The 56,659-nt window shown below is 72.9% G+C and carries 52 protein-coding genes and 1 pseudogene (1 of these 53 cut by a window edge); 31 read left to right on the top strand and 22 right to left on the bottom strand.

The window, feature by feature from the left end; translation table 11 throughout:
• Positions 1-428, top strand: the 3' portion of a protein-coding gene (locus ACFVGO_RS14790; RefSeq protein ID WP_359906095.1) for a TetR/AcrR family transcriptional regulator. It extends 193 nt beyond the left edge of the window; 428 of the gene's 621 nt are visible here — the last part of the coding sequence; its start codon lies beyond the left edge, outside the window; it ends in the stop codon at positions 426-428.
• Positions 429-1,184: 756 nt separating this feature from the next.
• On the opposite strand, the pseudogene ACFVGO_RS14785 reads toward ACFVGO_RS14790, so the two are convergent.
• The 3 genes and pseudogenes from ACFVGO_RS14785 to ACFVGO_RS14775 form a co-directional block, all read right to left on the bottom strand.
• Positions 1,185-2,318: pseudogene (locus ACFVGO_RS14785) on the bottom strand (diguanylate cyclase domain-containing protein); the annotation flags it as partial.
• 459 nt (positions 2,319-2,777) lie between these two features.
• Positions 2,778-3,902, bottom strand: a complete 1,125-nt coding sequence (locus tag ACFVGO_RS14780) for an adenylate/guanylate cyclase domain-containing protein (RefSeq protein WP_359906093.1) — start codon at positions 3,900-3,902, stop codon at positions 2,778-2,780.
• 173 nt (positions 3,903-4,075) lie between these two features.
• Positions 4,076-4,969 carry a biotin--[acetyl-CoA-carboxylase] ligase gene (locus tag ACFVGO_RS14775; RefSeq protein WP_359906090.1) on the bottom strand — a complete coding sequence of 298 codons (894 nt, stop codon included), beginning with the start codon at positions 4,967-4,969 and terminating at the stop codon, positions 4,076-4,078.
• 232 nt (positions 4,970-5,201) lie between these two features.
• Here ACFVGO_RS14775 and ACFVGO_RS14770 point away from each other — a divergent pair, with 232 nt between their 5' ends.
• From ACFVGO_RS14770 to ACFVGO_RS14745, 6 genes are all read left to right on the top strand, one after another.
• Complete coding sequence (locus tag ACFVGO_RS14770) at positions 5,202-6,791, top strand: acyl-CoA carboxylase subunit beta (RefSeq protein ID WP_359906088.1); 1,590 nt, start codon at positions 5,202-5,204, stop codon at positions 6,789-6,791.
• A 29-nt stretch (positions 6,792-6,820) separates the two neighbouring features.
• Positions 6,821-7,042 carry an acyl-CoA carboxylase epsilon subunit gene (locus ACFVGO_RS14765; protein ID WP_380350528.1) on the top strand — a complete coding sequence of 74 codons (222 nt, stop codon included), beginning with the start codon at positions 6,821-6,823 and terminating at the stop codon, positions 7,040-7,042.
• 91 nt (positions 7,043-7,133) lie between these two features.
• Entirely contained in the window at positions 7,134-7,274 is a 141-nt protein-coding gene (gene mmpB, locus ACFVGO_RS14760) for a morphogenic membrane protein MmpB (protein WP_359906082.1), read from the top strand.
• A 47-nt stretch (positions 7,275-7,321) separates the two neighbouring features.
• Positions 7,322-7,924, top strand: a complete 603-nt coding sequence (locus ACFVGO_RS14755) for a nucleoside triphosphate pyrophosphatase (protein WP_359906079.1) — start codon at positions 7,322-7,324, stop codon at positions 7,922-7,924.
• A gap of 64 nt (positions 7,925-7,988) precedes the next feature.
• Positions 7,989-8,723, top strand: coding sequence for a hypothetical protein (locus ACFVGO_RS14750; RefSeq protein ID WP_359906076.1), 735 nt, complete (start codon positions 7,989-7,991; stop codon positions 8,721-8,723).
• 235 nt (positions 8,724-8,958) lie between these two features.
• Positions 8,959-10,734, top strand: a complete 1,776-nt coding sequence (locus ACFVGO_RS14745) for a biotin carboxylase N-terminal domain-containing protein (RefSeq protein WP_359906073.1) — start codon at positions 8,959-8,961, stop codon at positions 10,732-10,734.
• Positions 10,735-10,835: 101 nt separating this feature from the next.
• On the opposite strand, the gene ACFVGO_RS14740 is transcribed toward ACFVGO_RS14745, so the two are convergent.
• Together ACFVGO_RS14740 and ACFVGO_RS14735 are read right to left on the bottom strand one after the other, a co-directional pair.
• Entirely contained in the window at positions 10,836-11,792 is a 957-nt protein-coding gene (locus tag ACFVGO_RS14740) for a DeoR/GlpR family DNA-binding transcription regulator (protein ID WP_380542983.1), read from the bottom strand.
• A gap of 237 nt (positions 11,793-12,029) precedes the next feature.
• Positions 12,030-13,484, bottom strand: a complete 1,455-nt coding sequence (locus ACFVGO_RS14735) for an NAD(P)H-quinone dehydrogenase (protein WP_359906067.1) — start codon at positions 13,482-13,484, stop codon at positions 12,030-12,032.
• A 99-nt stretch (positions 13,485-13,583) separates the two neighbouring features.
• Here ACFVGO_RS14735 and ACFVGO_RS14730 point away from each other — a divergent pair, with 99 nt between their 5' ends.
• The 3 genes from ACFVGO_RS14730 (at position 13,584) to ACFVGO_RS14720 (ending at position 16,966) form a co-directional block, all read left to right on the top strand.
• Positions 13,584-14,021: a gamma-glutamylcyclotransferase gene (locus tag ACFVGO_RS14730; RefSeq protein WP_224284955.1), complete on the top strand. Its 438-nt coding sequence runs from the start codon at positions 13,584-13,586 to the stop codon at positions 14,019-14,021.
• 205 nt (positions 14,022-14,226) lie between these two features.
• A complete protein-coding gene (locus ACFVGO_RS14725; protein WP_359906064.1) occupies positions 14,227-15,048 on the top strand; it encodes a purine-nucleoside phosphorylase in 822 nt (273 codons plus the stop codon).
• A gap of 193 nt (positions 15,049-15,241) precedes the next feature.
• Positions 15,242-16,966: a phospho-sugar mutase gene (locus tag ACFVGO_RS14720; protein WP_380632065.1), complete on the top strand. Its 1,725-nt coding sequence runs from the start codon at positions 15,242-15,244 to the stop codon at positions 16,964-16,966.
• 66 nt (positions 16,967-17,032) lie between these two features.
• Here the strand turns inward: ACFVGO_RS14720 and ACFVGO_RS14715 are convergent, their stop codons facing one another.
• The gene (locus tag ACFVGO_RS14715) at positions 17,033-17,713 is read right to left on the bottom strand and encodes a PH domain-containing protein (RefSeq protein ID WP_359906059.1); all 681 of its coding nucleotides are present in this window, start codon (positions 17,711-17,713) and stop codon (positions 17,033-17,035) included.
• A 106-nt stretch (positions 17,714-17,819) separates the two neighbouring features.
• On the opposite strand from ACFVGO_RS14715, the gene deoC reads away from it, so the two are divergent.
• From deoC to ACFVGO_RS14690, 5 genes are all read left to right on the top strand, one after another.
• Positions 17,820-18,806 (top strand): deoxyribose-phosphate aldolase, encoded by a 987-nt coding sequence (gene deoC, locus ACFVGO_RS14710; RefSeq protein ID WP_359906056.1) that lies wholly within the window; start codon positions 17,820-17,822, stop codon positions 18,804-18,806.
• A gap of 5 nt (positions 18,807-18,811) precedes the next feature.
• Positions 18,812-20,299, top strand: a complete 1,488-nt coding sequence (locus ACFVGO_RS14705) for an aldehyde dehydrogenase family protein (RefSeq protein WP_359906054.1) — start codon at positions 18,812-18,814, stop codon at positions 20,297-20,299.
• 1 nt (position 20,300) lies between these two features.
• The gene (locus ACFVGO_RS14700; protein WP_380632062.1) at positions 20,301-21,206 is read left to right on the top strand and encodes an aldehyde dehydrogenase family protein; all 906 of its coding nucleotides are present in this window, start codon (positions 20,301-20,303) and stop codon (positions 21,204-21,206) included.
• 221 nt (positions 21,207-21,427) lie between these two features.
• On the top strand, positions 21,428-21,835 hold the full coding sequence (locus tag ACFVGO_RS14695) for a hypothetical protein (RefSeq protein WP_359906049.1): 408 nt from the start codon (positions 21,428-21,430) through the stop codon (positions 21,833-21,835).
• 47 nt (positions 21,836-21,882) lie between these two features.
• Positions 21,883-22,521: an ATP-binding protein gene (locus ACFVGO_RS14690; protein WP_359906046.1), complete on the top strand. Its 639-nt coding sequence runs from the start codon at positions 21,883-21,885 to the stop codon at positions 22,519-22,521.
• 206 nt (positions 22,522-22,727) lie between these two features.
• Here the strand turns inward: ACFVGO_RS14690 and ACFVGO_RS14685 are convergent, their stop codons facing one another.
• Positions 22,728-23,600, bottom strand: coding sequence for a SigE family RNA polymerase sigma factor (locus ACFVGO_RS14685; RefSeq protein ID WP_380350557.1), 873 nt, complete (start codon positions 23,598-23,600; stop codon positions 22,728-22,730).
• Positions 23,601-23,980: 380 nt separating this feature from the next.
• Between ACFVGO_RS14685 and ACFVGO_RS14680 the strand changes: the two genes are divergently transcribed.
• The 4 genes from ACFVGO_RS14680 to ACFVGO_RS14665 all read left to right on the top strand — a co-directional run bounded on the left by ACFVGO_RS14680 (position 23,981) and on the right by ACFVGO_RS14665 (position 27,332).
• Complete coding sequence (locus ACFVGO_RS14680) at positions 23,981-24,658, top strand: response regulator transcription factor (protein WP_030257458.1); 678 nt, start codon at positions 23,981-23,983, stop codon at positions 24,656-24,658.
• 60 nt (positions 24,659-24,718) lie between these two features.
• Positions 24,719-26,263 carry a HAMP domain-containing sensor histidine kinase gene (locus tag ACFVGO_RS14675; protein WP_359906043.1) on the top strand — a complete coding sequence of 515 codons (1,545 nt, stop codon included), beginning with the start codon at positions 24,719-24,721 and terminating at the stop codon, positions 26,261-26,263.
• Positions 26,260-26,592, top strand: coding sequence for a hypothetical protein (locus ACFVGO_RS14670; RefSeq protein ID WP_359906041.1), 333 nt, complete (start codon positions 26,260-26,262; stop codon positions 26,590-26,592). Before ACFVGO_RS14675 ends, ACFVGO_RS14670 begins: the two co-directional genes overlap by 4 nt.
• Before the next feature lie 131 nt (positions 26,593-26,723).
• Complete coding sequence (locus ACFVGO_RS14665; protein ID WP_359906038.1) at positions 26,724-27,332, top strand: VanZ family protein; 609 nt, start codon at positions 26,724-26,726, stop codon at positions 27,330-27,332.
• Here the strand turns inward: ACFVGO_RS14665 and ACFVGO_RS14660 are convergent.
• Positions 27,302-27,982 (bottom strand): PhzF family phenazine biosynthesis protein, encoded by a 681-nt coding sequence (locus ACFVGO_RS14660; protein WP_380350520.1) that lies wholly within the window; start codon positions 27,980-27,982, stop codon positions 27,302-27,304. The genes ACFVGO_RS14665 and ACFVGO_RS14660 overlap by 31 nt on opposite strands.
• A gap of 148 nt (positions 27,983-28,130) precedes the next feature.
• Between ACFVGO_RS14660 and ACFVGO_RS14655 the strand changes: the two genes are divergently transcribed.
• Positions 28,131-28,730 carry a hypothetical protein gene (locus ACFVGO_RS14655; RefSeq protein WP_359906032.1) on the top strand — a complete coding sequence of 200 codons (600 nt, stop codon included), beginning with the start codon at positions 28,131-28,133 and terminating at the stop codon, positions 28,728-28,730.
• Between the two features lie 78 nt (positions 28,731-28,808).
• Here the strand turns inward: ACFVGO_RS14655 and ACFVGO_RS14650 are convergent, their stop codons facing one another.
• Complete coding sequence (locus ACFVGO_RS14650; RefSeq protein WP_380632058.1) at positions 28,809-30,218, bottom strand: hypothetical protein; 1,410 nt, start codon at positions 30,216-30,218, stop codon at positions 28,809-28,811.
• Between the two features lie 348 nt (positions 30,219-30,566).
• Between ACFVGO_RS14650 and ACFVGO_RS14645 the strand changes: the two genes are divergently transcribed.
• On the top strand, positions 30,567-30,752 hold the full coding sequence (locus ACFVGO_RS14645) for a PspC domain-containing protein (RefSeq protein WP_359906026.1): 186 nt from the start codon (positions 30,567-30,569) through the stop codon (positions 30,750-30,752).
• Between the two features lie 206 nt (positions 30,753-30,958).
• Here ACFVGO_RS14645 and ACFVGO_RS14640 read toward each other — a convergent pair whose 3' ends face one another.
• From ACFVGO_RS14640 to ACFVGO_RS14630, 3 genes are all read right to left on the bottom strand, one after another.
• A complete protein-coding gene (locus ACFVGO_RS14640) occupies positions 30,959-31,330 on the bottom strand; it encodes an ATP-binding protein (protein ID WP_359911518.1) in 372 nt (123 codons plus the stop codon).
• 229 nt (positions 31,331-31,559) lie between these two features.
• On the bottom strand, positions 31,560-32,717 hold the full coding sequence (locus tag ACFVGO_RS14635; protein WP_359911521.1) for an adenosine deaminase: 1,158 nt from the start codon (positions 32,715-32,717) through the stop codon (positions 31,560-31,562).
• Between the two features lie 130 nt (positions 32,718-32,847).
• Positions 32,848-33,816 (bottom strand): LysR family transcriptional regulator, encoded by a 969-nt coding sequence (locus ACFVGO_RS14630; RefSeq protein ID WP_359911524.1) that lies wholly within the window; start codon positions 33,814-33,816, stop codon positions 32,848-32,850.
• Between the two features lie 92 nt (positions 33,817-33,908).
• On the opposite strand from ACFVGO_RS14630, the gene ACFVGO_RS14625 reads away from it, so the two are divergent.
• Complete coding sequence (locus tag ACFVGO_RS14625; RefSeq protein ID WP_380632055.1) at positions 33,909-35,192, top strand: MFS transporter; 1,284 nt, start codon at positions 33,909-33,911, stop codon at positions 35,190-35,192.
• A 26-nt stretch (positions 35,193-35,218) separates the two neighbouring features.
• Complete coding sequence (locus ACFVGO_RS14620) at positions 35,219-35,773, top strand: Uma2 family endonuclease (RefSeq protein WP_359911529.1); 555 nt, start codon at positions 35,219-35,221, stop codon at positions 35,771-35,773.
• 30 nt (positions 35,774-35,803) lie between these two features.
• On the opposite strand, the gene ACFVGO_RS14615 is transcribed toward ACFVGO_RS14620, so the two are convergent.
• The 8 genes from ACFVGO_RS14615 to ACFVGO_RS14580 all read right to left on the bottom strand — a co-directional run bounded on the left by ACFVGO_RS14615 (position 35,804) and on the right by ACFVGO_RS14580 (position 46,269).
• Complete coding sequence (locus ACFVGO_RS14615; protein ID WP_359911531.1) at positions 35,804-37,081, bottom strand: thymidine phosphorylase; 1,278 nt, start codon at positions 37,079-37,081, stop codon at positions 35,804-35,806.
• Positions 37,082-37,195: 114 nt separating this feature from the next.
• Entirely contained in the window at positions 37,196-37,606 is a 411-nt protein-coding gene (locus ACFVGO_RS14610; protein ID WP_359911534.1) for a cytidine deaminase, read from the bottom strand.
• Entirely contained in the window at positions 37,603-38,868 is a 1,266-nt protein-coding gene (locus ACFVGO_RS14605) for an ABC transporter permease (protein WP_380542945.1), read from the bottom strand. Before ACFVGO_RS14605 ends, ACFVGO_RS14610 begins: the two co-directional genes overlap by 4 nt.
• On the bottom strand, positions 38,865-40,025 hold the full coding sequence (locus ACFVGO_RS14600; protein ID WP_359911540.1) for an ABC transporter permease: 1,161 nt from the start codon (positions 40,023-40,025) through the stop codon (positions 38,865-38,867). The genes ACFVGO_RS14605 and ACFVGO_RS14600 overlap by 4 nt, the downstream gene beginning before the upstream one ends.
• Before the next feature lie 3 nt (positions 40,026-40,028).
• Positions 40,029-41,609, bottom strand: a complete 1,581-nt coding sequence (locus tag ACFVGO_RS14595) for an ABC transporter ATP-binding protein (protein ID WP_380350510.1) — start codon at positions 41,607-41,609, stop codon at positions 40,029-40,031.
• Between the two features lie 292 nt (positions 41,610-41,901).
• Positions 41,902-42,960 carry a BMP family ABC transporter substrate-binding protein gene (locus ACFVGO_RS14590; protein ID WP_359911543.1) on the bottom strand — a complete coding sequence of 353 codons (1,059 nt, stop codon included), beginning with the start codon at positions 42,958-42,960 and terminating at the stop codon, positions 41,902-41,904.
• 252 nt (positions 42,961-43,212) lie between these two features.
• On the bottom strand, positions 43,213-44,466 hold the full coding sequence (locus ACFVGO_RS14585) for an amidohydrolase (RefSeq protein WP_359911546.1): 1,254 nt from the start codon (positions 44,464-44,466) through the stop codon (positions 43,213-43,215).
• A 213-nt stretch (positions 44,467-44,679) separates the two neighbouring features.
• Complete coding sequence (locus ACFVGO_RS14580) at positions 44,680-46,269, bottom strand: methylmalonyl-CoA mutase (RefSeq protein ID WP_380350508.1); 1,590 nt, start codon at positions 46,267-46,269, stop codon at positions 44,680-44,682.
• A gap of 121 nt (positions 46,270-46,390) precedes the next feature.
• Between ACFVGO_RS14580 and ACFVGO_RS14575 the strand changes: the two genes are divergently transcribed.
• The 7 genes from ACFVGO_RS14575 (at position 46,391) to ACFVGO_RS14545 (ending at position 53,506) form a co-directional block, all read left to right on the top strand.
• Entirely contained in the window at positions 46,391-47,146 is a 756-nt protein-coding gene (locus tag ACFVGO_RS14575; protein WP_380632050.1) for an SDR family NAD(P)-dependent oxidoreductase, read from the top strand.
• A 73-nt stretch (positions 47,147-47,219) separates the two neighbouring features.
• A complete protein-coding gene (locus ACFVGO_RS14570; RefSeq protein ID WP_359911554.1) occupies positions 47,220-48,869 on the top strand; it encodes an alpha/beta hydrolase in 1,650 nt (549 codons plus the stop codon).
• A 335-nt stretch (positions 48,870-49,204) separates the two neighbouring features.
• Entirely contained in the window at positions 49,205-49,690 is a 486-nt protein-coding gene (locus tag ACFVGO_RS14565) for a 2-oxo-4-hydroxy-4-carboxy-5-ureidoimidazoline decarboxylase (protein ID WP_359911557.1), read from the top strand.
• A 368-nt stretch (positions 49,691-50,058) separates the two neighbouring features.
• Positions 50,059-50,439, top strand: coding sequence for a succinate dehydrogenase, cytochrome b556 subunit (gene sdhC / locus ACFVGO_RS14560; protein WP_033332398.1), 381 nt, complete (start codon positions 50,059-50,061; stop codon positions 50,437-50,439).
• A gap of 8 nt (positions 50,440-50,447) precedes the next feature.
• Positions 50,448-50,939: a succinate dehydrogenase, hydrophobic membrane anchor protein gene (sdhD, locus tag ACFVGO_RS14555; RefSeq protein ID WP_359911559.1), complete on the top strand. Its 492-nt coding sequence runs from the start codon at positions 50,448-50,450 to the stop codon at positions 50,937-50,939.
• A 51-nt stretch (positions 50,940-50,990) separates the two neighbouring features.
• On the top strand, positions 50,991-52,733 hold the full coding sequence (gene sdhA, locus ACFVGO_RS14550; RefSeq protein ID WP_359911562.1) for a succinate dehydrogenase flavoprotein subunit: 1,743 nt from the start codon (positions 50,991-50,993) through the stop codon (positions 52,731-52,733).
• Positions 52,733-53,506: a succinate dehydrogenase iron-sulfur subunit gene (locus tag ACFVGO_RS14545; RefSeq protein WP_359911565.1), complete on the top strand. Its 774-nt coding sequence runs from the start codon at positions 52,733-52,735 to the stop codon at positions 53,504-53,506. Before sdhA ends, ACFVGO_RS14545 begins: the two co-directional genes overlap by 1 nt.
• 64 nt (positions 53,507-53,570) lie before the next feature.
• On the opposite strand, the gene ACFVGO_RS14540 is transcribed toward ACFVGO_RS14545, so the two are convergent.
• On the bottom strand, positions 53,571-55,187 hold the full coding sequence (locus ACFVGO_RS14540; RefSeq protein ID WP_380632046.1) for a hypothetical protein: 1,617 nt from the start codon (positions 55,185-55,187) through the stop codon (positions 53,571-53,573).
• A 92-nt stretch (positions 55,188-55,279) separates the two neighbouring features.
• Positions 55,280-55,540 carry an SCO4848 family membrane protein gene (locus tag ACFVGO_RS14535; RefSeq protein WP_359911571.1) on the bottom strand — a complete coding sequence of 87 codons (261 nt, stop codon included), beginning with the start codon at positions 55,538-55,540 and terminating at the stop codon, positions 55,280-55,282.
• 136 nt (positions 55,541-55,676) lie between these two features.
• Between ACFVGO_RS14535 and ACFVGO_RS14530 the strand changes: the two genes are divergently transcribed.
• On the top strand, positions 55,677-56,659 hold a 983-nt coding region (locus ACFVGO_RS14530), incomplete at its 3' end, for a D-alanyl-D-alanine carboxypeptidase family protein (protein WP_380632044.1).

Here is a 56,659-nt window from a genome sequence, read left to right as displayed (position 1 = left end):
ACGCCTTCCTCGCCGCCGGCGAACACGAGGGCAGCCTCGCCCTCCCCGACACCGGCGACCTCGGCGCCGACCTCCGCGCCGTCCTGCGCCCCACCAGCGACGAGCTCGCCGACCCGGGCGCCGACCGCACCTACCGCGCGCTCCTCGCCGAGATCCTCAACGACCCCGCGCTGCACGCCGAGTACCGCACCCGCCTGCTGGACCCGCTGCTGGACGTCACCCGCGACCGCCTCCGCCGTGCCCGCGAGGCCGGCCAGATCGCCCCCGACGCCGACCTCGACCTGGCCGTCGAACTCTTCTACGGTCCGCTCAACTACCGCTGGCAGTTCCGGCTCGGCCCGCTCACCCACGAGCACGCCGACCTCCTGGTCGACGCCGCCCTCCGGGCGCTCAACCCGCCCGCCGCCGACGGCGGCCGCGGCGCCTGAACCAGCACACGGCCACCACCGCGACCGGCACGCGGCACAGCGACACGAGGGCGCGCCGGATGAACGGCCCGCCTGACCCACCGCGGGAGCCGTACCGGCGGCGAGACGCCCGGGGCGGGACGCCGCCACCCGGTCCGCCGACGGGCCCCGGCCGGGGCCGACGCCTCAGACCGCCGGCGGCGAGGCCGGCCCCGCCAGGGCGACCGAGACCAGGGCCCGCATGGCGCAGGCGGCCTGGCCCAGCGGCAGGGTGGCGTCGTCGGCGAAGAGCTCCACCAGCCAGCCGCCGGCCGGGTTCTGGCCACCCGCCGCGACCATGCCCCGGTAGCCGGAGACGACGAGCATCGCCTCCTCCGCCGGGTCGTTGCCGGCCGCGCCCGACCGCAGGGCGAAGGCGCCGCCGCGCACGGCACGGCGGGTCATCGGGTAGTGCCGGAGGTCGAAGACCGCGTCGGGGGCCTCGATCCGGGCCCGCTGGGTCTCGGCGCGGGCGTTGGCGGGGCCGCTGGTCATCCGGTAGACGGCGTGCTGGGCGGTGCGCATGAACTGGGAGCCCGGCGGAACGTACGAGACCCACCAGCCGACGGCGTCCAGCAACCGGGCGGCGGCCTCGGCGACCACGACCAGCTTGCCGAGGGTGTCCGCCGGGTGGACGGCCCGGGCCGCGGCGGCCCGGTCGAGGGAGGCGAGCACGGCGGTGAGCAGCTGCCCCGGGTCGGCGCTGTGGGCGGCGCCGCGGAACCGCCGCCGGTCGCCCGCCCCGGCCCGGCCGTTCGGCCCGCGCCGCCCGTCCGCCCGGTGGTGCGGGTCGGCGGCGTCGGCGAGCAGCACCGTGGGGTCGGGCGAGAATCCGGGGCCGTGGCTGCGCCCGGCGACCACCGGGTGGGCGGCCCGGGCCGCCTTGGCCCGGTACTGGGCGGCGTCGGCGAGCCGGAACAGCCGGTCGGGGGTGGTGACGGGCCCGATCGAGTCCCCGGTGGAGGCGACGCCGCAGGCCACGCCCTCGCCCTCGGAGAGCGCGAGCGCCCGGGCGCACAGCTCCTCGGCGACGGCGACCACCTCGTCGGCCTTCTGGCCCTCCACCAGCAGGCAGAACTCGTCGCCGCCGAGCCGGGCGGCGAGGCTGCCGGGGAGCTTGGCGGCGGCCAGCGAGAGCTGGTGGGCGAACCGCTCCAGCAGCCGGTCGCCCATCTCGTGGCCGAGCTGGTCGTTGACCCGTTTCAGTCCGTTGACGTCGCAGACCACCAGGGAGACCACGGTGTTGTCCCGGTTGTGCGCCTCCAGCGCGCTCTCCAGCCGGGCGTCGACGGCCCGCCGGTTGGCCAGGCCGGTGAGCGGGTCGGAGAAGGCGAGCTTGCGCAGGTCGGCGAGGCGCTCGGTCTGCGCCAGCCCGGCCGAGACCTGGGCGGCGAGCAGCGTCGCGTAGTCGGCGTCGCCCTCGGTGAACCCGGGCATCCCGGCCGACCGGGCGAGGTAGAGCTCGCCCCAGGCCTGGCCGTGCAGCACGATCGGCGCGACCACGCAGCAGGCCCGCCCGCGCCGGCGCAGCGCCGCGGCGCGCTCCTGGCAGTACGCACCGGCGGTCGGGTGGGCGTGCCCGGCGTGCGGCTCGCTGTTCTCGGCGCTCTGCAGCCAGGCGCGCGGCAGCCGCCCGGTGGTCCAGCGTTCCTCCAGGTACGTGACGATCTCGGGGAAGTCGGCGACCGGGTACGACTCGTCCTCGGGCAGTTCCTCCTCGCCCGGGGCGAGTTCTCCGTGGTTGACCAGGACCCGCAGCCGGCCGGACTCCCGGTCCCAGACCGAGACGGCGGCCATGGTGGCGCCGAGCGCCTCGGTGGCCCGGGTGGCGGCGGCCCGGACGGCCTCCAGCGGGGTGAGCGCGGCGGCCATGTCCTGGGCGAGCTCGACCACGGACTGCAGCCTCAGGTCGGGCAGCGGGTCGGGGTTCCGCAGGCGGCCGCAGTCGCAGTCGCGGTCCGTCATGATCGCCTCGCTGCTCACCGGCTCGCCTCGCTCCCTGTGCTCGGTCCTGCCAGACCCCCGCCGACCGGCCGCACCCGACCGGCCGCTTGCACCAAGACTATGGCGGGTTCGTTCGGTTATGCCCCGTTTGCCCGGACGGACCCGCAGCCGACCGTACGGGTTTCAACCGTTCGGCACCCGGGAAGCCGTACCCGCCGCGGGAGAGCCGCACCCATCGCGGGAGAGCCCCACCCACCACGGAAGAGCGAGCGCCCACGGACCTCCGCACCGCGAACGGCTTCTCCGCTCCCACGCCTTCCCCGCAGGCGGAGCGCTATTCGCCTTCCCCGCGGCGGGCCGCTGTTCGCCCTCTCCGCGGGCGGAGCGCTACTCGGCCTTCAGCCGCCGGGTGAGCAGCCACGGCTCGACCAGTCCGAGCCCCCGCACCGGCCGCCGCCACATCGGCTGCAGGTGGAACCGGGCCCCGGCCTCCGGGCCCGGCATCGGCAGCCCGGAGGCGGGCATCCCGGCCGCGGCCGACAGCGCCTCGGCCAGGCCCGGCCCCTCCGAGTCGGCCGGGGCGACGCTGCCGTTCTGCTCCAGCGCGGCGGCGAACTCGCCGTCGATCAGCACCGCGTCCTTGGGGGCGATCGAGGTCAGCCGGCTGGCCAGGTTGACGGTGGTGCCGAAGACGTCGCCCATCCGCGAGGTGACCGTGCCGAAGGCCATGCCGACCCGCAGCGGCGGGATGGTGTCGTCCCCGGCCAGCGCCTCGATCAGGCTCAGCGCGATCTCGGCGGCGGTCGCCGGGTCCTCGGAGACGTAGAGGATCTCGTCGCCGAGCGTCTTGATCACCCGGCCGCCCTGGCCGGCGATCAGGTCCGAGCAGGTGTTCTCGAAGGTCTCGACCAGCTCGCCGAGCTCCTCCTCCTCCAGCCGCCGGGACAGCCGGGTGAAGCCGACCAGGTCGGCGAAGCCGACGGCGAGCCGTCCGCTGGTGATCTCGTTGTCCTCGGCGGCCTGCACCACCCGGCCGGTGACGGCCGCCAGCTGGCGCCGCCAGACGTACACCAGGAACTGCTCCAGCTCCGGCAGCAGCAGCTCGACCAGCGGGTACGCGACGTCGGCCCGGGTCAGCCCGGGCTCGGCGGACTGGGTGAGGTTCTCCAGGAAGGTGTCCATCTGCCAGCCGGCCAGCCGGGCCGTGGTCTGACCGGTGGAACGGGCCACCTGGATCGCCATCGACTCGCTGAGCAGCCCGGACTCCACCAGGCCGGCCAGGCGGCGCAGCGCGATCACGTCGCCGTCGGTGAGCGCGCGGGACTGGCCGATGTCGGGGAAGCCCATGGCGCGCCAGAACCGGGTGGCCAGCTCCATCGGGACGTCGGCGGCGCGCGCGGCCTGGTACGGGGTGTAGCGGCGCGGCGCGTCCAGGATCAGGCGTTCCAGTTCGAGCGCGACCGTGGGGTCGTTGCTGCCCGCCGTCGCGCCGCTGCTGCCGTCCTCTGCCACCGGTCCGTCCCCGTGCGATCGCCGCACTCGCCTCGTGTCCTACCTGTCCGGGCGCGCCGTCCGCCACCCGGGCGGACAGTGGCGCGCCTCACACCGCTGCCAGGTGGAATGTTCGCACGGAATCGTCGGATCCGGGGCATCAGCCCGGGTCAAGGGGTGGTGAAGACTGCCGTTCAGCGGGCCTCGGGGCGCACGTGGACGACGTCCCCGGCACCGACCGCCCGGCGTACGCCGTCCGGCGTGCGGACCACCAGCCGCCCGTCGCCGTCCACCGCCACCGCCTCGCCGACCAGCTCGCGGTCGCCCGGCAGGTGCACCTTCACCCGGCGGCCGAGCGTGGTGCAGCGGTCCGCGTAGGCGCGCAGCAGGTCGCTGGCGTGCGGGTCGCCCGCGGCGGCCGTCCACTCCCGGTACAGCTCGGCCAGCTCGCGCAGCAGGGCGCGCAGCAGGGTGCCCCGGTCGGTGGTGGAGGCGCCGGCCAGCGCGAGCGAGGCGGCGGCGGGGACGGGCAGTTCCTCCGTGCGCAGCGAGACGTTGAGGCCCATGCCGACCACCACCGCGCCGCCCGACAGCTCGGTGAGGATGCCGCCGAGCTTGCGCTCCGCGCCGTCGATCTCCGCCTGGAGGTCGTTGGGCCACTTCAGGCCGACCTCGACCCCGGCGACCCGGCCGAGCGTGCTGGCCGCGGCCACCCCCGCCAGGATCGGCAGCCAGCCGTACCGCTCGACCGGCACCCCCTCGGGGCGCAGCAGCACGGACAGGAACAGCCCGGAGCGGGGCGGGGCGGTCCACTGCCGGCCCAGCCGGCCGCGGGCGGCACTCTGCGCCTCGGCCACCAGCACCGCGCCCTGGGCGGCGCCCGCCGCGGCCCGGGCGGCGAGGTCGCTGTTGGTGGAGCCGGTCTCGGCGACGACGTCCAGCGAGGTCCACAGGCCGCCCGGGACGAGCAGGTCGTGGCGCAGCGCCTCCTCGTCCAGCGGCGGACGGTCCAGGTCGGTCCAGGGCGACGGTCCGGCGTGGCCGAAGCCGCGCAGTCCGCTGCGGCGGGGGGTCTCGGGTGCGGTCATGGGAAAACCCTAGATCGGGTCCGGGACGCAGGCCGCCCCATCGTCCCGCAGAACACCCGTCAACAGAACTGTGTCGATGGTCATGACGCCAGGACGTGCCGCATCGCCCTCCGCGCTGGCTACGCTACCCAGCGGTAGTTCGTAGCGCCGCCCTGCCCTCATGCGCGGGCCCACCACCCGGCCCCGCGCGCACTCGAACAGGTCGCGGCCATGGATCAGGGAGAGCCACCGGATGACCGAGGCGTCGTACGACCCCCACACCACCGCCGGCAAGCTCGCCGACCTGCGGCGAAGGCTGGACGAGGCGGTGCACTCCGGCTCCGCGAAGGCCGTGGAGAAGCAGCACGCCAAGGGCAAGCTGACCGCCCGCGAGCGGGTCGCGGAACTGTTGGACGAGGACTCCTTCGTGGAGTTCGACGAGTTCGCCCGGCACCGCTCGACCAACTTCGGCCAGGAGAAGAACCGGCCGTACGGCGACGGCGTGGTGACCGGCTACGGCACCGTGGACGGCCGCCAGGTCGCGGTGTTCGCCCAGGACTTCACCGTCTTCGGCGGCTCGCTCGGCGAGGTGTTCGGCGAGAAGATCGTCAAGGTGATGGACTTCGCGCTGAAGACCGGCTGCCCGGTCATCGGCATCAACGACTCCGGCGGCGCCCGGATCCAGGAGGGCGTGGTCTCGCTCGGCCTGTACGGCGAGATCTTCCGGCGCAACGTGCACGCCTCCGGCGTCGTCCCGCAGATCTCGCTGATCATGGGCCCCTGCGCGGGCGGCGCGGTGTACTCCCCCGCGATCACCGACTTCGTGGTGATGGCGGACCGGACCTCGCACATGTTCATCACCGGCCCGGACGTGATCAAGACCGTCACCGGCGAGGACGTCGCGATGGAGGAGCTGGGCGGCGCGCGCACCCACAACGCCAAGTCGGGCAACGCGCACTACCTGGCCGCCGACGAGAAGGAGGCGATCGAGTACGTCAAGAGCCTGCTCTCGTACCTGCCGTCCAACAACCTGAGCGACCCGCCGTCCTACCCCGAGCAGGCCGACCTCACGGTCACCGAGGAGGACCTCGAACTCGACACCATCGTGCCGGACTCGGCGAACCAGCCGTACGACATGCGCACGGTGATCGAGCACATCGTCGACGACGGCGAGTTCCTGGAGACCCAGCCGCTGTACGCGGGCAACATCATCACCGGCTTCGGCCGGGTCGAGGGCCAGTCCGTCGGCATCGTCGGCAGCCAGCCGATGGACCTGGCCGGCTGCCTGGACATCAACGCCAGCGAGAAGGCCGCCCGCTTCATCCGCACCTGCGACTCGTTCAACGTCCCGGTGCTGACCTTCGTCGACGTGCCCGGCTTCCTGCCCGGCACCGAGCAGGAGTGGGACGGCATCATCCGGCGCGGCGCCAAGCTGATCTACGCCTACGCCGAGGCCACCGTCCCGCTGATCACCGTGATCACCCGCAAGGCCTTCGGCGGCGCGTACGACGTCATGGGCTCCAAGCACCTGGGCGCCGACCTCAACCTGGCCTGGCCGACCGCGCAGATCGCCGTGATGGGCGCGCAGGGCGCGGTCAACATCCTGCACCGCCGGGAGATCGCCGAGGCCGAGGCGGCCGGCACCGTCGAGGAGAAGCGGGCCGAGCTGATCGCCTCGTACGAGGACACCCTGCTGAACCCGTACCTGGCGGCCGAGCGGGGCTACGTGGACGCGGTGATCGCGCCGAGCGAGACCCGCCGGCACATCGTCCGCGGTCTGCGGGCGCTGCGCGGCAAGCGCGAGGTGCTGCCGCCGAAGAAGCACGGCAACATCCCCCTGTAGGCCCCGTCCCTGTCGGGAGAGAAGCAGCCATGTCCCCGATCCACGTACTGCACGGGCAGCCGACCCCCGAGGAGCTGGCCACCGTCCTGGCGGTGGTCCAGGCCCGGGCCGCCGCCGCGCAGGCCGCCGCCGAGGCGGCGCGCCTGGCCGGTGCCGGCCCGGCGTCCCCCTGGAACGACCGCGCCCGCCTGCACCGCCCCGCCGTCCGCCACGCCGTGAACGCCTGGCGGACCTCGGGCTGGGCGCACTGACACCCGCCGCGCGGAGCGGGCGGCCGGCACCGCCCGGAACCTGAGTACGGATACTCAGGCGCCCGCGCCCCGCGCGGCGCACTCTGGACGGGTGCTCTGGTCAGATCCCCGTGACGAGCCCTCGCCCGAGGCCCGTCGGATGCAGGAGCGGATGCAGCGGGCCGGCAGGGTGATCGCCGTCCTGGTGCTGGTCGGCGCCGTGCTGATGATGCTCTCCCAGCCCTTCACCTGAACCGTTCACCCGAACGGCGGATAGGAGCACCCCCTACGCTGGTGGGCATGACCGACCAGCGCGCTCTCGTCCTCGCCTCCGCCTCCCCCGCCCGCCTCGGGCTGCTGCGCCAGGCGGGCCTCGACCCGCGCGTGGTGGTCAGCGGCGTCGACGAGGACGCGATCACCGCCGCCACCCCCGCCGAACTCGCGCTCGTGCTGGCCGAGGCCAAGGCGAAGGCCGTCGCCGCCGAACTCGCCGACGGCGAGCTGGTGATCGGCTGCGACTCCGTCCTGGAACTGGACGGCCGGGCCCTCGGCAAGCCCGCCGACGCCGCCGAGGCGCTGGCCCGCTGGCAGTCGATGCGCGGGCGCGCCGGCGTGCTGCGCACCGGCCACTGCGTGATCGACACCGCGACCGGCCGGCAGTCCTCGGCCACCGCCTCCACCACCGTCCGCTTCGGCACCCCGGACGACGCCGAGGTCGCCGCGTACGTGGCCTCGGGCGAACCGCTGCACGTGGCCGGGGCGTTCACCCTGGACGGCCGCTCGGCGCCGTTCATCGACGGCATCGACGGCGATCCGGGCAACGTCATCGGCCTCTCCCTGCCGCTGCTGCGCCGGCTGCTCGCCGACCTGGGCGTGCGCATCACCGATCTGTGGGCCGACTGACCTGCCGCACCGCGCCCCTGTCGCCCTAAGCTGACCGGCGTCCGAACGGGGAGGGGCGCGGAAGATGACCGACAGCGTGCTCAACGTGGTGCTCGGCCTGGTGGCCAGTGCGATCAGCGCTGTCCTCGGCTGGCTGGCCCAGGTGCTGCGGCGGCGCCGCAAGGTCGAACGGGTGCGGGCGTTCTTCGGGCTGCCGAGCGGCAGCGAGTGCCTGATCGTGGTGCCGCGCAGCATCGGGACGGGCTCGCACGCGCACACCGTGACCCGGCGCGACGCCTACGCGCTGATGTGGCTGGCCGGGCTGGTCGAGGAGTGCGGGGCGCGTCCCGAACTGGTCGCCCACGACGCCGCGCACCGCGGCCTGGGCGCCAAGACCGAGCTGTGCCTGGGCGGTCCGGTCAGCAACGAGCGGATGGCCGCGCACCTGGCCTGGGCCCTGCCCGGCGTGCTCGTCACGTCCGGGCCGGGTCCCGGCAGCAACGTGATCGTGGTGGGCGAGCGCGACTACACCGCCGACCGCGACCAGGCGCACGCCCTGCTCGCGCGGATCTCCACCCCGGACGGCGGCCGCCCGGTGTTCCTGGTCGCCGGCCAGACCGGCGTCGCCAACCAGGCCGGGGTGCGCCACCTGGTCGCGCACCACCGCGAACTCGCCCGGAGGTACGGGCAGGACGGCACCTTCGCGCTCGTCCTGCGGGTGGTCAATCCGGAGGCGTACGGGCCGGACATGGTCGAGGTGGCGGCGGACGTGACGGCCGAGGCGCTGCAGCGGCCAGGCGCCCGCTCAGGCGCCGCTTGAGCGGTCCGCGCGAGACTGTGGCCGATGCCACCTCCCGCCACGCCGCCGGCCGGTCACCCGCCGTGGCCCCGCCCGGTCCGGGCGGACCGGCGCCGACCTGCGGCGTCGTCCGCGGGGCCGCGGAAGGGGCCGGAAAAGCCATCACCGAGCGTGTGGGATAGTTCACAACCCGGGGCTACTCGCCGGTACTGCCCAGGAATCCATAAACTCAACGAGGTTCAAGAAGGGAGCCACAGTGCGCAAGGTGCTCATCGCCAACCGCGGGGAAATCGCCGTCCGCGTCGCCAGGGCCTGCTCGGACGCCGGTATCGCCAGCGTCGCCGTCTACGCCGAGCCGGACCGGGATGCGCTGCACGTCCGCGCGGCCGACGAGGCTTACGCGCTGGGCGGTGACACCCCCGCTACCAGCTACCTGGACATCGCCAAGGTCCTCAAGGCGGCCGCCGACTCCGGCGCCGACGCCGTCCACCCCGGCTACGGGTTCCTGTCGGAGAACGCCGACTTCGCCCAGGCCGTCCTCGACGCGGGTCTGATCTGGATCGGCCCGCCGCCGCAGGCCATCCGCGACCTCGGCGACAAGGTGACCGCCCGGCACGTCGCCCAGCGGGCCGGTGCCCCGCTGGTGGCCGGTACGCCGGACCCGGTCTCGGGCGCCGACGAGGTCGTCGTCTTCGCCCGGGAGCACGGCCTTCCGGTCGCCATCAAGGCGGCCTTCGGCGGTGGCGGCCGCGGCCTCAAGGTCGCCCGCACGCTGGAGGAGATCCCCGAGCTGTACGAGTCCGCGGTGCGCGAGGCCGTCGCCGCCTTCGGCCGCGGCGAGTGCTTCGTCGAGCGCTACCTGGACAACCCGCGGCACGTGGAGACCCAGTGCCTGGCCGACAAGCACGGCAACGTGGTGGTCGTCTCCACCCGTGACTGCTCGCTGCAGCGCCGCCACCAGAAGCTCGTCGAGGAGGCGCCCGCGCCGTTCCTGACCGCCGAGCAGAACGCCGAGCTGTACCGGGCGTCCAAGGCCATCCTGAAGGAGGCCGGCTACGAGGGCGCCGGGACCTGCGAGTTCCTGGTCGCCCTGGACGGCACGATCTCCTTCCTGGAGGTCAACACCCGTCTCCAGGTGGAGCACCCGGTCACCGAGGAGGTCACCGGCCTCGACCTGGTCCGCGAGATGTTCCGGATCGCCGACGGCGAGGAGCTCGGCTACGGCGACCCCGAGGTGCGCGGCCACTCCTTCGAGTTCCGCATCAACGGCGAGGACCCGGGCCGCAACTTCCTGCCCGCGCCCGGCACCGTGACGCTGTTCGCCCCGCCGTCCGGCCCGGGCGTGCGCCTGGACTCCGGCGTGGAGACCGGCTCGGTCATCGGCCCGGCCTGGGACTCGCTGCTGGCCAAGCTGGTCGTCAGCGGCCGCGACCGCAAGCAGGCCCTGGAGCGGGCCCGCCGCGCGCTGGCCGAGTTCAAGGTGGAGGGCATGGCCACCGCCATCCCGTTCCACCGGGCGGCCGTCGTCGACCCGGCGTTCGCGCCGGAGGTGCACGGCAGCGACGAGCCGTTCAAGGTCTTCACCCGGTGGATCGAGACCGAGTTCGACAACACCATCCCGCCGTTCGCCGGCGCGGCCGGTGACGGCGAGGAGGCCGAGACCCGGGAGACCGTGGTGGTCGAGGTCGGCGGCAAGCGGATCGAGGTCTCGCTGCCGTCCTCGCTGGGCGTCGCGACGGCCCCGGCGGCCGGTGCGGCGGGTGCCGCCAAGGCCAAGCGCCGGGTGGGCGCCAAGAAGGCCGGTTCGGCCGTCAGCGGCGACACCCTGGCCTCGCCGATGCAGGGCACCATCGTCAAGGTCGCCGTGGAGGAGGGCCAGGTCGTCGCCGAGGGCGAGCTGATCGTGGTCCTGGAGGCGATGAAGATGGAGCAGCCGCTGAACGCCCACAAGGCGGGCACCGTCTCCGGCCTCAAGGCCGAGGTGGGCGCGAGCGTCAGCAGCGGCGCCGCGCTCTGCGAGATCAAGGACTGACGCCGCCGCGGGAGGCACCGTCCCCCGGACCGGTCCGTACGCCCTTCGGGGGCGTGCGGACCGGTCGCGTTTCCGGGGTCCGCCGATCGCGTCCCGCGGGCTCAGCGCCCGCGCGGCAGCCCCAGCTCGGCCAGCCGGGTCGGCATGCCGCCCGGGCCGACCGGTCCGCCGTGCGCGCCGGGGCGGCGCTGGCCGGGCAGCGGGGCGCCGCCGGGGGGCGGGCCGCCGCGGCGGGCCATCGGGCCGGGCTGGGTCTGGTGCACCGGGCCGCTGCCGGTGCCGTGCACCGGGGCGTCGCCGCTCGGGCCCGCGCCCAGCGGGGCCAGGTCGACCTGCACCCCGCAGTCGGCGAGCGCGTCCAGTTCGCGGACGGTGGCGTCGTCCGCGGTGGCCTGCTCGTCGGTGACCAGCCGGGTGATGGTCTCGGTGGCGACGGTCTGGAACATGCCGGCCGCGCCGAGCTTGGTGTGGTCGGCGAGGACGATCACCTCGGCGGCCGCCAGCACCATGGCCCGGTCCACGCTCGCGGACAGCATGTTCGCCGTCGACAGCCCTCGCTCGGCCGTCAGCCCGCTGCCGGAGATGAAGGCCTTGGTGACCCTCAGCCCCTGCAGGGACTGCTCCGCGCCGCTGCCCACCAGCGCGTAGTTGGAGCCGCGCAGGGTGCCGCCGGTCATCACCACTTCGACCCGGTTGGCGTGCGCCAGCGCCTGGGCGACCAGCAGCGAGTTGGTGACCACCGTCAGCCCGGGCACCCGGGCCAGTCTGCGGGCCAGCTCCTGGGTGGTGGTGCCGGCGCCGACCACCACCGCGTCGCCCTCCTCCACCAGGCCGGCGGCGAGGTCCGCGATGGCGCTCTTCTCCGCCGCGGACAGGTGGGTCTTCTGCGGGTATCCGGGTTCGCGGCTGAAGCCGCCGGGGAGCACCGCGCCGCCGTGCCGGCGGTCGAGGAGCCCTTCTGCCTCCAGCGCCCGCACGTCACGGCGCACGGTCACTTCGGAGGTCTGGACGACGCGGGCCAATTCCCGGAGCGAGACGGCTCCGTTGGCGCGCACCATTTCGAGGATCAACTGGCGACGTTCTGCTGCAAACACAGAACCGACGGTAACCTGCGTGACCGTCTGCTTTCAGGCGTTTGCAGCTAGTAGCGGGAATTGCTCACGCACGAGCGGCGCGTGACCGTAGAATACGCGCCGCCCATGCCCCCGGAACCGCGCCCGCCGTCCGGGTGACGGCCATGCCCGCGCGAAGGGCGGCCGCCGATCGGCGACCGCCCTCAACTGTGCGCCGGACGCTCAGGATTCGCCGTCGGCCCGCTTGCGGATGTGCAGCTGCCGGGCGGCCTCGGCGGTCGAACCGGAGACGGACGGGTAGACGGTGAAGGCGCTGGCCACCTGTTCGACCGTCAGATTGGCGTCCACCGCGAGCGAGATCGAGTGGATCAGCTCACTGGCCCGCGGGGCGACGACCACGCCGCCGACCACGATGCCGGTGCCCGGGCGGCAGAACAGCTTCACGAAGCCGTCCCGGATGCCCTGCATCTTCGCCCGCGGGTTGCCGCGCAGCGGGAGCTTGACCACGACGGCGTCCATCTTGCCGCACTCCACGTCGGCCGCCGTGTAGCCGACGGTGGCGATCTCCGGGTCGGTGAAGACGTTGGAGGCCACGGTCTTGAGGTTCAGCGGCTGCACCGCGTCGCCGAGCGCGTGGTACATCGCGATCCGGCCCTGCATGGCCGCCACCGAGGCGAGCATGAAGACGCCGGTGCAGTCGCCGGCCGCGTACACGCCGGGGGCGCTGGTGCGGGAGACCCGGTCGACCTGGATCTGGCCCCAGTCGTTGAGCTTGACCCCGGCCTCCTCCAGGCCCATCTCGGAGGTGTTGGGGATCGAGCCGACCGCCATCAGGCAGTGGGTGCCCTCGATCACCTTGCCGTCGGCCAGCATGACCTCGACCCGGTCGCCGATCCGCTTGACGCTCTCGGCGCGCGAGCGGCCCATCACGTTCATGCCGCGGCGGCGGAAGACGTCCTCCAGCACCTCGGCGGCGTCCGGGTCCTCGCCCGGCAGCACCCGGTCGCGGCTGGAGACCAGGGTCACCTTGGAGCCGAGCGCCTGGTAGGCGCCGGCGAACTCGGCGCCGGTCACGCCGGAGCCGACCACGATCAGCTCGCGGGGCAGCTCCTCCAGGTCGTACACCTGGGTCCAGGTGAGGATCCGTTCGCCGTCCGGCTGGGCGTCCGGCAGCTCGCGCGGGTGGGCGCCGGTGGCGATCAGCACGGCGTCGGCGCGCAGCGACTGCACGGTGCCGTCGGGCGCGTCCACCAGCACCTCGCGGGAGCCGTCCGCGGCCTGCCCGCCGGTGCCGAGCCGGCCGCGGCCGCGCAGCACGGTGACGCCGGCCCGGGTGACGGACTGGGTGATGTCGTGGGACTGCGCGATGGCCAGGCGCTTCACACGGCGGTTGACCTTGCCCAGGTCGACGCCGATGACCCGGGCCGCCTGCTCGACCGGCGGAGTGTCGTCCGCGACCAGGATGCCCAGCTCCTCGTACGAGCTGTCGAAGGTGGTCATCACCTCCGCGGTCGCGATCAGGGTCTTCGACGGAACGCAGTCCGTGAGCACCGCCGATCCGCCCAGACCGTCGCGGTCGACGACGGTCACCTCCGCGCCGAGCTGAGCGGCCACCAGCGCCGCCTCGTAGCCGCCGGGTCCGCCACCGATGATCACGATCCGAGTCACGCTCCCCATTGTCCCGCACGCCGGGACGGCCGCCACGCCGGGGTCCGGGCTCCCGTACGTTCGTCCAGTAGCCCCGGCCCGCCCGCCGCCCGGGCTACGCTGGCCCCCATGCCCCTTTACGCCGCGTATGCCACCAACCTCGATGCCCGGCAGATGACCCGCCGAGCCCCGCACTCCCCGCTGCGCGGCACGGGGTGGCTAGCCGGTTGGCGGCTCACCTTCGGCGGCGAGCAGCTCGGCTGGGAAGGCTCGCTGGCCACCGTGGTCGAGGACGAGAAGGACCAGGTCTTCGTCTCGCTGTACGACGTCGCGCCGATGGACGAGGAGGGCCTGGACCGCTGGGAGGGGGTCCAGCTCGGCATCTACCGCAAGATCAAGCTGCGCGCGCAGACCCTGGACGGGGACATCCCGGTCTGGACGTACGTGCTCAACGACTACGAGGGCGGCCTGCCCGCGGCCCGCTACCTCGGCCTGATCGCCGACGCCGCGGAGAGCGCCGGCGCCCCGCACGACTACGTGATGGACCTGCGCCGCCGCCCCTGCTGAGGGGTTCCCGGGGCTCCGTGCGCCTGCGGGCCGCGCGCCGGGCGTGCGGGTACGGAGGGCGCGGAGCACCGTCTGTGTGGGAACCGACGAACCGGGCGGCCCGGAACCGCCGCCGAGCTGTGTTTTCGGGTCATCCGGGTAACGATCCGGCATGCCGCGGCGGAATTTCTACGCGCGTAGCCGATTCCCGTCTATCCTCGGACCCGTGAACGCTTCTCCTCAGTCGGTCGTCTCCGCCGACCCCTACGCCGCCGCCCAGGCCGCCGCCGAGCGCCTGCGCGAGCTGACCGGTGCCGAGCGGCACGACGTCGCCCTGGTGATGGGCTCCGGCTGGGTGCCGGCCGCCGACGCCCTGGGCGAGACCGTGGCCGAGTTCCCGGTCACCGAGCTCCCTGGCTTCCCCGCCCCCGCCGTCGCCGGCCACGCCGGCACGATCCGCTCGGTGAAGATCGGCGACAAGCGCGCCCTGATCTTCCTCGGCCGCAACCACTACTACGAGGGCCACGGCGTCGCCACCGTCGTCCACGGCGTGCGCACCGCCGCCGCGGCCGGCTGCGGCATCATCGTGCTGACCAACGGCTGCGGCGGTCTGCGCCAGGGCTGGACCCCGGGCCAGCCGGTCCTGATCAGCGACCACATCAACCTGACCGCGGACTCCCCGATCGTCGGCGCCAACTTCGTCGACCTCACCGACCTCTACTCCAAGCGCCTGCGCGCGCTCTGCCGCGAGGTCGACCCGTCCCTGGACGAGGCCGTCTACGTCCAGTTCCGCGGCCCGCACTACGAGACCCCGGCCGAGGTCAACATGGCCCGGGTGATCGGCGGCGAGCTGGTCGGCATGTCCACCACCCTGGAGGCCATCGCCGCCCGCGAGGCCGGCGCCGAGGTGCTCGGCATCTCCCTGGTCACCAACCTGGCCGCCGGCATGACCGGCGAGCCGCTCAACCACGCCGAGGTGCTGGAGGCCGGCAAGGCCTCCGCCGAGCGCATGGGCGAACTGCTGGCGAAGGTCCTTGAGCGGATCTGACGCCCACCAGGCGCAGAATCATGACCGACGGGGCCCACGGGCGGCGTGATCCGCTGATCACGCCCTCCCGTGGGCCCCGTCCGCATGCGCGACCCCTTTTCTTGCGGAACCCTCCGGTCACAGCGGAAACCCTCCTCCCGATCAACCGCGGAACCTCCGGCCGACACACCGACGCACTCCCGATGGAGCTGGCATGACGCAGGCACTCAACCCCGATCTCCTCGCCCGGGCCCGGACCTGGCTGGCCGAGGACCCCGACCCGCAGACCCGCGAGGAGCTCGCCGCGCTGCTGGCCCTGGCCGAGGGCCCGGAGGCCGAGACCGACGCCAAGCTCGCCTGGTCGGAGCTGGCCGAGCGGTTCTCCGACCGGCTCCAGTTCGGCACCGCCGGCCTGCGCGGCGAACTCGGCGCCGGCCCGATGCGGATGAACCGCGCCGTGGTGATCCGGGCCGCCGCCGGCCTGGTCGCCTACGTCAAGCAGCAGGGCCTGGGCGACCTGGTCGTCATCGGCTACGACGCCCGCCACAAGTCGTACGACTTCGCCCGCGACACCGCCGCCGTGGTGGTCGGCGCCGGCCTGCGCGCCGCGCTGCTGCCGCACCCGCTGCCGACCCCGGTGCTCGCCTTCGCCGTCCGCCACCTGGGCGCGGCCGCCGGCGTCACCGTCACCGCCAGCCACAACCCGCCGCAGGACAACGGCTACAAGGTCTACCTGGGCGACGGCTCGCAGATCGTCCCGCCGGCCGACGCCGGGATCGCCGCCGAGATCGACGCGATCGGCTCGCTGGACGAGGTCCCGCGCGCCGAGGAGGGCTGGGAGGTGCTCGGCGAGGAGGTCGTCGAGGCCTACCTGACCCGGGCCGTCTCGATCATCGACGAGCACGGCCCGCGCGACCTGGAGGTGGTCTACACCCCGATGCACGGCGTCGGCCGCGACACCCTGGTCGCCGCGTTCCGCCGGGCGGGCTTCCCCGCGCCCACCGTGGTCGCCGAGCAGGCCGAGCCCGACCCGGACTTCCCGACCGTGGCCTTCCCCAACCCGGAGGAGCCGGGGGCGATGGACCTCGCGTTCCGCACCGCCGCCACCGTCGGCCCGGACATCGTGATCGCCAACGACCCGGACGCCGACCGCTGCGCGGTGGCCGTCCCCGCCAACGGCAACGCGGCCGGCGGCGGCGCCGGCGCGGCCGGCTGGCGGATGCTGCGCGGCGACGAGGTCGGCGCGCTGCTCGGCTCGGCCCTGGTCGCGAAGAAGGCCGAGGGCACCTTCGCCACCACCATCGTCTCCGCCACCCTGCTCGGCCGGATCGCCGAGGCGGCGGGGCTGGGCTACGCCGAGACCCTGACCGGCTTCAAGTGGCTCTCCCGCGCCGAGGGCCTGCGCTACGGCTACGAGGAGGCGCTCGGCTACTGCGTCGACCCGCAGGGCGTCCGGGACAAGGACGGCATCACCGCCGCCCTGCTGGTCGCCGAGCTGGCCGCCACGCTCAAGAAGTCCGGCCGCACCCTGTCCGACCTGCTGGACGACCTGGCGCTGGAGCACGGCCTGCACGCCACCGACCAGCTCTCCGTCCGGGTCAAGGACCTCACGCTGATCGCCGACGCGATGCGCCGGCTGCGCGAGCAGCCGCCGACCGTCCTGGCCGGTCTGCGGGTCACCCGCGCCGACGACCTGTCGGCCGGCTCCGCGGACCTGCCGCCCACCGACGGGCTGCGCTACTACCTGGCCGGCGAGGGCGTCCGCTCCGCCCGCATCGTGGTCCGCCCCTCGGGCACCGAGCCCAAGCTCAAGTGCTACCTGGAGGTCGTCCTCCCGGTCGCCTCCGCGGCGGACCTCGGTTCCGCCCGCGAGCGCGCCGCCGCCCTCCTCGCCACCGTCAAGCACGACCTCGCCGAGGCCGCCGGCATCACCGCCTGACGTCCGCGCACACGTGAAGGGGCCCGCCGGTCGTGACCGGCGGGCCCCTTCGTGCGGTCGGCGGGGTCAGACCGCGATGACGGTGATCAGCGCGATCAGGCCGGCCAGGGTGGGGGCGATGACCCACCAGCACCAGCGGACCTCGACCGGGCCGGTGGCGGAGGGTCGGGCGGCGTTGCGCTCGGCCGTCTCCTGGAGGACGGCGGTGACCTGGTCGGACCAGGCGCGGGTGGGGTCGGGCGAGCCCTGGACGACCGGGTTGGTCCGCTTGGCCATGCCCAGCCCCAGGCCGGTCCTGGAGGCGTGCTCGGCGGCGCTGGGGCTCTGCGCCCGGGTGGCCCGCTTGCGCTGCCGCAGCGACACCGGCACGGCCCAGAGCTGGAACTTCTTCCCGCCGGCGAGCAGCTCGACCGAGTACCCGGCGCGCAGCGCGTCCACCGAGGCCCACGGCGCGACGACGGTCCGCCACGGGTTGCGCACCACCAGCCGGTCGCGGCCGGCCGTCACGGCCGGGCGCAGCGTGTACGCGATCACCGGGAAGGCGAACACCGGCACCGCCGCGAGCGAGACGTACGGGGTCTTCCCGGTCCCGCTCACCACCGCGTCGCCGATCAGCCAGGCCGCCACGACCAGCAGCAGCACTCCGGAGATCACACCGGGGACAGAGCGGTACACGCGGTCGGCGTACTCGGGCTCCCCGTCGGGGGCGGCGGGGCCCTGGTGGGGCTTGCCGTCGGAATCGGTCATGACGTCGATTCTGCCCCATGCCCCTCACCCCGAGGTCTCGGTCCGGCCACGAATGGCGAGCGCCCTAGCGGTTTGCTACGCGCGTAGATATGCTGCCCTGGTGACTATGTCCACTGTTGCAGCCAATGCCCCCGGCGTTGCGGGCAGCGGCCTTCAGGACGTTGCGGCGTCCGAGGCCTCGCTCCGCCGATTCCTGCACGGCCTGCCCGGCGTCGACCAGGTCGGCCTGGAGGCGCGTGCCGCCGCTCTCGGTACCCGCTCGATCAAGACCACGGCGAAGGCGTACGCCATCGACCTGGCGATCTCGATGATCGACCTGACCACGCTGGAGGGCGCGGACACGGTCGGCAAGGTGCGCGCGCTGTGCGCCAAGGGCAGGACCCCCGACCCGACCGACCCGACCACCCCCCGCGTCGCCGCCATCTGTGTCTATCCGGACATGGTCGCCACCGCGAAGGCCGCCCTCAAGGGCACCGACATCCAGGTCGCCTCGGTGGCCACCGCCTTCCCGGCCGGCCGCGCCGCCCTCCCGGTCAAGCTCGCCGACACCGCCGACGCGGTGGCCGCGGGCGCCGACGAGATCGACATGGTGATCGACCGCGGCGCCTTCCTCTCCGGCCGCTACCTCGACGTCTTCCACGAGATCACGGCCGTCAAGGAGGCGTGCGAGCGCCCCGACGGCAGCTCCGCCCACCTCAAGGTGATCTTCGAGACCGGCGAGCTCCAGACCTACGACAACGTCCGCCGGGTCTCCTGGCTGGCGATGCTGGCCGGCGCCGACTTCATCAAGACCTCCACCGGCAAGGTCGCCGTCAACGCGACCCCGCCGGTCACCCTGCTGATGCTGGAGGCGGTCCGCGACTTCCGCGCGGCCACCGGCGTCCAGGTCGGCGTCAAGCCCGCCGGCGGCATCCGCACCACCAAGGACGCCATGAAGTACCTGGTGATGGTCAACGAGACCCTCGGTGACGACTGGCTGACCCCGCACTGGTTCCGCTTCGGCGCCTCCAGCCTGCTCAACGACCTGCTGATGCAGCGCCAGAAGCTGGCCACCGGCCGCTACTCCGGCCCCGACTACGTGACGGTGGACTGATCACCATGGCCAAGAAGAAGAACACCGAGGAGCCCGTGGCCAAGCCCGCCGGCGGCCTCTTCGCCTACGCCCCGGCCCCGGAGTCCCCCGCCGCCGCGGGCGACATCGCCACCTCCTACGGCCACTTCATCGGCGGCGAGTTCGTCGACTCCTCCGGCAACGAGGCCCTGAAGACGGTCAACCCGGCCACCGAGCAGGTGCTCGCCGAGTTCGCCCAGGGCACCGAGGAGGACGTGGACCGCGCGGTCGCCGCCGCCCGCAAGGCATTCGCCGACTGGTCGGCGCTGCCCGGCAGCGAGCGCGCCAAGTACCTGTTCCGGATCGCCCGGATCATCCAGGAGCGCAGCCGCGAGCTGGCCGTGCTGGAGTCGATCGACAACGGCAAGCCGATCCGCGAGACCCGCGACGTCGACCTGCCGCTGGTCGCCGCACACTTCTTCTACTACGCGGGCTGGGCGGACAAGCTGGACTTCGCCGGCTTCGGCCCGAACCCGAAGCCGCTGGGCGTGGCCGGCCAGGTCATCCCGTGGAACTTCCCGCTGCTGATGCTGGCGTGGAAGATCGCGCCCGCGCTGGCGACCGGCAACACGGTCGTCCTGAAGCCGGCCGAGACCACCCCGCTGACCGCGCTGCGCTTCGCCGAGATCTGCCGCCAGGCCGGTCTGCCGAAGGGCGTCGTCAACATCGTCACCGGTGACGGCCGCACCGGCGCCGCGCTGACCTCCCACCCGGACGTCAACAAGGTCGCGTTCACCGGCTCCACCCCGGTCGGCCGCGCCATCGCCAAGCAGCTGGCCGGCACCCGCAAGAAGCTCTCGCTGGAGCTGGGCGGCAAGGCCGCGAACATCGTCTTCGACGACGCGCCGATCGACCAGGCGGTCGAGGGCATCGTCAACGGCATCTTCTTCAACCAGGGCCACGTCTGCTGCGCGGGCTCGCGCCTGCTGGTCCAGGAGTCGATCCAGGACGAGCTGCTGGACGCCCTGAAGCGCCGGATGGCCACCCTGCGGGTCGGCGACCCGCTGGACAAGAACACCGACATCGGCGCCATCAACTCGGCCGAGCAGCTGGCCCGGATCACCGCGCTGACCGAGGCCGGCGAGGCCGAGGGCGCCGAGCGCTGGTCGCCGGCGTGCGAACTCCCGGGCACCGGCTTCTGGTTCAAGCCGACCCTGTTCACCGGCGTGAGCCAGGCCCACCGGATCGCCCAGGAGGAGATCTTCGGCCCGGTCCTGTCGGTGCTGACCTTCCGCACCCCCGCCGAGGCGGTCGAGAAGGCCAACAACACCCCGTTCGGCCTCTCCGCCGGCATCTGGACGGAGAAGGGCTCGCGCATCCTCTGGATGGCCAACCGGCTCCGGGCCGGCGTGGTCTGGGCCAACACCTTCAACAAGTTCGACCCCACCTCGCCGTTCGGCGGCTACAAGGAGTCGGGCTACGGCCGCGAGGGTGGCCGCCACGGTCTGGAGCCCTACCTGAATGTCGAGGCCTGAGATGTCTGACACGACCTTCCAGCGTCTTGACGTCCTCAAGACCTACAAGCTGTACGTCGGCGGGAAGTTCCCGCGCTCCGAGAGCGGGCGGGTGTACGAGGTGACCGACGCAAAGGGCGAGTGGCTCGCCAACGTCCCGCTGGGCACCCGCAAGGACGCCCGCGACGCCGTCGTGGCCGCCCGCAAGGCGGTCAAGGGCTGGTCCGGCACCACCGCGTACAACCGCGGCCAGGTGCTGTACCGGGTGGCCGAGATGCTCCAGGGCCGGCGCGAGCAGTTCGCCGCCGAGGTGGCCGTCTCCGAGGGCATCGGCCCGAAGAAGGCCGCCGCGCTGGTGGACGCCGCGATCGACCGCTGGGTCTGGTACGCGGGCTGGACCGACAAGGTCGCCCAGATCGCGGGCGGCGCCAACCCGGTCGCCGGGCCGTTCTTCAACCTCTCCACCCCGGAGCCGACCGGCGTGGTCGGGATCGTCGCCCCGCAGGCCGGGTACGGGCACTCGCTGCTCGGCCTGGTCTCGGTGATCGCCCCGGCGATCGCCACCGGCAACACGGTCGTGGTCGCGGCCGCCGCGGACGCCCCGCTGCCCGCGCTGTCGCTGGGCGAGGTGCTGGCCACCTCGGACGTCCCGGGCGGCGTGGTCAACATCGTCTCGGGCCGGACGGCGGACATCGCCCCCACCCTGGCCTCGCACCAGGACGTCAACGCGCTGGACCTCACCGGAGCCATCGCCGTCGACGGTCCCGGCGCGCCGCAGGCGCTGGAAGCGGCCGCCGCGGATACCCTGAAGAGGGTAGTCCGTCCGGTGCTGGACCCGTTCGCCCAGGACTGGACCCATGCGCCCGGTACGGACCGGCTACTCTCGTTCCTGGAGACGAAGACGGTCTGGCACCCGATGGGGATCTGACCTCCCCGCTCCGAGTAACAACTCCACAAGCTGGCCGTCCCCAGTGCCCTCACCCCCCCAGGGCCCGGACGGTCATTGGACGGACCCGCGCCTCTCCCCCCCTGGCGCGGGTCCGTCGGCGTTCCCGCGACTTTCGTCGCCGCCCGGGCCGACTTTCGGGGCTCCCGGTCCGTACGCGTCCGGACCATGATCGTCGGGACGGAACGGGCCGAGGGGGCGCGATGGAAGAACTGGGCGAGCTGATGGCACTCGTCACGGACGGCGTGCTGCGCCGGTGGCGGGTGGCCCGGGCCCGCCGCCGGCTGGCCGCCGGGAAGGCGGTGCGGCTGCCCTGCTCGGCCCGCTCCGACCGGCCCGGCCGACGGCCCGGCTACGTCAACGGGACGCTGGGGATCACCCCCGGGGCCGCCACCGCGTGCTTCCGCGCGCGCGGCGCCGACCCGCTCGAACTGCCCGTCGGGGGCACCTTCCACGAACCCGAGCCCGACACCTGGCACGACCAGGACTGGGCCGCCACCGCGTACCGGCCGCCCGGCGGCGGGGAGCCGGTGTACCTCCAGGTGGACAGCCGCTGCCTGCCGATGGTCCGGTCCGCCCTGTCCGGCCCGAAGCCGCGGCAGAAGGTCTGAGCCGACCGGTTTCGGCAACCGGCCGGGATGCGTCAGACTGATGTCCCGTGAGTGACTCCCCCATGAACCCCGCACCGACCGGGCATGCCCGGGTGATCCTGCTCTCCGGGCCCTCCGGGTCGGGGAAGTCCTCGCTGGCCGAGCGCAGCGGCCTGCCGGTGCTCCAGCTCGACGACTTCTACAAGGACGGGGACGACCCGACCCTGCCGCGGCTGCCGGACGGCGCCGTCGACTGGGACTCCCCGCTGGCCTGGCACCGCGACCAGGCCGTCGCCGCGATCCGCGCCCTGCACGAGCACGGGCGCACGGACGTCCCGGTGTACTCGATCCCGGACAACGGCCGGATCGGCACCCGCGGCCTGGAGCTGGGCGGGGCGGGCGCGTTCATCGCGGAGGGCATATTCGCCGCCGAGATCACCGCCGAGTGCGCCGACCAGGGCCTGCTGGGCGACGCCCTGTGCCTGCGCAACGGCGCGCTCACCACGGCCTGGCGCCGGCTGCGCCGGGACGTCCGGGAGGGCCGCAAGTCGCTGCCGGTGCTGCTGCGCCGGGGCCTGCGGCTGATGCGGGCCGAGCGGTCCATCGTCGGGCGGCAGGTCGCGCTCGGCTCGTACGCGTGCGCCGGCCCGGAGGCCGAGCGGCGGATCCGCGCCGCGGCCCGGACCACCGAGCTCTCCGCGGCCTGAACCCCGGGGCCGGATCCCGCGGCCCGGACCGGCCCGCGCCGTGGGGCCGTGACACCCAGGACATGACGAAGGGCCCGGTGCGTCTCCCCCGCACCGGGCCCTTCGCCTTCCCCGAACGGTCCTCGGCTCCCCCACGGGCGTGCTCCCCCGAGCCGCTGCCCCCGGACCGTGACCGTCCGCTTCCCGTCCCCCGACGGGAGTCCTCGTTACGCGACCAGCTCGCCGAACGCCCGGACGGTGTCGCCCGACTTGTTCAGGTGCTCGTCCTCGCGCAGCCGGCGCAGGGCGCGCCAGATGCTGCTCTTGACCGTGCCGACGCTGATCCCCAGCACGTCGGCGATCTCCGGGTCGGTCTTGCCCTCGTAGTACCGCAGCACCAGCATGGTGCGCTGGTTCTCCGGCAGCTTCGCCAGCGCCTGCCAGAGCACGGTGCGCAGCTCGGTGCCGCCCATCGCGTCGGTGTCGCCGGCCGTCTCCGGCAGCTCCTCGGTCGGGTACTCGTTGACCTTGCGGCGCCGCCAGGCGGAGATGTGCAGGTTGGTCATGGTGCGGCGGAGGTACCCGCCGACCGCGGCCTTGTCGGTGATCCGGCCCCAGGCCCGGTAGGTGCTGAAGAGCGCGCTCTGCAGCAGGTCCTCGGCCTCGTAGCGGTCACCGGTCAGGTGGTAGGCCGTGGCGTACAGGGAGGCGCGGCGCTCGCGCACGTACGCGGTGAACTCCGTGATGTGGTCCTCCGCGACGGCCGGGTGCTCCCCCTGCGCGCCTCCCTGTCCCGCCTCGGTGGTGCGGGCCGCAGCGGGGTTCAGCCGCAGCAGCGTCGCACCGGCGGCCTCACGACCGGTCGGCTCCCCCGAACCGACCGTCCGCAGACCGTTCCCCCCGGTCCCCCGGTTACCCCCCGGGGCGTCCTTGCCCTCGACGCGGACGGGGAGGATCCCCCGCAGCGTGAGGGTGTTGGCGGAGTCGGCCGAACTCCCCAGACGGCCGATCCCGTACAGCTCCCCCGTCCTGCCGCCGCCGCTCACCCGACGGGCGCCAGGGTTTCCACCGGTGCTGTGCGCGCACCCCCGCACGGTCACGGCACCGGAGTTCTCGTCGGTCCTGACCTCGTACCGGGTCCGGTGGGACGTGGCTGACGAACGCGCGGTGCGGACAGCCGGGTTGGTCCGGGTCTGAAGCATGGCGTTCATCGTGCGCCCCCTGGGTCGGTACGAGCGGTTCCGGTAGCCGCCCTTCAGCCGGCCTTGCGGCCCGCTGTCCTGCGGCGACATGGAAAATCCTGCCCGCCGGTTGTGATGGCGCTGTCCGCCGACTGTCACAGGGGTGTCACAGGAGGGGCCCGAACATCCCGGACCGCCTCCCTCCGTACCGGACGCCGGTGGCGTCCGTTCCGGTTCCCGGAGGGACGGTGGGTGATCCGGGGGGTGATTCGGCGCGGCCGGTGGGCCAAAATGGGGCCGTGCCTTTCCTCCTTCTGATCGAGGACGACGACGCCATCCGGACCGGCCTCGAACTCGCTCTCACCCGCCAGGGCCACCGCGTGGCCACCGCCGCCTCCGGCGAGGACGGCCTGAGGCTCTTCAAGGAGCAGCGGCCCGACCTGATCGTGCTGGACGTGATGCTGCCCGGCATCGACGGCTTCGAGGTGTGCCGCCGGATCCGCCGCACCGACCAGCTGCCGATCATCCTGCTCACCGCGCGCTCGGACGACATCGACGTGGTGGTGGGCCTGGAGTCCGGCGCGGACGACTACGTCGTGAAGCCGGTGCAGCCACGCGTGCTGGACGCCCGGATCCGGGCGGTGCTGCGCCGCGGCGAGCGGGAGAGCTCGGACTCCTCCGCCTACGGCAGCGTGGTGATCGACCGCGCGGCGATGACCGTCACCAAGGACGGACAGGACCTCCAGCTCACCCCGACCGAGCTGCGGCTGCTGCTGGAGCTCAGCCGCCGCCCCGGCCAGGCGCTCTCCCGCCAGCAGCTGCTGCGGCTGGTCTGGGAGCACGACTACCTCGGCGACTCCCGCCTGGTGGACGCGTGCGTGCAGCGGCTGCGGGCCAAGGTCGAGGACGTGCCGTCCGCGCCGACGCTGATCCGCACCGTCCGCGGGGTGGGCTACCGGCTGGACCCGCCGGCCTGACCCCGAACGCCTCCGACCAGCCCCACCTGCCCCTGAACTCCCGTACCACGACAGGCTCTTGTGACTGACCATCAGACGACTGCCCGGCGGTTCCCGACGGGCCGGTGGCGTCGGCTGCGCTCCCTGCGGGTGCGGCTGATCGCGGTGTTCGCGGCCGTCGCGCTGCTCGCCGCCGTCTCGGCCTCCGGCATCGCGTACTGGCTGAACCGCGACGCGGTGCTCAAGCGCGCCCAGGACACCGCGCTGAACGACTTCCGGGTCTCGCTCACCCGCAACGTCTCCGAGCTGCCGCTGAACGCGAGCTGCCCGGAACTGGCCGCGCTGGCGTCCAACGTGGCCAGCTCCGGGCTGACGTACGACGTGGTGGTGGTCGACGCGGCGCACCCGGAGTGCACGGCCTCCTCCGACCCCGCGAACTTCACGCTGGCGGACGTCCCGGCGGCGCTGCAGTCCACCGTCGCCAAGCCGCGCGAGATCACCGAGAACAACCCGTACCCGTACCACCTGTACTGGCAGCGGCAGAACCTGGAGGGCCGGCCGTTCGTGATCGGCGGCACCAAGGTGGTGCCGAACGGCCCGACGGCGTACATGTTCAAGTCGCTGGAGAACGAGCGGGCCGACCTCAACACCCTGGGCTGGTCGCTGGCCATCGCCACGCTGCTCGCGCTGATCGGCTCGGCGCTGCTCGCCCAGGCCGCCTCGGCGACCGTGCTGCGGCCGGTCAAGCGGCTCGGGGACGCCGCCCGGAGGCTCGGCGAGGGGCATCTGGACACCCGGCTGGAGGTCGAGGGCTCGGACGAACTCGCCGACCTGGCGCGGACCTTCAACCGGGCCGCGGAGTCGCTGCACGAGCAGGTCGAGGAGCTGAGCGCGCGCGAGGCGCAGAGCCGGCGGTTCGTCGCCGACATGTCGCACGAGCTGCGCACCCCGCTGACCGCGATGACCGCCGTGACCGACATCCTGGAGGACGAGGCCGAGTCGCTGGACCCGATGATCGAGCCGGCCGTCCGGCTCGTGGTCAGCGAGACCCGGCGGCTGTCCGACCTGGTGGAGAACCTCATGGAGGTGACCCGCTTCGACGCCGGTACCGCCAGGCTGGTCGCCGACGAGGTGGACATCGCCGACCTGATCATGTCCTGCATCGACGGGCGGGCCTGGTACGACGCGGTCGAACTGGACGCCCCGCGCGGCATCCTGGCCGTGGTCGACCCGCGCCGGCTCGACGTGGTCTTCGCCAATCTCATCGGCAACGCGCTGAAGCACGGCGGCTCGCCGGTGCGGGTCGGGGTCCGGCAGGACGGGGAGTCGGTCGTGGTCGAGGTCTCCGACAGCGGTCCGGGCATCCCGGAGGACGTTTTGCCGCACGTCTTCGACCGCTTCTACAAGGCGGACCGCGGGCGGGCGCGCTCGGAGGGCAGCGGCCTCGGGCTGTCGATCGCGATGGCCAACGCGCAGATACACGGGGGGACGATCACGGCGGCGAACGGGGAGGTCGGCGCGGTGTTCACCCTGACCCTGCCGCTGGCCCCGCCGCCTCCGCCGTCAGCGGGCGGGGCCGAGGGCGGCCCCGCCGGCGACGCCGCCGAGGACAAGGACACCACGTGACCGCCCCCACCGACACCGCCGTCCCCCGCACCGTCCTGCGCCGCGGCGCCGGCGTGCTGCTGCTGCTCGCGCTGGCCTCCGGCTGCGGCATCCGGCCGACCGCCGTACCGGTCGACGCCGGCGCGCCCGCCAGCCGGACGGCCTGCCCGACCACGCCGCACATACCGGCGGCCCTGGCCACCCCGCCGGGACCGGCCCCGACCGTGACCCCGACCCGCGGCACCAAGGCGGCCGTGAGTCCGAGCCCGTCGCCCACCCCGGTGACGCCGGGCAGCCCGCCGCCGGACAACGTGTTCGGCGCGGTGCCGACGACCTCGCCCTGCCGTTAGGGCGTGTCTGACAATTCCCGCTGGGTGCGCGACGCCGGGGAGGAGGGAGCGGACGGGACTCGGGGGGCGCGTTTGGGAATGTTCACGCCGGGTGTGGAACCGACGTGCCGTCGGCCCACGTCCTTCCCCCCGTGCAGCGAGATGGCACCAGGACACGCGACGAGCGTTCCGGCGCGGGGACCGAGAGCAGCCCGGCGGCGGCCGTCCACCGTCCCCTCCGGTTGGCCGGGCTGGCGGGCCTCACCGGCCACCTGGCACTGGCGCTCTGGCTGGTGCTGAGACCACTGCCGGTGGCCTGGGTGTACGACGCCAACCTGACGCCGCTCGCCTCGCTCCGCTCCTCCAGCGGCTGGCAGGTGGTCGGCGAACTCCTGCTGCTGGCCCCGCTCGGGGTCCTGCTGCCGCTGGCCGGCGGCCGGCTCCGGGCCCCCTGGCTGCCCTCCTTCCTGCGCACCACCGGCGTCTCCGCGCTGCTGGCGACCGCGCTGGAGTTCCTCTCGTCCTGGGCGCCCGGGCACGTCCTCAACGTGGACCACATCCTGCTCGCCGTGGCCGGCGTGGCCGTCGCCCACCTCGCGCTCGTCCCCGGCCTGCGGCACCTGCTGCGGGACCGGCGGCCGCGGGCGCCCCGGATGCCGGTGCTCTCCGTGCCGCCGGTGGCCGCCGTCACCCCGGTCACGGCCGTCGCACCCACCGCCCGCCGGCGCGCCTACGCCGAACCGACGCCGCCCGCCCGCTGAGCCGGCCCCGGGGCCCGGACCACCCGGCCGCCGACCTCCACCAGCCCGCCCGGGCACGGTCCGGCCAGCAGCTGCGAGCCCCGGCCCTGGGTGACGGTCAGCGCCCGACCCAGACTCGCGGCCAGCAGCAGGGCGGCCGCTCCCGTCGCCTCGTCCTCGTCGATCCCGTCGCCCCGCCCGGGGAAGGCCCGGGCCCGTACGGTGCCGGCCGCCTCGTCCTGCCAGGCCCAGGCGTAGACCCACTCCCCCGGCGGCGGCACCTCCAGCGCCTCCACCTCGGCCGCCGAACCGTACCGCCGCAGAGTGCGCCCCGGGGCCCACTCCGGCCGGGCCGCGATCCGGGTCAGTCCGTCCGCGCGCCGCACCGCCACCTCGCCGGCGGCCGTGACCAGCCGGTCCACCCCGAGCAGCCAGGCCGCGCCCACGCACGGGTGGCCGGCGAACGGCAGGCGCACCGACGGGGTGTAGATGTCGATCTCCCCGCGCTCCGGGTCGTCGACGAACACCGTCTCGCTGAAGCCCAGTTCGCGGGCGATCCGCTGCCGGTCCGCGCGCCCCGGCACGGCGGCGCCGTCGCGCACCACGCCGAGCGCGTTGCCGTGCCCGCCGTCCGGCCCGCAAAAGACCCGCAGCACCTCAAAATCCGTCATTTCCCACCTCGTCGACTGCCGCTGCGGCACAGCGCAATGACACCGTGACACAAAGGCGGCGACGAATGTCGGCCGCCTTTAGTACTGTGCGCTCTCGTCCCCGAACGGCGCCTGCCGTTTTTCTTCTTCCCTTCCCCAGGAAACCGCTTTGAACAATCTGGACTTCAGCGCCGAACCGCTCTTCTCCTGGTACGTCGTACTGCTGGCGCTCAGCGGCGTCATCATGGTGGCCCTCGGGGCCGCCGCCGGCGGGCTGAAGGTCGGCCTGCGCGTCCTCAACGTCGTCCTCGGCCTCGGCTTCCTCGGGTACGCCTACTACCTGGCGTTCGTCTTCGAGGGCGGCACCTACTACATCTTCTTCAAGGTGTTCATCCTGCCGGTCGGCATGATCGTCGCCTCGGTGAAGGCGCTCGTCGAACGCGGCAACGCCAAGCAGCAGCAGTCCGCCCAGGCGGCCGCCGCGTTCAACCCCAACGCGCCGCAGGGGGCCTTCAACCCGAACGCGCCGTTCAACCCCAACGCCCCGCAGGCCCCGTTCAACCCGAACGCCCCGCAGACCCCGTACGCCCAGCAGCCGGGCGCGCCCGTCCCGCCGCCGGCCGGCGCCCCGGTTCCCCCGGTCGCGCCGCAGGCCGCTCCGCCCGCCCCGCCGCAGGGCGGCGCGCCGTACCAGCCGGGCGTCCCCCCGCAGCCGGTGGCGGACAACCCGTACGCGCAGCCGCAGCCGCCGCAGAACCCGGTCGGCTGACCGCGCCACCGGCCCGTACGCACCGGAAGGCCCGCCCGTCCCCGCACGACAGCGGGGGCGGACGGGCCTTCCGGCACGTCAGGGCCGGTTCCCGGCACCGCCCCGCAGCCGGTTGCGGCGCCGCGCCACCACCAGGGTGCCGACGCCCATGGCGATCGCGGTCGCCCCGGTGATCGCCATCGGCTCCGCGGCCGTGCCGCCACCGGTGGAGGCCAGCCGGGTGTCGGTGGCCGGGGCGGCCACCGTCCGCGAGCCGCCCGTCGCCGGGCTCGGCGCCATCGGGGGAGCCGCCGCCGGGACGACCGGGGCGGCGGACGGCTCCGGCGCCTCCGGGCCCGGGGCGGGTTCCTGGAACGCCGGAGCGGCCCTGGCGGTGGGACCCGTCGCGGGCACGGTGATGAAGTCGGCCGCGGCGCCGACCGCCTCGGCCGCGCTCTCGCCCGGCTCCGGCAGGGTGTCCGCGACGGCGACCAGGGACTCGAACAGGATCGGCGCGTCCCTGGTGAAGGCCAGCCGGACCTCGACGGTGCGGCTCCCGCCCTTCGCCAGCGCGATGACGTCGGCGTCCCGGTCCCCGGTCCGCAGCCCGAGGCACAGCCAGGCCGGGTGCCCCGGGCTGTCGGCCAGGGTGGCCTCCCGCCACTGCCCGTCGACGGCACGGAACTCGAACTTGACGGTGCTCGAAGGGAGTTCGGCCGCCCCCTGGAACACGGCCGCGGGCACGACCCGCAGGTCCTTGCCACTCCGGTTGGTGAGGACCAGCGTGAACGGCTTCGCCTCCCCGCCCACCGTGAACGAGGTGGGCACGCCCTCGAACCCGACCTCCACGGTGGCCGCCGGGGTGGCCGGCGCCGCGGTCGGCACGGTGGTCGGCGCCGCCGCCGGGGCGACGACCAGGTCCGGGTGGCCGCTCTCCGCACCGGTGGTGCGCTGCTCCGGCGGCAGGGCCGGGTCCGAGACCACGGAGTCGAAGCCCGGCGTCACCCGCCCGGCAGGGGCGTCGGCGGTGACGGTGAGCCGCAGCCGGTAGACGGCCTCGGCGCCGGCCGCCAGCGACAGCGCGGCGGGCTGGTCGAGCGCCCAGCGGGCGCCGGTCCCCGCGGCGTTCACCCTGGCGTCCTGCCACTGGGCGGCGCCGGGCGACCGGTACTCCAGCCTGAAGTGGCCCTGCCCGGCGTCGGCGCCGACGCCAACGCCGACACCCACACCGGTGTCCGCGAGGCCGAAGAACGAGGACGGGACGTCCAGCCGGTGGTCCGCGGTGTTCCGGAGCGTCGCGGTGAACTCCACCGCCGGGCCACCCGCCGTGACGGTGCCGGGAAGGCCCCCGAAGGTGATCGTGACCGGCGAGGGACGGGTCCGGGTGCCCGGGACCACCGCGACGGCCTGCGGCGCGGCGAGGACGGCCGGGCCCTCGACGGCGGCCAGGCCGGAGGCCAGCGTGACGGCGGCGGTCGCGGTCAGGAATCTGCGATGCCGAATGCGCAATTCAACCTCACGAGAGAATGCGGGACAGAACCCATCAGGACGTGAAATCGCTTGCGCGAGAGGTTGTTCCACAACGAAGTCGGGCTCTTCGTCCGCCCCCCGGCCGACTGCGATCGGCAGCATCCTACCGAGCCGGCCGGGCCCCTTCGGACGGGCCCGGGCGCACGTTCCGGCCCTCGGCCCTCGGGGTCACCCTGAGGGCTACCCCGACGTCCGGCTACGCCTACCCGGTGACCCTTCGGGGCGGAGAATCACCTGCCGGACGGAGGACCGGGGGCCGCCGGCGACGGAGTATGGAAGCAGCCCGCCGGACCGGCCGGACCGGGCCGCCACCACACGGAGAAGACCATGACCGCGCGCCTCGCCCGTCCCCGCCACAACCGCGTCATCGCCGGCGTCTGCGCCGGGATCGCCGAACGCTTCGGCCTGACCCCGTGGACCGTCCGGCTGATCTTCCTGTTCTCCTGCCTGCTGCCCGGCCCCCAGTTCCTCCTCTACCTGGCCCTCTGGCTGCTGCTCCCCCAGGAGCCGTGAGCCCGGCGGCCCGGCGGACGGCGACGGCCCCCCCGCCCCGGTGATCTTCCCTCCTCCCCCTCCCCTTCTTCTCCCCCTCCCTCCCTCCCTCCCCCCTCCTCCCCCTTTCCCTTCCCCCCTCTTTCCCCCCCCCCCATGCCCTTTGTCCTCTCCGCCCTCCCCCCGTGCCGTGGGCCGGGGCGTGCCGGTCGGGCGCGCCCCGGACTTCAGCCGGTCAGGCCGGGGAGGGCCGGCAGGGTGCTGGTCAGCGCGCCGATCGGGGTCTTGTCCAGACCCGGGACGGTCGGGAGGGCGGCACGCTGCTGGGTGACGCCGGCCAGCGGGGTCTCCCCGGCCGGGACGGCCTTGCCCACGCTCGGGGCGAGGGTGCCCAGCGTCTCGGTCACCTTGCCGGTGGCGGGCAGCTTGGCGGCGGTGTCGGTGACCGCACCGGTCACCGCCGGGTTCGTCAGCGCGCCGGTGGGCAGCCCGAGGCCGCCGGCCGCCTGGCCGTCGGCCGCGGAGGCGGTACCGGCGCCGACCGCCGCGATGGCGATGCCGAGCGCCGCGGTGCCCGCGGCCTTGAGAGCCTGCTTCATGGTGGGTCCCCTTTGGGTCCTCGTCGGTGGCCGACTTCACGCACGGGACCGACGGACGGGCGACCGCCGCCGAGCCGTATCGGCAATGACGGGCACACCGTAGTGAGCCGGTCACCCGGGAACCAAAGGGCGTTCACTCACCCGAGTGAGTAGTCGGATGAACGCCAACTCTCCTGCGGGAACACGGCGTTCATCCGACCGGGCGGGCCCGGGGCACCGCCCCGGCGGCTCAGTTGCCGCCGGTGCCCGCGCTGAACAGCCACTCCGCCTTCAGCTCGGCGTAGCCCGGCTTGATCACGTCGCTGATCATCGCCAGCCGCTCGTCGAAGGGCAGGAACGCGGACTTCATCGCGTTCACGGTGAACCACTCCAGGTCGCCCAGGGTGTAGCCGAAGGCCTCCACCACGTGGCCGAACTCCCGGCTCATGCTGGTGCCGCTCATCAGCCGGTTGTCGGTGTTCACGGTGACCCGGAACTTCAGCCGGCTGAGCAGCCCGATCGGGTGCTCGGCGTACGAGGCCGCGGCGCCGGTCTGGATGTTGGAGGTCGGGCACATCTCCAGCGGGATGCGCTTGTCGCGCACGTACGCGGCCAGCCGGCCGAGCTCGACCGTGCCGTCCTCGCCGACCGTGATGTCGTCGACGATCCGCACGCCGTGGCCGAGCCGGTCGGCGCCGCAGCACTGCAGGGCCTCCCAGATCGACGGCAGGCCGAAGGCCTCGCCCGCGTGGATGGTGAAGTGGTTGTTCTCGCCCTTGAGGTAGTCGAAGGCGGCCTGGTGGCGGGTGGGCGGGTAGCCGGCCTCGGCACCGGCGATGTCGAAGCCGACGACGCCCGAGTCCCGGTGGCGGTTGGCCAGTTCGGCGATCTCCTGCGAGCGGGCGGCGTGCCGCATCGCGGTGATCAGGGTGCCGATGCGGATCCGGTGGCCGGCTGCGCGGGCGTTGGCCTCGCCGAGGCGGAAGCCCTCCTGGACGGCCTCGACGACCTCGTCGAGGCTCAGCCCGGCCTCCAGGTGCTGCTCGGGGGCGTAGCGGACCTCGGCGTACACGACGCCGTCGGCGGCCAGGTCCTCGGCGCAGTCCGCGGCGACCTTGATCAGCGCCTCACGGGTCTGCATCACGGCGCAGGTGTGCGCGAAGGTCTCCAGGTAGCGGACCAGCGAGCCGGAGTCGGCGGCCTCGCGGAACCACTCGCCGAGCTCCTTGGCGTCGGTGGTGGGCAGGCCCTGGTAGCCGCAGGCGGCGGCCAGCTCGACCACGGTCTCCGGGCGCAGCCCGCCGTCCAGGTGGTCGTGCAGGAGGACCTTCGGCGCGCGGCGGATCTGGTCGGCGGTGGGGATGCGCGGGCCGGTGCCCGCGGTGGTGACGGGGATCTGCTGTTCCATTGCGGAAATATAGCCCCTACGCGCGTAGACCGACCACCGCGAACACCACCGGATGGTCCAAACTCCACGCGGAATTCCACCGCCCGGTCCATACGATCCGCCAAAACGCCGGACCGCCGCCGAGCGGGCGTCAGTCGTGCTGCAGCAGCCGCCCCCGCCGGGACAGCACGAAGTCCCGGAAGGTCCGCGCCGGCGGGGTCAGCGGCCGCCCCGCCGCCCAGGCCAGCCCGATCGCCCGGCGGGTGCGCGGCGCCGTCACCTCCAGCTCCACCACCCCCGGTCGCGGCACCAGGGCCGGCGGCAGCAGCGCCACCCCCAGCCCGGCCGCCACCAGCCCGCGCAGCGTCTCCGCCTCCTCCCCCTCGAACGCCAGCCGGGGGACGAACCCGGCCTGCGCGCAGAAGCCGTCCGTGATCGCGCGCAGCCCGTACCCCTGCTCCAGCCCGACGAACGGCTCCTCGGCCACCTCCGCCAGCCGGATCCGCCGCCGCCCGGCCAGCCGGTGGTCCGCCGGGACGACCAGGTGCAGCCGCTGCTCGTCCAGCGGGCGGGCGGCGAACGCCGGGTCCTCCGGCAGCGGCGCGACCAGACAGAGGTCCAACTCCCCGGCCCGCAGCCGCTCCAGCATCGCCGCGCCGTAGTCCTGCACCAGCTGGAACCGCACCCGCGGGTGCGCCGCGCGGAAGCCGCGCAGCAGCGCCGGCACCGCGTCCGGCCCCATCGTGTGCAGGAAGCCGAAGGCCACCAGGCCCGCCTCCGGGTCCGCCTCCGCCCGGGCCGCCGCCGCACCGCGCTCGACCTCGGCCAGCGCCCGCTCCACCGAGGCCAGCAGCAACCGGCCCGCCCGGGTCAGCTGCACCGTACGGCCCTGACGGGCCAGCAGGTCCACCCCCAGCTCCTCCTCCAGCCGGGCCACCGAGCGCGACAGCGTCGGCTGCGGCACCCCGAGCAGCGCGGCCGCCTGGGTCACGTGCTCCAGCCGGGCCACCGCCGCGAACCGGGCCAGCCGGGGCGCCAGCAGCACCGCCGGCTCCCGCGGGCCCAACTCGGCCACCCGGTACCGCTGCTCGCCGCCGTCCGCCGACTCCGGACCGGACATCGCGCCACCACCTCGACTCATACGCCAGTGCATCGATCATCCACGCTCCATGCATTGGACGCATCAACGGCGCCAGGCCTACGGTCGACGACATGCAGCCCGCCGATACCGGGGCATCCGTGACCACCCCGGATGCCCCCGCCACCGCCCCCTCCGCCGCCACCGCGGACGACCGCCACCGCCCCGGCCAGCGCGACTTCCGCCGCGCCAACCTCGCCCTGTTCGCCGCCGGGGTCGCGACCTTCGTCCTGCTCTACTCCACCCAGGGCCTGCTGCCGATCCTCTCGGCCGACCTCGACCTCACCCCCGGCCAGGCCAGCTGGACGGCCTCCGCCGCCACCCTCGGCCTCGCCCTCGGGCTGCTCCCGGCCAGCGCGCTCTCCGACAAGTACGGCCGCACCGCGGTGATGACGGCCTCCACCCTCGCCGCCTCCGCCCTCGCGCTCGCCCTGCCCTTCGCGCCGGACCTCACCGCCCTCGTCACCCTGCGGGTCCTCCAGGGCGCCGCCCTCGCCGGGCTCCCCGCCACCGCCATGGCCTACCTCGCCGAGGAGGTCCACCCCGGTGCGCTGCCCTCCGCGATGGGCCTGTACGTGGCCGGCAACAGCATCGGCGGAATGGGCGGCCGGCTGCTCTCCGGCTGGACCGCCGCCGGACTCGGCTGGCGCTGGGGCCTCGCCGCCTCCGCCGTCCTCGCCCTGCTCGCCACGCTCGCCTTCCGGCTGCTGATCCCCGCGGCCCGGCACTTCACCCCCGCCCCGGTGGACGCCCGCGCGCTCGCCCGGACCGTCGGACGGCACCTGCGCAACCCGCTGCTGGTGCGGCTGTACGCGCTCGGGATGCTGTTCATGGCCGTGTTCGGCGCGGTCTACAACACCGTCGGCTACCGGCTGATCTCCGCGCCGTTCCACCTGCCGGAGTCGATCGCCGCCTCGATCTTCGTGGTCTACCTGGTCGGCACCGGCACCTCCGCCGCGGCCGGCCGGCTCTCCGGCCGCCTCGGCCGGCGCGGCGCCCTCTACGTCTCCATCGGCGTGACCGCGGCCGGCCTGCTGCTCTCCCTCGCCGAGTCCCTGGTCTGCGCCCTGCTCGGCCTGGTCCTGATCACCGCCGGCTTCTTCGCCGGCCACGCCACCGCCTCCTCCTCGGTCGGCCGCACCGCCACCGAGGGCCGCGCCCAGGCCTCCGCCCTCTACCTGATCGCCTACTACCTCGGCAACAGCCTCGGCGGCACCCTCGGCGCCGACGCCTACCACGCCACCGGCTGGCCCGGCGCCGCCACCGTCGGGCTCGCCGCCATGACCCTCGCCGCCGCCGTCACCCTCTACGCCACCCACCGGGCCCACGCGGCCCGCCGAACGGTCGCGAACGCTTGACAGCCGCCACGGATACACTCCGGAACATGAGCATCGATCCTGCTGTGTACGCCAGGCTGCTCGAGATCGCGGATCAGCTGCCGAAGGTGCCGGGGATAGGGAAGATCGAGATCGCCGACGGCCAGATCGTCATGATGATGTCGCCCGTGAAGCGTCACGAACTCGCCGTGCTGCGCCTCTCCCGACAGATCAACGCCCAGTTGTCGGCCACCCACCCCGGTCACATCGCGTATCACGGTGCGGATCTCCAGGACGCGGGGCTCGGCCAACTGCGCAACCCGGACCTGATGGTGTTCCCCGAGGCGACCCTGGAGGGCGAACAGCGGGCGGTCCTCCCGCACGAGGTGCTGCTGGTCGTGGAAGTCGTCTCCAAGTCGAACCCCGAGAACGACTACCACGACAAGGTTCGCGACTACTCGGCCATGGGGATTCCGTTCTACCTGCTCGTCGATCCCCGCACGGGCACGGGCATCGTGCACTCGGAACCCGGCTACGAGGCCCGGGAGAAGTTCGTCTTCGGCGACAGGATCGCCGTCGGTCCCTGGACGCTCGACACCAGCGGTCTGCTCACGTACGCCTGATCCGGCATACGTGAGCAGACCTCAGGACGCTCAGGCGATGCGGTCGAGGACGATCGGGTTCGGGGTGAAGGCCGTGCCCGCCGGGGCGACCTCGATGCCGCCGGCCAGGGCCTCGACGGCGTAGTCGAAGCGCTCCGGGGTGTCGGTGTGCAGGGTCAGCAGGGGCTGGCCGGCCACCACGGTGTCGCCGGGCTTGGCGTGCATCTCGACGCCGGCGCCGGCCTGGACCGGGTCCTCCTTGCGGGCGCGGCCGGCGCCCAGGCGCCAGGCGCAGACGCCGATCGCGTAGGCGTCCAGGGCGGTGAGCACGCCGGAGGCGGGCGCCGGGATGACGTGCTGCTCGCGGGCGACCGGGAGCGGGGCGTCGACGTCGCCGCCCTGGGCGGCGATCATGCGGCGCCAGTGGTCCATCGCGGAGCCGTCGCGCAGCGCGTCCGCCGGGTCCTTGCCCTGCACGCCGGCCGCGGCGAGCATCTCGCGGGCGAGCGCGAGGGTCAGCTCGACGACGTCGGCCGGGCCGCCGCCCGCGAGCACCTCCAGGGACTCCCGGACCTCCAGCGCGTTGCCCGCGGTGAGGCCGAGCGGGGTGGACATGTCGGTGAGCAGCGCGACGGTGTTGACCCCGGCGGTGGTGCCCAGGCCGACCATGGTGCGGGCGAGTTCGCGGGCGTCGTCCAGGTTCTTCATGAACGCGCCGGAGCCGACCTTGACGTCCAGGACCAGCGCGCCGGTGCCCTCGGCGATCTTCTTCGACATGATCGAGGAGGCGATCAGCGGGATGGCCTCGACGGTGCCGGTGACGTCGCGCAGCGCGTACAGCTTCTTGTCGGCCGGCGCGAGGCCGTCGCCCGCGGCGCAGATCACCGCGCCGGCGGAGCCCAGCACGTCCATCATCTCCTCGTTGGAGAGCAGGGCGCGCCAGCCGGGGATGGACTCCAGCTTGTCCAGGGTGCCGCCGGTGTGGCCGAGGCCGCGGCCGGACAGCTGGGGGACGGCGGCGCCGCAGGCGGCGACCAGCGGGGCGAGCGGCAGGGTGATCTTGTCGCCGACGCCGCCGGTGGAGTGCTTGTCGCTGGTGGGCAGCGGCAGCGAGGAGAAGTCCATCCGGACGCCGGAGCGGATCATGGCGTCGGTCCAGCGGCTGATCTCGCGCGGCTTCATCCCGTTCAACAGGATCGCCATCGCCAGCGCGGACATCTGCTCGTCGGCGACCTCACCGCGGGTGTAGGCGTCGATGACCCAGTCGATCTGAGCGTCGCTCAGCTCTCCGCGATCGCGCTTGGTCCTGATGACGGAGATGGCGTCCATGCGTGCTCCAAGAGGGGTTTCAAAAGCGAAGAGTGTCGCGAGATGACCGGGTTCCGGCCCACTCGCGACACTCTACGCGCGTAACAATTGCTGCGGCTAGGGCCAACCGGGCCCTTAGAGCCGCTCCGGCCCGAACGCGTCGGGAAGGACCTCGCTCATCGGCTTCACGCCCGAGGCCAGTTCGACCAGCAGCCCCGGCCCGCCGTGCTCGTACAGCAGTTGGCGGCAGCGCCCGCACGGCATCAGCAGTTCGCCGGCGCCGTCCACGCAGGTGAAGGCGACCAGCCGGCCGCCGCCGGAGGAGTGCAGCGCGGACACCAGCCCGCACTCGGCGCACAGCCCGAGCCCGTACGAGGCGTTCTCGACGTTGCAGCCGGTGACCACCCTGCCGTCGTCCACCAGGGCGGCCGCGCCGACCGGGAACCTGCTGTACGGCGCGTACGCGCGGCCCATGGCCTCGCGCGCCGCCGCGCGCAGCAGCTCCCAGTCGATCGCGGGCGGCGCCGCAGGCGCGGGGGTGGTCACTTGCCCTGGCCCTTGCGGTAGATCTGGCCGTCCGCCTTGGGCATCCGCAGGCGCTGCGAGGCCAGCGAGAGCACCACCAGGGTGATCAGGTACGGCGTGGCGACGATCAGCGGGCGCTGCACCTCGTCGGTCAGCGAGTACCAGGCGATCAGGCCGCCGGCCACCACGAAGGAGACCACCGTCGCGGTGTACTTGCGGCGGTACAGCTGCCAGAGCGCGAACAGGATCATCGCGATGCCGACGATCAGGATCAGCACGTGCACCGACTCCGGGTCGCGCAGCTGGAGGCTGTCGGTGAAGCCGAACAGGCCGGCGCCCATGGCGAGGCCGCCGGGCATCCAGTTGCCGAAGATCATCGCGGCGAGGCCGATGAAGCCGCGGCCGAGGGTCTGGCCGTCCTTGTAGAAGTGCGCCGCGACCAGCGAGAGGTACGCCCCGCCGAGGCCGGCGAAGGCGCCGGAGGCGATGACCGCGAGGTACTTGTACTTGTAGACGTTGACGCCCAGCGACTCGGCGGCGGTGGGGTTCTCACCGCAGGAGCGCAGCCGCAGGCCGAACACCGTGCGCCAGAGCACGAAGTAGCTGACCACGATCAGCGCGCCGGCCAGCAGCACGACCACCGAGATGTTGGTGACCAGGCCGCCGAGCACGCCCGCGACGTCCGAGACGAAGAACCAGTGGTGGCTCTCGATGCTCTTCAGCCCGGAGGACAGGCCCGGGACGGTGATGTACGGCAGCGGGTCCGCCGGCGGGGACTGGTTCTGGCCGGCACCGACCGAGACGTAGTCCTTGTAGTAGATCCGGTTGACGTACGCGCAGATGCCGGGGATCAGCAGGTTGATGCCGACGCCGGAGACGATGTGGTCGACGCCGAAGGTGACCGTGACGACCGCGTGCAGCAGGCCGCCGACCGCCCCGCCCAGCATGCCGGCCAGCAGGCCGACCCACGGGTTGACCAGGTAGCCCGCCCAGGCGCCGCAGAAGGTGCCGGCGACCATCATGCCTTCGAGACCGATGTTGACCACACCGGCCCGCTCGGACCAGAGACCGCCCAGACCGGCCATGCCGATCGGCACGGCGGCGCCGAGCGCGGCGGTGACCTGCCCGGAGGAGGTCAGCGAGTGGTTGCCGGTGGCCAGGCCCACGGCGGAGAACAGCACCAGGGCGCCCGCGATCAGGAGCAGGACGACCGGCCAGGACAGCTTGCGCTTCTTCGCGGGTGCGCCCGACGCCTTCGGACGGGCAGCCGTTGCCGTGCTCATGCGGACACCTCCTTCTTCTCACTGTTCGCGGCAGCCTGGGCGGCGAGCTGGGCGCCGACCTTCTGCTGCTGACGCTTCAGGCCGTAGCGGCGCACCAGCTCGTACGCGACGACGACGCAGATGACGATGGTGCCCTTCATGACGTCGACGATCTCGAACGGGAAGCCGCCCTGGAGCGGCAGCACCGAGCCGGTGACGTCCAGGAACGCGAACAGCAGCGCCGCGAAGGCCATGCCGATCGGGCTGTTCCGGCCGAGCAGGGCGATCGAGATGCCCAGGAAGCCCAGACCGGGCTGGAAGCTCTGGCCGAAGTAGTACGAGTTCTGCAGCAGCTCCGGCAGGCCGATCAGACCGGCGATGGCTCCGGAGACCACCATCGAGATGACCACCATGCGCTTGACGTTCACGCCGGAGGCGGTCGCCGCGGACTCCGAGCGGCCGGTGGCGCGCAGGTCGAAGCCGAAGCGGGTGCGGGTCAGCACGAACTGGAAGACCACTCCGACCAGGGCGGCGACGAAGATGAAGCCCCAGAGCGTTCCGCCGGCCGTCTCCAGCGAGAAGAAGTGGCTGGACTGCGAGATCGGCTCGGTCTGGATCGAGTTGGTGGTGCCGCTGGTCTTCGGCGCGAAGATGCCGGGGACGAGCAGCAGACCGATGATCGCGGTCGCGATCGAGTTCAGCATGATGGTCGAGATGACCTCGCTGACGCCGCGGTAGACCTTCAGCAGACCGGCGATGCTCGCGTACAGACCGCCGACCAGCATGGCCGTGACCAGCAGCAGCGGGATCTGGATGAAGGCCGGCAGGTCCACCTTGGCGCCGACGAAGGCCGCGAACAGTGCCGCGACCTTGTACTGGCCCTCGACGCCGATGTTGAACAGGTTCATCCGGAACCCGAACGCGGCGGCCGCGGCGGCCAGGTAGTAGGTGGTGGACCGGTTGAGGATGCCCACCTGGCCGTCCGACTTGCCGGCGTACGTGATCATCACGTTCCAGGCGTCGAACGGGTTCTTGCCCGAAGTCGCCAGCAGGACGGAACAGATCGCGATGGAGAGCAGGACCGCGAGCACCGGCGCCGCCAGCGCGAGCACGATCCGCTCACCGCTGAACCGCTGGGCCAGGCCGGGCTTCGCGGCGGCGGGGTTGGGACTGGTCATGGGTTACTCCCCCGCCTGCGGGTCGTCGGCGGTGTCGGTGGGCTGGTGCCCGGCCTCGGCCTCGGTGCCCTCGGCCGCGACGGCCTGCGCCTCGGCGACGGCCTCCGGCTCGGACTCCAGGTGGCCGCTGGCGGCACCGGTCATCGCGGTGCCGAGGTCCTCGGCGGTGACGGTGGCCGGGTCGGCGTCGGCGACCAGGCGGCCGCGGTAGATGACCCGGATGGTGTCGGACAGGCCGATCAGCTCGTCCAGGTCGGCGGAGATCAGCAGGACGGCCAGGCCGGCCCGCTGGGCGACCCGGATGTGCTCCCAGATCTGCGCCTGCGCGCCGACGTCCACACCGCGGGTGGGGTGGGCGGCGATCAGCAGCTTGGGCTGGTGGCTCATCTCGCGGCCGATGATCAGCTTCTGCTGGTTGCCGCCGGAGAGCGAGGCCGCGGTGACCTCGATGCCGGGAGTGCGGACGTCGTACTCCTCGACGATCCGCCAGGTGTCCGTGCGGGCGGCGGCCGGGTCGAGCAGCACGCCCTTGGAGTTGGGCGCCTCGGTGACGTGGCCGAGGATGCGGTTCTCCCAGAGCGGGGCCTCCAGCAGCAGGCCGTGCTTGTGGCGGTCCTCGGGGATGTAGCCGATGCCGGCCTCGCGGCGGGCCCGGGTCAGGGTGCCGGAGAGGTCCTTGCCGTCCAGGGTGACGGTGCCGGCGTTCAGCGGCAGCATCCCCATGACGGCCTCGACCAGCTCGGCCTGGCCGTTGCCCTCGACACCGGCGATGCCCAGGATCTCGCCCTTGTGGATGCGCAGCGAGATGTCGTCGAGGACGACGCGCTCGATGCCCTCGGCGTCGGTCTTGGCGATCCGCAGGCCCTCGACGTCGAGCATCACGGCGTCGGTGACGGTCGACTCGCGGCTCTCCGGGGAGGGCAGCTCGGCGCCGACCATCAGCTCGGCGAGCTGCCGGGCGGTGACGGCCTTCGGGTCGGCGTCGCCGACCGTGGTGCCGCGCCGGATGACGCTGATCGCGTCGGCCACCGCGAGCACCTCGTGCAGCTTGTGCGAGATGAAGATGACGGTGACGCCCTCGGACTTGAGCTCGCGCAGGTTGTCGAACAGCGCGTCGACCTCCTGCGGGACGAGCACGGCCGTGGGTTCGTCGAGGATCAGGATCTTGGCGCCGCGGTACAGCACCTTGAGGATCTCGACGCGCTGGCGGTCGGCGACGCCGAGGTCCTCGACCAGGACGTCCGGGCGCACGCCCAGGCCGTACTGGTCGGAGATCTCCTTGATCTTCGCCTTCGCCCTGGCACCGATGCCGTGGAGCTTCTCGCCGCCGAGGACGACGTTCTCCCACACCGTGAGGTTGTCGGCGAGCATGAAGTGCTGGTGCACCATGCCGACGCCGCGGGAGATGGCGTCGCCGGGGGTGTTGAACTCGCACGGCTCGCCGTTGATCGCGATGGTGCCCTCGTCCGGCTTCTGCATGCCGTAGAGGATCTTCATCAGCGTCGACTTGCCGGCGCCGTTCTCACCCATCAGGGCGTGCACGGTCCCGGTGCGGACGGTGAGGTTGATGTCGTGGTTGGCCACGACACCCGGGAAGCGCTTGGTGATGCCGCGCAGTTCGACGGCCGGTGTCGCCGTCCCCGCGCTGGGGGTGCCGTCCTTGCGCAGGGGGACGGGGTCGGATGCGGTGATGGCGGTCTCCTGGTGGTCTGGAGGCGCGTCGTTGCGCTCGGAGGGCCAAGGGGGAACGGAGAGACGGAACGGGGCCCGGGGGTACGCGTTGAGCGCACCCTGCCGGGCCCCTCCCGTGAACTGTGTGGATGCGTCGCCCTGCCGGGCAGGCGGCGGGCTCTGCGGCGTCCGGGACGCGCGGTGCTTACTTGACCGGCGCGGTCGGAATGGTGGTGGCGCCGGACTTGATCGCGTCGGCGGCGACCTTCAGCTTGTCCTGGATGTCGTCGATCTTGCCGCCGGTGGTGGCGAGCGAGACGCCCTCGGCCTTCAGGTCGAACAGCTTGACGCCGGTCGGGCTCTGGCCCTGCTTGACGGACTGGACGTACGAGAACACCGCGGTGTCGACGTTCTTGACCATCGAGGTCAGGATGCTGTTCTTGTACTTCGCCAGGGCCGGCTGGCTGGCCTGGTCGGAGTCGACACCGATGGCCAGGGCGCCCGACTTGTTGGCGACGGCCTCGATGGCGCCGTTGCCGGAGGAGCCGGCGGCGGTGTAGATGACGTCCGCGCCCTTGTCGAGCTGACCCTGCGCGGCCTCCTTGCCCTTGTCGGGCGAGGCGAAGCCGGTGAAGTCCGGCGGGGTGGTCAGGTAGGTGGTCTCGACCGTGATGCTCGGGTCGACGGACTTCACACCCGCCGTGTAACCGGCCTCGAACTTCTTGATCAGCTCGGACTGCACACCGCCGATGAAGCCGACGTGCTTGGCCCTCGACTTGTTCGCGGCGGCGACACCGGCCAGGTACGAGCCCTCCTGCTCGGCGAAGAGCAGCGAGGTGACGTTGGCCGGCTGGTCCTTGTCGTTCGAGTCGATGATCGCGAACTTGACCGTCGGGTTGTCCTTGGCGATCTTGTTGACCGCCGGCTGGTAGACGAAGCCGACCGCGATGATCGTCTTGTAACCCGCGTCGATCAGGTTCTTGAGACGGGTCTCCTTGTCGGCCTCGGCCTCGCCCTGCTTGGCCTCGGCCTCGGTCACGCCGACGCCCAGCTCGGACTTGGCCTTGTCGAGGCCACGGGCGGCGGAGTCGTTGAACGACTGGTCGCCGCGGCCACCGATGTCGTAGGCCATGCCGACCTTGAGCGAACCGTCGCCCGAGCCGGAGGAGGAGGAGTCGGTGCTCTTTGCGCCGCAAGCGGCGAGCGAGGCCATGCCCAGGGAACCCGAGAGCACAACCGCGGCGAGCTTCATTGAACGGCGCAAGGGGATATCTCCTTCTACACGCAACCGTTTGGCGTGGTCGGACGCCACCGTAACGCGCGTAGAACACGGTTGTGTTACGGGGTGCCGGAGCATACGGGTTGTTATCAAACCGTGGTCTGATGTTCTCCCCGGGGCTCTATCCCCCGCGCGGACGGTGATCCGAGGTCGGTTCGGTCAGTTTACGTAACCCCGACGGGACCCCGGATCCGGCCGTTCCGCTTCGCTCCGGCCGCACCGCCCCCGGACCTGCCGTCAGCTGCCGTCCGCCTCCAGGGCCAGCGCCGAGAACAGTTCCACGCCGATGCCGATCGCCCGCTCGTCCACGTCGAACCGGCCCTGGTGCAGGTCCCGGACCGTGGCGTCGCCGGGGGCGCGGACGCCGAGCCGGGCCAGCGCGCCCGGGGCGTGCTCCAGGTACCAGGAGAAGTCCTCGCCGCCCAGGCTCTGCTCGGTGCCCTCCACCACCACGGCGCCGTCCCCGCCGAAGCGGGCGTGCATCGCCCCGTCCAGCAGGGCGACCGAGACCGCCTCGTTCACCACCGGCGGCACCCCGCGGTGGTAGTCCAGCGTCCACTTGGCCCGGTGGGTCTCGGACAGCTTGGCGATCAGCTCGTGCAGCAGGTCCGGCGCCTCCCGCCAGCCGTCCAGCTCCAGGCAGCGGACGGTGCCCTCCAGCTCGGCGTGCTGCGGGATGACGTTGGGCGCGGAGCCGGAGGCGATCCGCCCCCAGACCAGGCTGACGCCCCAGCGCGGGTCCATCCGGCGGGCCAGCGCCCCCGGGAGGTCGGCGGCCGTCCTGGCGACCGCGGTGACCAGGTCCGTGGTCAGGTGCGGACGGGCGGTGTGCCCGCCGGGACCGTCCAGGTGCAGCACCAGGCGGTCGCAGGCCGAGGTGATCGCCCCGACCCGCAGGGCGATCCGGCCGACCTCCACCTTCGGGTCGCAGTGCACCGCGAAGATCCGCCCGACACCCGCCATCCCGCCGGCCTTGATGACGTCCAGCGCGCCGCCCGGCATCACCTCCTCGGCGGGCTGGAACACCAGCCTGACGGGGCGGCGCAGCTCACCGGCGCGGGCGGCCTCGGCCAGCACCAGGCCGGTGCCGAGCAGCACCGAGGTGTGCACGTCGTGGCCGCAGGCGTGGGCCCGGCCGGGGACGGTGGAGCGGTACGGCACGTCGGTCTTGGCGTCGTCGATCGGCAGCGCGTCGATGTCGGCGCGGAAGGCCAGGAACTCCGTCCCCGGGGCGGTGCCGGGCGGGACGATGTCGACGAGCATGCCGGTGCCGCCGGGCAGCACCCGGGGTTCGAGCCCGGCGGCCGCCAGCCGGTCGCGCAGCAGCCCGGTGGTTCGGAACTCCTGGCGGCCCAGCTCCGGGTGCCGGTGCAGATCACGACGGAAGGCGATCAGCTCGGGCTCCAGCGCCCGGACCCGGTCGCGCAGATCGGCGGCGGGGCGTGGGACGGCGAGAGTGGTGCCCGGCTGAGCGGGCTCAGGACGGTTCATCTCGCCAATCGTAGGCCTGTTGGGGGGATTTGGCCCGACTTCCGGAAAACTAGTCCCCGGATGGGTGCATACCGGCCGGACACGTGGGTATGACATCTTGTTTCAGCCGCCTTCCCCGGGTTGCGTGCCCTGTGCAACGACCACCCCGGCCGACGGTCACGGCCCGCCACTTCCCCGACGACACCGACGGGTTGACGGCCGTTCAGCAGGACGTCAGAAGCGCTCCACCGGGGAGTACGTCCCCCACACTCCGCGCAGCGCGTCGCACACCTCGCCGACGGTGGCGCGGGCGGCCAGCGCCTCCTTCATCGGGTACAGCACGTTCCCCGTCCCCTCGGCGGTGCGGCGCAGCGCGTCCAGCCCCCGGGTGACGGCGCCGGCGGAGCGCTCGGCCCGCAGCCGGGCCAGCCGCCGCGCCTGCCGCTCCTCGATCGCCGGGTCCACCCGCAGCGGCTGGTAGGGCTCCTCCGTGTCCGACCGGAAGCGGTTGACCCCGACCACCGTCCGCTCCCCGGAGTCGGTCTCCTGCTGGAGCCGGTAGGCGGTGCGCTCGATCTCGCCCTTCTGGTAGCCCCGTTCGATCGCGGCCACCGCGCCGCCCTGCTCCTCGATCCGGTCCATCAGCGACCGCGCCGCGGCCTCCACCTCGTCGGTGAGCGACTCGACGGCGTAGGAGCCGGCGAACGGGTCCACGGTGGCGGTCACGTCGGTCTCGTACGCGAGCACCTGCTGGGTGCGCAGGGCGAGCCGGGCGGCCTTCTCGGTGGGCAGCGCGATCGCCTCGTCGTAGCTGTTCGTGTGCAGCGACTGGGTGCCGCCGAGCACCGCGGCGAGCGCCTGCACGGTGACCCGGGCCAGGTTGACCTCGGGCTGCTGGGCCGTGAGCTGCACTCCGGCGGTCTGGGTGTGGAAGCGCAGCATCTGCGAGCGCGGGTTCCGGGCACCGAACACGTCGCGCATGATTCTGGCCCAAATCCTGCGTGCCGCACGGAACTTGGCCACTTCCTCCAGCAACGTCGTGCGGGCCACGAAGAAGAACGAGAGCCGGGGGGCGAAGTCGTCCACGGCCATCCCGGCGGCGATCGCGGTGCGGACGTAGGCGATGCCGTTGGCCAGCGTGAAGGCGATCTCCTGCGCGGGATCGGCCCCGGCCTCGGCCATGTGGTACCCGGAGATGGAGATGGTGTTCCAGCGCGGGATCTCGGCCCGGCAGTACCGGAACACGTCGGCGACCAGCCGCAGCGAGGGCTGCGGCGGGAAGATGTAGGTGCCGCGGGCGATGTACTCCTTCAGCACGTCGTTCTGGACCGTGCCGGTGAGCGCGGCCGGCGCCACCCCCTGGGCCTCGCCGACCAGTTGGTAGAGGAGCAGGAGCAGGGCGGCGGGCGCGTTGATGGTCATCGAGGTGGACACCCCGCCGAGCGGGATGCCGTCGAACAGCACCGCCATGTCCTCGACGCCGTCCACGGCGACGCCCACCTTGCCGACCTCCCCGGCGGCGAGCGGCGCGTCCGAGTCGTAGCCCATCTGGGTGGGCAGGTCGAAGGCGACCGAGAGGCCGGTGCCGCCGCCCGCGATCAGCTGCCGGTAGCGGGCGTTGGACTCGGCGGCGGTGCCGAAGCCCGCGTACTGGCGCATCGTCCAGGGGCGGCCGGTGTACATCGTCGGATAGACGCCCCGGGTGTAGGGGTACTCCCCCGGCCGGCCCAGCCGGGCGCCGGCCTCCCGGCCGGCCAGGGACTCGGGGCCGTACAGCGGCTCGATCGCGAAACCCGACTCGGCGCGGCGCGGTTCGGCTGTCACGGGGGTGCCTCCTCCGGAGCTGGGGAGCGGGTCCTCGCAATGTAGGGCCTGGCCGGCCCGCCGCGGCGGCGACGCGGTTGAGATGATCGGGTGAACGACCGATGAGCCCCAGGGAGTGGCAATGACCGAGCAGAAGGTGGCCGTGGTCACCGGTGCCAGCAGCGGAATCGGCGCGGCGACCGCCCGCCGGCTGGCCGCCGAGGGCTTCGACGTGGTGCTGACCGCCCGGCGCACCGACCGCGTCGAGGCGCTGGCCGAGGAGATCGCCGCCCGGGGCGGTTCGGCCCGCGCGGTCACCCTGGACGTCACCGACCGGGCCGCGGTGGACGCCTTCGCCGCCGCGGTCGGCCGGGTCGACATCCTGGTGAACAACGCCGGCGGCGCGATCGGCGCGGAGAGCGTCGAGCACGGGGACCCGGCCGACTGGCGGGCCATGTACGAGGTGAACGTGCTCGGCGTGCTGCACGTGACGCAGGCCCTGCTGCCGGCCCTGCGGGCCACCGGCGACGGCACGGTGCTGGTGCTCTCCTCGACCGCCGCGCTGGCCGCGTACGAGGGCGGCGGCGGGTACGTCGCCGCCAAGCACGCCGCGCACACCATCGCCGCCACGCTGCGGCTGGAGCTGTGCGGGGAGCCGATCCGGGTGATCGAGATCGCGCCCGGCATGGTGAAGTCCGAGGGCTTCGCGGTCACCCGCTTCCGCGGCGACGAGGAGAAGGCCGCCGCCGTGTACGCGGGCGTGGCCGAACCGCTCACCTCGGAGGACATCGCGGACACCGTGGCGTGGGCGGTCACCCGGCCCTCGCACGTGAACATCGACCTGCTGGTGGTCCGCCCCCGGGCGCAGGCCGCCAACCACAAGGTCCACCGCGCCTGAGCCCGGCCCGGCGGGCGGCCCCGGAGCAGGGGCCAAGATCGAACACGTCACCCCCCGGTGGTACACACGTGCGATGAGAACCTTCCGGGCCGCCCGCCCACGGGTCCTGCTGACCGCGCTGGCGGCAGGCACCCTGCTCCTCGCCTCCGCCTGCGACGACACCGCCGCGCCGGCCCAGGACCGGGCCGCGGGCACCACCGCGCCCGCCGCCGCCACCCCCACGGCCACCCCGACACCGACGCCCAGGCCCACCGGCGAGGCCGACCCGGCACTCAAGCCCTTCTACGGCCAGCAGATCACCTGGGCCGACTGCCCGGCCGACGCCCGGGCGGAGAAGGCCAAGATCGACATATCCGGCCTGCGGTGCGGCACGCTGCACGTCCCGCTGGACTACGCCGCCCCGGCCACCGACGCCCTCGACCTCGCGCTGGTCAAGTACCCGGCCGCCAAGCCGGACCAGCGGATCGGCTCGCTGATGGTCAACCCCGGCGGCCCCGGCGAATCCGGCGTCGGGATGGTCAAGTACGGCGCCAAGCAGTTCGCCGGCACCCTGCACGACCGCTTCGACGTGGTCGGCTTCGACCCCCGCGGCACCGGCGACAGCTCCCCGGTCGTCTGCTACGACGACAAGCAGCACGACGCCGTCAACCAGACGGACGCCTCCCTCGACCCGGCCGTCCGCAAGGCCGAGCACGTCAAGCAGGCCACCGAGCACGCCGCCGCCTGCCAGGCCAGGTCCGGCAGGCTGCTGCCCTTCGTCGGCACCCGCAACACCGCCCGCGACCTGGACGTGCTGCGCGCCGCGGTCGGCGACAAGCAGCTCAACTACCTCGGCATCTCCTACGGGACGTACCTCGGCGCGCTCTACGCCGAGGAATTCCCGAAGAACACCGGCCGGCTGATCCTGGACGGCGCGGTCGACCCCGGCCAGGACCGGCTGGACCACGGGGTCGACCAGCAGGTCGGCTTCGAGAAGTCCTTCGAGCGCTTCGCCGCCGACTGCGTGGAGAACCACGCCGACGAGTGCCCGCTCGGCAAGGACGGCACCAAGGCCGCCAAGAAGGCCGCCGACTTCCTCGACGGGCTGTACGACCACCCGCTGACCACCAAGGACGGCCGCAAGCTCGGCCGCGACCAGGCCTGGACCGGCACCATCTCGCTCCTCTACGGCGACGAGACGACCTCCTGGAAGTACCTGCGCGCCGCCCTCGGCTGGGCGATGGTGCGCGACAAGGGCGACTACCTGATGGCCTTCGCCGACGACTACAACGGCCGGGACGCGGACGGCCACTACAGCCCGGTGGACGAGGCCAACAACGCGATCGGCTGCGCCGACGCCGCCCGCCCCGCGCCCACCCCCGAGCACGCCAGGGCCGCCGTGGACCGGCTGCTCGCCGAGGCGCCGCTGATGTCCAGGGGCGTCACGGTGGACGACTTCAGCGAGGCCGGCTGCGCCTACTGGCCGTTCAGGACGCAGGAGACGCCGCACACCGTCCGGGCCGAGGGCAGCGCGCCGATCCTGGTGGTCGGCAGCACCGGCGACCCGGCCACCCCGTACGCCTCGGCCGAGGCGCTGGCCAAGGGCTTCGCCAACGCCACCCTGCTCACCCGGGTCGGCGAGGGGCACGGCGCCTTCGGGAAGGGCAACACCTGCATCGACCGGGCCATGGAGGCCTACCTGACCGAGGGCACGATGCCGGCCCCGGGCACCCGCTGCGACTGAGTCCCGCGGACCGGACCGGCCCGGCCCGGTCCTCGGTGGACGGCGGCGCCGCGGCCGGCGGCAGGACGCGGGGAGGGCGCTGACGCGCAGGTGTCAACGTCACAACTTGATAGCTCGTCCGGATGAATTCGGCGCGCGCCCTCCCCAACTGATGACCGCTCAACTACCTTTGAGGCGCAGGTCGACCGGCGCCAACGCGCCCCTCGGCAGCCCCCATCCCACCCGTTCACCACCCCACTCCACCGGCACCTTCCCGCCCTCACGAGGAGGACCCGCTGGCCAGCGACATCCCGTCACAGCGGCTCGACGTCAGAACAGAGCCGACCCTCCTCGGGTTGCACCGCTTCAACGAAGCCGACGCCGGCGCTGCCGAGGAGGCCCTGCTGGCCTGCTGCGGCAGCCACCGCTGGGCCCTGCGGCTCACCGCACACCGGCCCTACCCCGACATCGAGTCCCTGCTGGCCGCCGCCAGCGAGGCCTCCTACGACCTCCGCCCGGCCGACCTCACCGAGGCGCTGGCGGACGAGAGCTGGATGCCGCAGCCGCTGCTCGGCATGCGGGCTCCCGGAAGCCAGGCCGCGCACACCGCGCTGCGGGCCGCGCACGCCGCGTACGAGGCCCGGTTCGGCCACGTCTTCGTGGTCTGCCTGGAAGGGGTCGCCCCGGAGGAGATGCTCGACACCGTGCTCTCCTCCATCCGCACCCGCCTCGCCAACGACCCGGACGAGGAGCGGCTGATCGCGTCCGACGAACTCCGCCGGATCGCCCTCACCCGCCTGGAGCACCTGGTCGCCACCCCCTCGGAGGCCGCGGCGCGCTGAGCGCACATCACCCACCCCTCCTCACCCACTCCTCTTCACCCTCGCGGGTGATCCCGCCCGCGAAACCGCCCGGACGAGTGAGGCCACGGCACCATCCGATCCGAACCACCACCGAATCCGAACCCGCCCCGCCCCGCGCCCCTCACCCTCCGGCACGGGGCGCGAGCATGCCGTCACGCATCGTGACACCCTCGGGTTTGGTTCCCGCCCCGCTAGGCCAGAAGTGCCTGATTGATCACACCTGGGGCCCCCGGAGGCGGTTCACGGAAAGGCGTCGATAGGATGCTGGCGGCCGGTGGACCGTACCCGGCCGGGCTGACCGACACCGAAGCCGGCCGAGCCCCCAATCGCTTCCGGAGGGTTTTTCCGTGCCGGCTGGAACGCTGTACCGCGGCCGGGAAGGCATGTGGAGCTGGGTGGCTCATCGAGTCACCGGCGTCCTCATCTTCTTCTTCCTGTTCGCCCACGTCCTGGACACCGCCCTCGTGCGAGTGTCGCCGGAGTCCTACGACACCGTCATCCAGACGTACAAGACTCCGCTCGTGAACCTGATGGAGTACGGCCTGGTGGCCGCCATCCTGTTCCACGCCCTCAACGGCCTGCGCGTCGTCGCAGTGGACTTCTGGTCCAAGGGCCCGAAGTACCAGAAGCAGATGCTCTGGACCGTCGTCGGCGTCTGGGTCGTCCTGATGGCCGGTTCCTTCTACGGGATCCTCCAGCACACGCTGATCTCCTGGTTCGGGAAGTGAGCCGAGACATGTCCACGGAATACTCCGACGCCATCGTCGTCCCCTCCAAGCAGGCGCACACCGGCAGGGGACTGGGCACCGGCAACCCCGCCGACGCGTTCGTCATCGAGCCTCCGCGCCAGCGGACCAAGAAGACCCCGCGTCGCACCCGCACCAACTTCGAGATGCTGGCCTGGCTCTTCATGCGCCTGTCCGGTGTCGTTCTGGTCGTGCTGATCCTCGGCCACCTGCTGATCATGCTGGTGCTCGACGGCGGCGTCTCCAAGATCGGCTTCGCCTTCGTGGCCGGCCGCTGGGCCTCGCCGTTCTGGCAGGGCTGGGACCTCCTGATGCTCTGGCTCGCCATGCTGCACGGCGCCAACGGCATGCGTCAGGTGATCAACGACTACGCCGAGAAGGACTCGACCCGGCTCTGGCTCAAGGGGCTCATGGGCACCGCCACGGTCTTCACCGTGCTGCTCGGCACCCTGGTGATCTTCACCTTCGACCCCAACATCTGAGCCGCGAGCACCATCGACCATCGGCAGAGGCCAGAGGCGAGTTAACCCCCCATGCAGATTCACCAGTACGACACCGTCATCGTCGGCGCCGGCGGCGCCGGCATGCGAGCGGCCATCGAGTCGACGCAGCGCAGCCGCACCGCCGTCCTGACCAAGCTCTACCCGACCCGGTCCCACACCGGCGCGGCCCAGGGCGGCATGTGCGCCGCCCTCGCCAACGTCGAGGAGGACAACTGGGAGTGGCACACCTTCGACACGGTCAAGGGCGGTGACTACCTGGTCGACCAGGACGCCGCCGAGATCATGTGCAAGGAGGCCATCGACGCCGTCCTCGACCTGGAGAAGATGGGTCTGCCCTTCTCCCGCACCGAGCAGGGCCGGATCGACCAGCGCCGCTTCGGCGGTCACTCCCGCAACCACGGCGAGGCCCCGGTCCGCCGCTCGTGCTACGCGGCCGACCGCACCGGCCACATGATCCTCCAGACGCTGTTCCAGAACTGCGTCAAGCACGGCGTCGAGTTCTTCAACGAGTTCTACGTCCTCGACCTGCTGATCAGCGAGGGCAAGACCTCCGGCGTCGTCGCGTACGAGCTGGCCACCGGCGAGATCCACGTCTTCCAGGCCAAGTCGGTCGTCTTCGCCTCCGGCGGCACCGGCAAGTTCTTCAAGGTCTCCTCCAACGCCCACACCCTCACCGGTGACGGCCAGGCCCTGGTCTACCGCCGCGGCCTGCCGCTGGAGGACATGGAGTTCTTCCAGTTCCACCCGACGGGCATCTGGCGCATGGGCATCCTGCTCACCGAGGGCGCCCGCGGTGAGGGCGGCATCCTGCGCAACAAGGACGGCGAGCGCTTCATGGAGCGCTACGCCCCCGTCATGAAGGACCTCGCGTCCCGTGACGTCTGCTCCCGCGCGATCTACACCGAGATCCGCGAAGGCCGCGGCTGCGGTCCGGACGGCGACCACGTCTACCTGGACCTGACCCACCTGCCGCCGGAGCAGCTGGACGCCAAGCTGCCGGACATCACCGAGTTCGCGCGCACCTACCTCGGCATCGAGCCCTACACGGACCCGATCCCGATCCAGCCCACCGCGCACTACGCCATGGGCGGCATCCCGACCAACGTCGAGGGTGAGGTCCTGCGCAACAACACCGACGTCGTCCCGGGCCTGTACGCGGCCGGCGAGGTCGCCTGCGTGTCCGTGCACGGCGCCAACCGCCTGGGCACCAACTCGCTGCTGGACATCAACGTGTTCGGCCGTCGCGCGGGCATCGCCGCCGCCGACTACGCCAACGCCAACGAGTTCGTCGAGCTGCCCGAGGACCCGGCCGAGAAGGTCCAGGCCCTGGTCGACGGCCTCCGCGAGAGCACCGGCACCGAGTCCGTGGCGCAGATCCGCAAGGAACTGCAGGAGACCATGGACGCCAACGCGATGGTGTACCGCACCGGCGCCACCCTGAAGCAGGCGGTCGAGGACATCGCCGCGCTGAAGGAGCGCTACAAGAACGTCTCCATCCAGGACAAGGGCTTCCGGTACAACACGGACCTGCTGGAGGCCGTCGAGCTGGGCAACCTGCTCGACCTGGCCGAGGTGCTGGCCGTCTCCGCGCTGGCCCGCGAGGAGTCCCGCGGCGGCCACTACCGCGAGGACTTCCCGACCCGTGACGACGTGAAGTTCATGCAGCACACCATGGCGTACCAGGAGGTTGCCGCCGACGGCACCACCTCCATCCGCCTCGACTACAAGCCGGTCGTCACGACCCGCTACCAGCCGATGGAGCGTAAGTACTGATGAGCACTCCGACCGTGGAGAAGCACTCGGCCGCTCTGGACGCGGTCGAAGCCGGTGCCGTCCAGCCGATCACCGTCACCTTCCGGATCCGCCGGTTCAACCCGGAGGAGCACCCGGACCCGGTGTGGGTGGACTACCAGCTGACGATGGACCCGAAGGAGCGCGTCCTGGACGCGCTCAACAAGATCAAGTGGGAGCAGGACGGCACCCTCACCTACCGCCGCTCCTGCGCGCACGGCATCTGCGGCTCCGACGCCATGCGGATCAACGGCCGCAACCGGCTGGCGTGCAAGACCCTGATCAAGGACGTCGACCCGGAGAAGCCGATCACGATCGAGGCCATCAAGGGCCTGACGGTCCTCAAGGACCTGGTCGTGGACATGGACCCGTTCTTCCAGGCGTACAAGGACGTCATGCCGTTCCTCATCACCAAGGGGAACGAGCCGACCCGGGAGCGCCTGCAGTCCGCCGAGGACCGCGAGCGCTTCGACGACACCACCAAGTGCATCCTGTGCGCCGCGTGCACGTCGTCCTGCCCGGTGTTCTGGAACGACGGCCAGTACTTCGGCCCGGCCGCCATCGTCAACGCGCACCGCTTCATCTTCGACTCGCGCGACGAGGGCGGCGAGCAGCGCCTGGAGATCCTCAACGACCGTGAGGGCGTGTGGCGCTGCCGCACCACCTTCAACTGCTCCGAGGCCTGCCCGCGCGGCATCGAGGTCACCAAGGCGATCCAGGAAGTGAAGCGGGCGCTGGTCACCCGCCGCTTCTGATCCCCGCCCGACACCGCGAAGGCCCCCGCCCGATCCTCCGATCGGGCGGGGGCCTTCGCCCGTTTCAGCGCAGGGCGCCGACGTCGGTCGGATCGCTCCAGCCGGAGAAGTACAGCAGGTGCCGGTCGGCGGTCTCGGCCCACAGGTCCGGACGGCCGTCCGCGTTCAGGTCGCCCGAGCTGCCGAGCGTCGGGTAGGCGGCGGTGGTGAAGCCGGTGGCGACGACGTTCGCCTTCGGGTCGGCGAGCGAGGAGAAGTCGCGGCTGCCGTCGGTCTGCTTCGGGATCGGATACGCGTGCAGCTCACCGGTGGCCCGGTCGCGCGCCCAGAGGGCGAGGTCGCCGACGGAGTCGGGGCCCGGGGCGACCAGGTCGTAACCGGCCCACGAACCGTTGTCGGTGAGCTGCCGGGCGGTGGACAGACGGTAGGAGAAGCCCGGTTTGGCGAACAGCCAGAGGTTGCCGTCCTCGACGGTCAGCAGTGACGAGACCGTCCTGCCGTCCAGCGAGCCGATCAGCGCCAGCTGGTCGGCCTTGCCCCAGTCGGAGGCGAAGGTCGTGGGGCAGGCGGTGGCGGCACCCGCGGCGTTCTGACAGTTGGTCGGCCGGCCCACCGACGTCTGACTCCGGATGAACGAGAGGTAGTCCTGGTTGCTGTAGAAGTACAGGGCGGTCGATCCGTTCGCGTGGATCAGAAGGTCGTCCATCGGCGCGTGCGCGCTGGAGTCCCAACCGCGGTGCGGGAGTTGGTACCCGGCCCAGGACGTCCTGTCCGGCGACCAGTTGGCACGGATCGTGGCGGACGGCACGGTGCTGCCCGAGCCCGTGCTGATGATCTGCAGGTTGCCGGCGGAGTCGGGCAGCAGGACGTCCGGAACACCGTCCCCGTCGACGTCTCCGGGAACCCTCGGCGGGTTCGGGTTCGAGGGGGCGGAGAAGGTGTAGCTGCCGTAGCTGACGTTGCCGGCCTTGTCGATCACCTGGAGGTTGAGGATGTTGGTGCCCCAGTCCAGGACACGCACACCGACGGTCGCCGTGCCGTCGGCCGCCGGCTTGACCGCGTCGGACGAGTCGCAGCCGCCGACGCCCAGCGTGCGGAAGCCGTACCGGATGCAGGCGACGCCGGACGCCTGGCCGCCGGCCGGCGCCGGGTCGAGCCCCGTGAGGACGAAGGTGCCGGTCTGGCCCGCGTACTTGGTGGCGGGGCCGCTCGCCGGGAAGTCGGTCGAGGAGGCCGTGACGGTCGGGCTCGTGGTGTCCACGGTGAAGCGGCAGTCCGCCGACGGGGCGGAGGCCTGGGTGTCCTGGAGGGCCCAGGCGTGCCAGGCGTAGCTGTGCCCGTCCAGCAGACCGGGGGCGTTGACGCTCGCCCACTGTCCGTAGGCCCGGGCCTCGCCGGTGTACACCGGGTCCTGGGCGCCCGTGGTCTCGTCCCGGACGCTGAACCGGGCACTGGTGCCGGTGACGTTCGCGACGAGCTTCGGACCGTACATGGTCCGTCCGCTCCAGAGCGGGACGGTGGTCGAGTCGCAGGCGCTGGTGACGTAGTCACCGCCCTGTTCCGTCCCGAGGACGGTCGGTGCCGTGTCGGCCACGGCCGCCGTCGGCACGGTGAGCAGGCCCGCGGCCACGGTCGCCGCGACCAGCCCCCCGAGCCTGCGTGAACGCGTGTGCTTCTTCAAGGAATCCCCACCCTCTGTCGGCAGATCTGTTCGAGACGTGCACGAGCGGTGAGGATCCTGCCAGTGGGGGCCGACAGTGGCAACGGGGATTCTCAGTCGGTGGCCGGGGTGCGGCGGGTGGTGGCGCGAAGGCCGCGCACGCCGATGGTGCCGACGGCGATGCCGAGGGCGAAGGAGGTGACGGCGAGGAGCAGGTGGACCCAGAAGAAGGCGGTGGGCTGGGAGTGGTCCCCGTTGGTGAAGGCCTGGCCGCCGGAGTCCTTCCAGAGGTTCTTCACGAAGGTCGTCCAGATGATGATCGACCAGACCCCGAAGGCGGTCAGGAACCAGGAGGTGCGGCGGCTGAGCTTCATGGGGGTCCTCGGCGTGTGAAGGCGGTGTGCTTCCCCAGTATGCGCGGGCCGCCGATCGGCGTAGGGCGGGCCCCTCCTGCGGTGGACGGGCCCCGGGGGGAGGGCGCCGGGAACCGTGAGTGGGTACGGTCTGCTGGTGCCCACACCCCGTCTCACGTTCGCGCGCCTGTGCGCCGCGGTCACCGCGGCCCTGCCGGTACTGCTCGCCGCCCCGGCGGGCGCGGCCCCGCAGCAGCCGCCCCCGTCGGTCGCGATCGGCGGCGAGCGGCTCGGGCTCCCGGGGGTGCAGGTCGCCCCGATGGCTGGCGCTCCGCCGCTGCCCTCCGACCTCACCGGCCAGTCCTGGATAGTCTCCGACGCGGCGTCGGGGGAGGTGCTGGCGGCCAGCAATCCGCATCTGCGGCTGCCCCCGGCGAGCACTCTGAAGATCCTGTTCGCGGACACCGTGCTGCCCAAGCTCGACCGCAACGCGGTGCACCGGGTGGCCGACGAGGAGATCCAGGGGATCGGCCCCGGCAGCAGCCTGGTCGGCATCAAGGAGAACCTGGACTACCGGGTCGAGGACCTGTGGCGCGGGGTCTTCCTGAGCTCCGGCAACGACGCGGTGCACGTCCTGGCGCACATGAACGGCGGGGTGCAGCAGACCGTCGCCGAGATGCAGACGCGCGCCGACACGCTCCAGGCCCGGGACACCAGGGTGATCTCCCCGGACGGCTACGACATGGACGGCCAGGTGTCCTCGGCCTACGACCTGTCGCTGTTCGCCCGGGCCGGTCTGCGCAACGCGGACTTCCGGATGTACTGCGCGACCCGGGACGCGATGTTCCCGGGTGCCGTCGACCGGAACACCGGCCAGCGCGGCAGCTTCGGGATCGCCAACACCGACCGGCTGCTGGGCAAGTACCCGGGCCTGATCGGCGTGAAGAACGGCACCACCACCAACGCCGGCTCGACCTTCGTCGGCGCCGCCGAACGCGGCGGCCGCACCCTGCTGGTGACGGTGATGCACCCGTCGAGCTACCAGAAGGTGTACGACGAGACGGCCGCGCTGCTGGACTGGGGCTTCGCCGCGGCCGGCAAGGTCCAGCCGGTCGGCCGGCTGGTCGACGAGCTCCCGCC

It is taken from the genome of Kitasatospora sp. NPDC057738 (assembly GCF_042798815.1).
In the GTDB taxonomy this organism is placed as follows: domain Bacteria; phylum Actinomycetota; class Actinomycetes; order Streptomycetales; family Streptomycetaceae; genus Kitasatospora; species Kitasatospora lactacystinica.
The sequence above is the reverse complement of the archived record's forward strand: the minus strand, read 5'-3'. Positions and strand labels throughout refer to the sequence as shown.

Bases quoted from the DNA above. Each gene is read 5' to 3' on its own strand.
- ACFVGO_RS14775 (WP_359906090.1), bottom strand. From the start codon at position 4,969: ATGACCGCACCCGAGACCCCCCGCCGCAGCGGACTGCGCGGCTTCGGC.
- ACFVGO_RS14770 (WP_359906088.1), top strand. From the start codon at position 5,202: ATGACCGAGGCGTCGTACGACCCCCACACCACCGCCGGCAAGCTCGCC.
- ACFVGO_RS14765 (WP_380350528.1), top strand. From the start codon at position 6,821: ATGTCCCCGATCCACGTACTGCACGGGCAGCCGACCCCCGAGGAGCTG.
- ACFVGO_RS14755 (WP_359906079.1), top strand. From the start codon at position 7,322: ATGACCGACCAGCGCGCTCTCGTCCTCGCCTCCGCCTCCCCCGCCCGC.
- ACFVGO_RS14750 (WP_359906076.1), top strand. From the start codon at position 7,989: ATGACCGACAGCGTGCTCAACGTGGTGCTCGGCCTGGTGGCCAGTGCG.
- ACFVGO_RS14740 (WP_380542983.1), bottom strand. From the start codon at position 11,792: ATGGTGCGCGCCAACGGAGCCGTCTCGCTCCGGGAATTGGCCCGCGTC.
- ACFVGO_RS14735 (WP_359906067.1), bottom strand. From the start codon at position 13,484: ATGGGGAGCGTGACTCGGATCGTGATCATCGGTGGCGGACCCGGCGGC.
- ACFVGO_RS14730 (WP_224284955.1), top strand. From the start codon at position 13,584: ATGCCCCTTTACGCCGCGTATGCCACCAACCTCGATGCCCGGCAGATG.
- ACFVGO_RS14720 (WP_380632065.1), top strand. From the start codon at position 15,242: ATGACGCAGGCACTCAACCCCGATCTCCTCGCCCGGGCCCGGACCTGG.
- ACFVGO_RS14715 (WP_359906059.1), bottom strand. From the start codon at position 17,713: ATGACCGATTCCGACGGCAAGCCCCACCAGGGCCCCGCCGCCCCCGAC.
- deoC (WP_359906056.1), top strand. From the start codon at position 17,820: ATGTCCACTGTTGCAGCCAATGCCCCCGGCGTTGCGGGCAGCGGCCTT.
- ACFVGO_RS14705 (WP_359906054.1), top strand. From the start codon at position 18,812: ATGGCCAAGAAGAAGAACACCGAGGAGCCCGTGGCCAAGCCCGCCGGC.
- ACFVGO_RS14700 (WP_380632062.1), top strand. From the start codon at position 20,301: ATGTCTGACACGACCTTCCAGCGTCTTGACGTCCTCAAGACCTACAAG.
- ACFVGO_RS14695 (WP_359906049.1), top strand. From the start codon at position 21,428: ATGGAAGAACTGGGCGAGCTGATGGCACTCGTCACGGACGGCGTGCTG.
- ACFVGO_RS14660 (WP_380350520.1), bottom strand. From the start codon at position 27,982: ATGACGGATTTTGAGGTGCTGCGGGTCTTTTGCGGGCCGGACGGCGGG.
- ACFVGO_RS14645 (WP_359906026.1), top strand. From the start codon at position 30,567: ATGACCGCGCGCCTCGCCCGTCCCCGCCACAACCGCGTCATCGCCGGC.
- ACFVGO_RS14640 (WP_359911518.1), bottom strand. From the start codon at position 31,330: ATGAAGCAGGCTCTCAAGGCCGCGGGCACCGCGGCGCTCGGCATCGCC.
- ACFVGO_RS14635 (WP_359911521.1), bottom strand. From the start codon at position 32,717: ATGGAACAGCAGATCCCCGTCACCACCGCGGGCACCGGCCCGCGCATC.
- ACFVGO_RS14630 (WP_359911524.1), bottom strand. From the start codon at position 33,816: ATGTCCGGTCCGGAGTCGGCGGACGGCGGCGAGCAGCGGTACCGGGTG.
- ACFVGO_RS14625 (WP_380632055.1), top strand. From the start codon at position 33,909: ATGCAGCCCGCCGATACCGGGGCATCCGTGACCACCCCGGATGCCCCC.
- ACFVGO_RS14620 (WP_359911529.1), top strand. From the start codon at position 35,219: ATGAGCATCGATCCTGCTGTGTACGCCAGGCTGCTCGAGATCGCGGAT.
- ACFVGO_RS14615 (WP_359911531.1), bottom strand. From the start codon at position 37,081: ATGGACGCCATCTCCGTCATCAGGACCAAGCGCGATCGCGGAGAGCTG.
- ACFVGO_RS14605 (WP_380542945.1), bottom strand. From the start codon at position 38,868: ATGAGCACGGCAACGGCTGCCCGTCCGAAGGCGTCGGGCGCACCCGCG.
- ACFVGO_RS14600 (WP_359911540.1), bottom strand. From the start codon at position 40,025: ATGACCAGTCCCAACCCCGCCGCCGCGAAGCCCGGCCTGGCCCAGCGG.
- ACFVGO_RS14585 (WP_359911546.1), bottom strand. From the start codon at position 44,466: ATGAACCGTCCTGAGCCCGCTCAGCCGGGCACCACTCTCGCCGTCCCA.
- ACFVGO_RS14575 (WP_380632050.1), top strand. From the start codon at position 46,391: ATGACCGAGCAGAAGGTGGCCGTGGTCACCGGTGCCAGCAGCGGAATC.
- ACFVGO_RS14570 (WP_359911554.1), top strand. From the start codon at position 47,220: ATGAGAACCTTCCGGGCCGCCCGCCCACGGGTCCTGCTGACCGCGCTG.
- sdhD (WP_359911559.1), top strand. From the start codon at position 50,448: ATGTCCACGGAATACTCCGACGCCATCGTCGTCCCCTCCAAGCAGGCG.
- sdhA (WP_359911562.1), top strand. From the start codon at position 50,991: ATGCAGATTCACCAGTACGACACCGTCATCGTCGGCGCCGGCGGCGCC.
- ACFVGO_RS14545 (WP_359911565.1), top strand. From the start codon at position 52,733: ATGAGCACTCCGACCGTGGAGAAGCACTCGGCCGCTCTGGACGCGGTC.
- ACFVGO_RS14535 (WP_359911571.1), bottom strand. From the start codon at position 55,540: ATGAAGCTCAGCCGCCGCACCTCCTGGTTCCTGACCGCCTTCGGGGTC.